Raw genomic sequence first — 57,671 nt, forward strand, 5'->3', positions numbered from 1 at the left:
GGATCCCTTTCAAAATCAATGTATATTTTATCTATTTTATCTTCAAAATAATCCTTGTTATTTACTTTCTCCTGAAGTTTATCCCTTCTTTCCTTTATTTTTTCAAGCTCATCTATAAAATCATCCTTTTCCTTTCCTTCAGGAAGCTCATTTATTTGATCTTCTAATTCATCTATTGATTTATTTAAGTCTTCAATATCCCTTGGCAGATTACTTTCTTTGGTATTTTCTAAATCATCCAATTCTTTATTTATATCATCAATTTTATCTCTTATTCTATCCTTTAAGTTCTTTATAACTACTATTGTTCTATTTGCCCTAGCCACTGTACCAACAGGATTTTCTGCTTCATAGGTTAATACATATGTTCCAAGCTTTGAAGTATCAACTGTTCCTGTAACTTTTACCGAATAATTTGAACTTGCTCCTGGATCTATGAATCTATTTTCTCTTTCTATTTCTACTAAATTATTTCCATTTAATCTTATATAAGGGTTAATAGCAATACTTCCATTCCATTTTTTAGTATCACTTCCACCTTTTCCATCATCTGCGTTAATAGTTATTCCTTCAAATAATCCTGATTTTAATTCTGAACCCTTCCAGGATAATGACCAATTTGAATTTTCTAAGGTATCTATACTTATTGTTTTTTCAATCTCTCCTATAACTGCTGTAATCTCTACTGTATCATTGTCTGAATCAGAAACTGCTCCCTCTAATTCAAATGTACCATTGTAATTAAGGTTTATATCTCCTTCTGCAGTTGTTATACTTAAGCTTGGAGGTATATTTGTTGTAAAACTATTTAGTGCAAGGTATTTATCGTTTTCTACTTTATCACTATTTCTAGTTGTAACCCATAATTCATATTCAGTAAATTTTTCTAATCCAGTCAATTCTCTAGTAGTCTCTATGCTCCAATCTGAAAAAGCAACATTGTCTCCACTCATCCCTGCTCCTTTAAGCTTCAGTTCAAGTCTATGTTCAGGTACTTGTCCTTGAATGGCATTGGTTATTTCAAATGTTAATGATGTTCCTGAACTATCTGTTATCAATATACTTTCTGGATTTAAAGCCTTAGTATAAATCTTAGCTGTAGGTGAATATTCACTTTCATTATCTACTCTATCCTTTGCTTTGTATTTATATGTATATTGTGTATTTGCTGTAAGTCCTGTATCTAAATATGGGTTTTTATCAATCCATGAGCTTATATCTGTATTGTCTCTATTGTATAGATATGGTGTCGTATGTAGATTGCTTGGATCACTTGCATCTGGTGTAATTTGTATCTCTGTATCACTTATAGTACTTACTGTAGGAACATTTACTGTTGGGCTTGCCTTGTCTATTTTAAAATTCTTAGCTATTTCATTTGATTTACCAGTTCTATCATCTTCACACCATATTCTTATGGTATAATCACCTTCTGGTAATCTGCTGTCTATTGTAATAGGATAATTGTTAAAACTTTGAATATTACCATCTGCTGATAAACTAGCAATACTCTTTATAGCATGCTCTTCAACAAGGCTTCCTGCATTATCTTCTATAGAATAATAGACTGTTATGTTATCACCAACATCTGAATCTTGTATTGTACCTTCTACAATGAATTCATTATATCCACTTTTCTCAGAAAGTATTTGATTATCTGGTGATAATATATCTATTATAGGAGCTGTATTTGTTATAAAACTACCTAATGCAAGGTATTTATCGTTTTCTACCTTATCACCGTTTCTAGTTGTAACCCATAATTCATAATCAGTTTCTATTGACAATCCTGTTAATTCCCTAATAGTCTCCATGCTCCAATCTGAAACAGCAGCATTAGCTCCACTGGCCCCTGCTCCTTTAAGCTTCAGTTCAAGTCTATGTTCAGGTACTTGTCCTTGCACGGTATTAGTTATCTCAAATGTTAATGATATTCCTCCATTATCTGTAATTACTATGCTTTCAGGATTTAGGGCCTTGGTATAAACATTAGCTGTAGGCGAGTATTCGCTTTCATTATCCAAAATGTCCTTGGCTTTATATTTGTATGTATATTGTGTATTTGCTGTAAGTTCTGTATCTAAGTATGAAGTATCTGCTACCCATCCACTTATATCTTCATCGTTTTTATTATAAATATATGTTTCTGTTGCATTTAAGCCACTGGTATCAGTGGAATTAGGAGTTATTTCTATTTCTATATCACTTACTGCATTTACTGATGGTGCATTTGTCTGTGGTGGTGTGTTGTCAATAGTTATTGGGATTATCCTTTCACCTTTACCACCCTTATCATCCTGAGCTATTATTCTAAGTTCATATTTACCACTTGGAATAGTCTCATCCACTGTGATACTATAATTAAAGGATTTATCTGTGCCGTCAGACGTCGATACATTAAATATCTCTACATCAGTATGTCCTGCCAAATTTGTGGCTGAATCTATATGATGAAGTGTATATTTTACTGTAATTTCATCTCCAATATCATCATCATTAACTTTTCCTTCTAAAAGAATATTGTTGTGACCTTCTTTCTTACCAAAATATTCATTTTCGAGTGCTGAAATTATCGATATATTAGGTTCTTTATTTAAATAGTCAGATATTTTTATAGTTTTATCATGCGGTATATACATTGACGCCCTAGTTCCTCCTCCATTTTTAGACACAACTCCTAATGCAACGTATCCTTGATAAAAGTGTGAATTATGATAAGGTTGTAAAATTGTGTTTTTAGGAACGATTGTTGTATTAGTATAAATATTATTATTTGGAGGATATTTGTGATTATTAAATATTATTTTCCCATTATTACTCCATAACCAATTGCTATCAGAGTAATCTTGTGTATAGTACCAACCTGTTCCAAATTTTTTTGGGTTTAACGCTATCATTAATTCTATTGAATTTGTATTTTTATATCTTGCATATAAATTTCCTGCTTCATCTGATGAATATATCCATATCCATTCTTGATTGTCATTAGCATTTGCTTGTGGTTCAGCATAGCTATAGGTAACAAAGTAAACTTGGCCAACAATTATAAAACATAATAATAGAATTAAAACCCTACCAAAATTAATATTTTCTCTAACTCTTAAAACTTTCTTAATCATACTTAAGCAGTTTAGATTCATAAAACAATCCCCCTTAATCATATCTGCTATTCTCAACTTCTATGTCAAATAATATTTTGGCATTATATTTTGTCAAAAAAGACACTAGTATAATTGGCTTTTCTGTATATCCTTTAACCTTAATAGAAGGAAATTCTGTATTTTGGCTGCTATTTCTATCCTTTTTATAGCTGCCTTCTTCCACCGTTATTTCTTCAATGAATATCTTTTTAGACAATACTCCTTTTCCTATAGGCTTTAAAGAATTATCTAAGTTAAATTCAGTTTTTAACAAGTCATAAAATGTATTTTTTACATCCCTTTCTTTTACCAATGAAATATGTGCTTTTCTATACTCATCCAAAAGATTTATTTCAAGACTGTCCTGGGCAATTATTTCAATCTTTGTATTAAGGGTCTTATGTACTGCCTGTATTCTTACAAACTCTATACCTAACCCTATAACAGCTATGAGCAAAAAGAACTTTACTAAAGAAACTAGAGAAGACGAACCCTTTTCACTTTTAATTAGTCTTTTAATATTATTCATATATTTAATCACCAGCCTTCTCCATATCCACTTCCGTAATATCCCTGATTAGTTCCTGAAGCCTTAAGGGGTATATTAAGCTTTATATTCCAAAAGTCTCCAAATTTCACTTCATGTCCGTATTCTATTTTTAAAAAAAGCCTATCCCCTAGTTTATCTGCTTTCTTATAAAAGGATGGCTTAGTATCAACAATTCTGATATTGTCATAGCTTATATTTCTTTTATTAAACTGCTTTTTAAGATAGTCCTCACTAATCATACCTTCAGATTCAGCCCTTCTCACTGTCTCATCAACAGCCATTTTTGCATATCCTATATGAACTAAAAATATTGAAAGTTGAAAAACCATGACTGTAACAACTAATATTTTAAAAGTAAAGCCCAAAGCTTCTATTGTCATATTCCCCTTTTGATTTTTTAAGTAATCCAAGGTATCACCTTCAATCATAATTTTTATAACTCATTTGGTTTAAAATATACCTGTGAATATGAAAAGCTCTCTACAGGTATTGAAATATTTATTGAAAATTTAGTTTTATCTAGCTGCATAAAGGTAAGCTTCTTTTTATATGTTATTTCTAGGCCTAATCTATTTTTTTTGTTCACCTTAATATTTTTTCCCGGTAGAAATTCCTCTGTTAATTTACTTCTATCAATCTCATATTCATCTAAAAGCTCTTCATATCTATTTAAAACCATATCATTGAATCCACCACTTTTCTTTGCCATATTTACCGTTGTACTTATGATGGTATTAAGATTTTTCCATGTTGTATAGGTTCCAACCAATGAATAAAGTATCGGTAAAAACATTAAAAAACAAAATATTATGACCAAACCAGAGAGATTTGAAATTCCTCTCTGGTTTTTAATATGATTCCTGCTATGTTCTCCAATTTTTCTAATTTTTATTTTCATCTTTTAAAACACCTTTGGTAAAATAAAAATCAAACCATCATCAATTGAATCACTAAATCTTTCAAATAGATTATTTGCTATTTCAGTGGCCTGATCCTTAAATATGCTTAATAATGCTACCACCACTACAACTGCTATTGCCAATCCAAATAATTTGTTCATAATTACCCTCCTTAAACCTCTCATTTTATTTATTAAAATTGTTTTGTAAAATCATAAAAGAAAGATAAAATTATTGCCAACCCATTCATAGCCATTATGCTATATAGAACTACTGCATTAATTCTTTCTAAAATTTCTGGTCTTTTATTCATTTCATCTTTAATATTACTCAGGTTCATCTGTCTTATTTTTTCTTCCTGAATAGCATAAAGTGTATCTACATTTTCCTTGCTGGTTTCCAGTCCTGTTATAACCGCCATAATATAATTCTGGATAGCATGTATTCCTATTTTATCTGCAAAATCCTGAAGTGCCTCCTTTTCCGATGTTCCTGCCTCTATTTTTGCATGAAGTATTTTTAAATCATAATACAATGGCCCTTTAGATATTTTTAAATAATCTTCTATAGTATGTATTATATTTTCATGGGGAGAATATCTTAAAGTCCTTGCAAAGCGTGGAAATTCTTTTAGAATATTACCATTAAGCTCCTTAACTTTCTTTTCAAGCTCACTATCTGGTTGAAAATACATAAAAATGGCAAAAATTGTGGAAACGGCAAGTATTGTTACTGAAAAAAAACTTAGTCCTAGTCCCAGCAAAACCATGAAGCTTGGATAAATGATTTTTTTTGCCTCGTGCTGTTCAGGTGTTATTTCCTCACCAAGTCTTAATAAATTTCTTTCAAGAATTTCCCTATCATACTTTGTTATTTTTATTTTATTATTTATAAAATCCGCAAATGGCTTTAAAAATTCTTCCATTAAAAGAACCTTTTTTTCATCACTATATTCATAAATCCATCTAGTCTTTTTCCTGGTTTTCCTGCTTATATTTAATATCAACAAATCCTTCAGCCCATATAAAGCAATAAATAGTGAAACACATATTATCAATGAATACAAAGCTTGTATGTTCAATTTTAATATCACCCCCTTAATCAATTTCAACTTTAATCGATTTATTATATTTGTAAAGAAAATAAACGCATCCTACAAGGATTAAAACTAGAAAAGCTAAACCAATTTTTCCTTGAATTGTATATACTAGAAGTTCATAGTATCTTTTATAGCCCACCCTCAAAATTAATAGATTAAGAGGAAAGAATATCAAGGTTGCAATAAAATTTCTAACATATTTTTTCCTTATCAAATCAAATTCTCCCTGGACCTGTTGAATATCTCTAAGATCTTCTGGTATTGTAAGCATTGTATACTTAAGCTTCTCCCCTTGAACCTCTGTTTGTATAGCCAAATCTATAAACTCTTTAAAATAATAATTATCCACTCTTTCTTTTAAGTTTTCCAATGCTTCAACAACACTTATGTTAAGAACCTGTACCTCATTAACAAATGATGTAAAATACTTATCTAATGGATCTGGAAGCTGATCCAATTTTTTTTCAACGGCTATTACAAAATCCTCTTCACTCATAAACTGAGCTATAATATTCCCTAAAGAAGCAGGTAGATTTTCTTCAATGACTTTAAATTTCTTCTTTGCCCTTTCTTGTATATAAAAAAAAGGTATAGCTCCTGATAAAGCACTAAATATTATTATTAAAAAAGGATTTCTTAAAATAATTCCAAAGGCTAATCCTGGTGCACTTGCTATCAATGTATAAAATATAAATTTATCCAAAGTCATGTTTATTTCTGATAATTCAATTGTATTTTTGATTTTCTTCTCTAAACGTTCCTTTAAACTAGGCTTTAACTTAAGAATTTCTTTTCTTCTATTTTCCTTTAAAATTTTTTCGTAATTTTCAATTTTCTGCTTGTGTTTTTTCCCTCTGATGGAAAAGCCTTTAAAATCTCCATATCTACTCCCACCAAAAGTTGAATATAACAAGGTGAATATTCCTATAAATGTAGATAATATTACTATTAAAATATAGACTAAAGTACTTTCCATTTTTTCCTCCTTAATTTTCTGCTTTTACCTTATGATAAATGTCAGCAATTTTTATATCTATACCTGATTCCAAAAGTTTTTCATAAAGCCTGTCGCTAATATTTCTATTAAATATATGTTTGCCTATAATGCTTTTTCTGTAAAATTTATCTCCGGTTAATGGATTTACTTCCTCAACTTGTTTAATTCCAGTGGGTTTAAATTTAAAAATTTCACGATATTTAAGTCTTCCTCCATCGTATTCCTCTATCTCTGATATACTCATTATTTTTCTACTGCCATCCTTTAATTTTTTTTGAAATACACATATTGGAAATGCATTTACTATCATATTAAGTATCATATCCTGAGTAAGGGTAGTAGGTCCCATCATATACATCTGAAGAATTCTTGTAGGTGCATCACTGGGTCCATTAGCATGAAATGAATTATAAAGCTGATGCCCTGTATTTGCGGCAGCGACCACAGTTTGAGCTTCTTTTCCCCTCATTTCCCCCAATACCATTGTCTCAGGTGACTGTCTTAAAGAATGAATAAGAAGATCAAGAAGTGTAATATTATTTCTTGTTTCCCATGCTATAGCACCTTTAATATTAAGTTCTGCCGTATCTTCCATTGTTATTATCCTACGGTCAAGATTTTTTTGTGCCAATCTGGTTAATATAGTTTGTAGAGTCGCTGTTTTACCGCTGTTAGTTGGTCCTATTATCATCATAGAAATTTCTGCTTCTCCTAAAATATCTATGAATTTAAACATATCTTCAGTGGCACTTCCAAAGCTAATAAGCTTTTCTGCAGTGAAGACCTCCTTTTTTTGTTTTCTTATAGTAAGATTTATTCCACTAAGTGCTGTAGGCTTTATAATACAAGCTACCCTTTGCCCATTTTTAAGTCTTGCATCCACAATTGGTGATGATGGTGAAAGAGTTTTCCCAACAGTTCTTACTATTTTTTTTGCTATATTTATTGCTGTTTCCATTGATGAAAACTTTTTATTGGTCTTATATTCTCTTCCCTTTACAACTATTCGTATATCTTCAGAAGAATTAACCCTTATCTCCTCAACTCTTTCATCCTCTAAGTATTCTGTTATTACTCCAAAATCTAAAATTTCAAGATTTATAGTCTGTATAGTTTCATCTAATCCTTCTATTCCTTCTATTTTTATGGCCCTGGTTTGAATATAGTTTGCTACTTTTTCCTTTATTTTTTCTCTGGCATAATCATTGGATAATGTATCCTGAAAAAGCTCTGGATAATTATTTGTTAAATACTTTCTAACCTCGTCAACGAAATATTCCAAAGCCCTTTCTGCACCTTCAGTTACGGAAGTCTTTCTTGCTTGTCTTTTTTGAATACCAACTAAATATTTATCCTCATTAATATTAGGAATGAAATTATTCATTGGATCCACCTACTTCTTTCCAGATATTTCTGTTCCTATCTTCTTCATTTCTTCTTCTAAATAGAAATCTATTTTTCCTATATTTTCTTCCCCGATTAACTTCTTTTTCTATAAGCTCCTCAAAAATATACTTAATTTGATTTTGAATGTATCTATCCTTGAAGTTACCTCCAGCGTCAAATATTGTTTTACCTTCATTTGAATCCATGACAATATGTTTACTAAAAGGTATAATACTCTTTACATCAAGACCAGTTATTAATTTAATATCTTTTTTTGAAATAATTCCTATATCCTTATTCACAACAAGAATCAGCTTATCTTTTTTTATATTCAATTCTTCAAACTGCTTTAAATACTTTCTCAATGCAAATAAGCTATTTATATCATTATCAATCACAACTATGATTTTTTCTGCAAAAAACCAACCTATATAACTTGTATACTCTATGTAAGAAGTAGGTAAATCTAAAAAAACTATATTAAATTTTTCCTTAGCAATTTGATAAAGTCTTTCAATATCCTTTCTTTCTAACTCATGTAAGTCATCTACACTATCACCTGGATTAAGTCCTAAAACAAATAAATATTTTTGATTCTTTTCATTTTCCTGAAAATTTATTATTACATCTCTATCGTTATCTGTAAATAATGCATTTCTAAGACTTTTATTTTTCTGGGGATGAATATTCAAAATATGTGGTAGTGATGAATATTGTCTATTTAAATCTATCACACCAGTTAAATATCCTTCCATAGAAGAATACTTTCCTAGATTGGCAGTTAAGAAACTAGTACCAGTCCCTGGCTTTGGGCTCCATAGGGCAAATACTCTTTTATCAATCATCTAATTTAAATCCCTCTCTTTCAGTATTATTGTTTTTATTGCCAGAAAACTCAGTAGTTGTCTCTATTTCTTTAGTAGATTCATTTTTATTTTGATTAGCTTGTCCAGAGCCAGCTTTTTTTTCAGCTTCAGGGGATAGTGATGAAGGCTTCTTTTTGACCTTTTGAGCTAATATTCTAGGTCTTAAAGCTAGATGTATAACTCCATCATATACGCCTTTAACAAGGAGCTGTTGTTGTTTAATATCAGCCTTTACTGTGACTACACCTGGCACAATAGAATTATTAATGTCACTATTATCATTTTCCGCCTGAGCTATAGAAACTCCATTTTTATTTGCAACCTTTATTACTTCTAAACTAGAAAGCTCATCATATATTATCACTTCGCTTTCAGAATCCTTATCCTTAGCTTTTTTATATATTATTACTCTTACCTTATCTCCTTTCTTAGGTATACCTCCTACACATTTTGCAAGATCTGTTTCAAAACTTATCCCATCAACTAAAGTATCTTCATAAAGAAATGCATCATCGGGCACCTTATTATCTTGAAAATAATTTCTTATTGCAAATTCGCCCTTGTTCATAGGTGTCACTGCATATTTACCTATGATTTCACTTTCCTCATTTACTATATAGTTAGGAAGATTATAGCTTCCTATCTCAATAACATCCAAATGATCCTTTTTTACTCTTTGATTTTTTCCTATACTTTCCTTAAACCTAATTACCATAGTTGTCTGTCTAGTTTTTTCAACATCCTTTGGAACTAGATAAAATCCTGTGATTATTGCAATAAGCAATGATGTCACTATTATTAAAATACTCTTTAATCTACCCCTCAAATTTCTCTCCCCCTTTAATAAATAAAAATCTTACTCTATATCTTTTATATTTCTTTAAACAACTTACCCAATAAGCTCCTTTTATTTGATTTTAAAGCACTTATTTTATAAAGGGTGGCAGCAATTTTTTCAATACTTTCATCAAAATCCTTATCTTTACCATAGGCCACTTCCCTTCTAGCCAATGCTTCAGCAATGAGCTCCAGATTATTAGGAATAAAGAATATTTCATCAAAATTCAAACTATACTTTTCCTTACCAAATAACTCAATATGTTTAAAGTGCTTAATTATATCCATATTACTAAGATTTTTAATATTTACATCCCTATTAATTATTAAGCTAATATTTCTCCTGTTAAATCTTTTTAAGGAAAGTTTATAGGGAAGTCCATTCAAGGTGGATAACATTTTATCGGCCACTATAATCCTTTCATCACAAAGAGACAATATCTCATTAATTACTGTATTATCTAAATCCTTTGATATATCTATGATAATTATATTGGCTACACAATTTCTTACAATTGAATTTACCATTTCATAAGTTATTTTATATATTGAATCTCTATGGTCGCTGAAAAGTGTAAGTCTTTTACCAATACTTATTCCATAGGAGGATATATCTGATGTATCCCTCTCACCTTCTAAATCTTTATATAGATTGAGCATTTTTAGAAAATCAGAATTTTTTAATGGAAAATAATATATGAGATCTTTTTTATAATAATCCGTATCTATTAGACCCACAGTGAGCTTGTTCTTTGTATAACATTTAGCTAAATTAGCAGCAATAACTGTTTTACCTGCAGAATATGGGCTATATATTCCAATAATTTTTTGATAATCCCGTGGCGTCTTATATACTACTTTTTCTTTGATAATTACTTTATCATCTCTATACATTTTCTTTACTTTCTTTTTAGTAAATCCTATAGGTAACTTTGAAAAATACTTATCTTCCTTCTTTGTGTCCGTAAAATTATCATATAATCCATAATATCCTTTAGCCTCATCTTGCAACCTTGGATTTATACTTATATAAACTATATTTTCTATAGATGCATCCTTTGTAAATATGCAATTATATATATTTCTTTCAAATAACTCTCTTATGCAATTTGATCCATAATGTTTATTGTCAATAATACATACCATATTGAGATTTGAAAATTTATTACTGATTTTAAATAAATAATACTCATTAATATAATTATCAAATTGAAAATTTTCTTTAAGAATTAGAATACTGTAATCTCCCTCTTCATCCAATAATTTTTCTATTTCCTGAAGAGAAATTTCTTTAGCCAGTCTAACCAAAAATCCTCTTTTTTCCAATTTATCTTTAAGCTTATTTTTTACCTGGTTTATTTTTCTCAAATCATCAAAAGCTAATAGCACTTTCTTCATAAGATCATCCTTTTTTTACATTTTGAGTCCCCTTACTAGAGATTCTCTCATACATAATATGGTACTGTCAACAATTTTAGTATATTTTTTACATAATATTTCTTAGATTCCATGTTATAGATGTCATTTTTTCCTATTTTTTGCTAATATTAGATGTATTTCTACATAAAAAGACCAAGGAATCTTATCCTTGGCCTTTTTATGTAGAAATATCTTATGTAGAAATACTTATCTTTTTCTTCTTAAAAAAGTGGGTATATCTAATATTTCACTATCATTTTCTTTTGTTTTCTCTTCTTCTTTTACTTCATTATTTTGATTTTGTTTTTCATTGCTTAACTGTTTTAAATCTCTTTCACTACTCTTACTTTCAAATCCAGTAGCAATTACTGTAATCCTAAGTTCATCCTTTAATGATTCATCTATTACAGCACCAAAAATAATATTTGCATCTGCATCAGCAGCTTGGGAAACTATTTCAGCAGCTTCATTGACTTCAAACAAACCAAGATTTGAGCCACCAGTTATATTGAGAAGCACTCCCTGTGCTCCATTTATGGAAGTTTCCAATAAAGGACTCTGAATAGCAAGCTTAGCGGCTTCAGCGGCCCTATTTTCTCCATTGGCCTTTCCAATACCCATATGGGCTAATCCTTGCTCAAACATTATAGTTTTTACATCAGCAAAATCTAGATTAACTAATCCTGGAATAGCTATAAGGTCTGATATACCTTGTACCCCTTGTCTTAAAACATCATCTGCAATTTTAAATGCATCCATTATTGAAGTTTTTCTTTCAACGACTTGGAGTAGTCTATCATTTGGTATTGTAACCAGTGTATCAACCTTTGTTTTTAAATCTTCGATCCCCTTTTCAGCATGAAGCATTCTTCTTTTGCCTTCGAACATAAAGGGTTTTGTTACAACTCCTACAGTTAGTATTCCCATCTCCTTAGCAATTTCAGCAACAATTGGAGCTGCTCCTGTTCCTGTCCCACCACCCATTCCAGCAGTGATAAAAACCATGTCTGCCCCCTGCAGAGACTGATAAATATCATCTCTACTTTCTTCAGCAGCTTTCTTTCCCACATCTGGATTAGCTCCAGCACCTAAACCTCTTGTTAATTTTTCACCAATTTGTATCTTATATTCTGCCCTAGATGTAAACAATGCCTGCTTATCAGTATTAACTACTATAAACTGAATACCTTGCAGATTTGATTCTATCATTCTATTGACAGCATTATTTCCTCCACCGCCAACACCTATTACTTTTATCTGAGCAAATTGTTCTACATCAATATCGAATTCTAACACTAAAAAACCCCCTTCAACACGATCAACTATACTGTATAATAGCAAACTCAATTATTATATGTTTTTCTAAATACTTTATCATCTAATTAATCATTATAAAATAATATAATACTACTATTTCAACAAAACATTTAAATTTCCTTCTCAAAAAACAAAATAATTACCTATTGTTAAATTTTTCAATTAGCATTCTTCTTATTATGGCAAAGTTTTGGAATAACCTAGATCCAAAGGTAAAAATAGCAGCATAATAAAGAGGTACGCCCATTTTATCACCAATATAGGCCAATAGTCCTGCAATTATTGCATTACCTATAAAACCCGTAACAAATATTGTTGAATTGAACTTATTTTCTAAAGTAGCCCTAATTGCTCCAAAAACCGAATCAATTGCCGCAAGTAGAGCTACAGATGTATATGGCGAATATATAGTTGGAAAGGCAATGGGTAAATAAAAACCTATCACCAAGCCTATTATAATACCAAATATCCCTATAATCAACCTTATCACCTACTTTTCTGATTTTGTATATTTGTATAAAATAGAACCTTCATACTTAGGAATTTTAATATATGCACTTGGATTAACTTCTATAAAAATACCATAAACCAGCCTTAAATCATGACCGTAAGCCATAGGCGCATTAATGGCAGCCTCGAGATGGGCAGGCTCTCCAATAGCCTTTATTATAAAGGGATGTCCATAGTCTACACCATTAATTTCTATTGTATAACCTGAACAATCAATTTCTGTACTCGAAATTATTCTTTGATTGTTTATTGAAATCGCCTCAGCTCCAGCAGCTTTAAGATCATTTACTATATTAAGAACATCTATATTATGGACTAAAACATTATTTGGATTTTCACCCTCATATAGCTCTCTGCTGGCATCATCAATTATTACTATCACCCCAGGTCCATAAACATCTGTTGAACCTGCAAGGGTTTTATATTCATTAACTTCTTCTTGTAATAATTTAGTTATATCCCCATCTTTAATTTTAGTCATATTAAAATTATTAATTTTATCTTTAGTAGCTGAAATAACAGATTTTAAATTTTCAATCTCTGCTTTCTCATTTTCTAGGCTTTGTTTATAATCACGTACTTCTTCTAAAGACACATGTACATTCTTTTCTTCTATACTTCTAATTAGAAGAGAAATTAGTAGCCCTAGAATTATTGTTAAAATTATAATATTTAACCTTGAATAACTTTTTTTCATTAAATCACTCCAAAGTTATTAATCATCTATTGGTTTAGCATATTCATATTTGATTATATCATTATATCTTTCAATTTCTAATTCATTCATTTTCTTTATATCAACCTGTAGATTATAATATTCTCTCATTTGAGCTACTATACCAAATCTCCAATCTAATACTGATTTTAATGTATCTGGATCTCCAATGGCTTTTATGACTATAGGTGGTCCAGTAGGAACCGAATTAATCTGAAGGCTATTTCCGGCCAGCTGCATTTCAGTGTTGGCAACAATTCTTTGCTCATTAATAGATATTGCCTCAGCACCAGCTGAGTTCAAAAAGTTTATAATACTTAATAAAATGTCATAGTTATACATAATTACGCTTTCTTCAGTATCAAATTCTAAATCACTGGGAGGATCGTCAATAACAATTTCAATACCAGGTCCTTTTAACCTTGTAAATCCAGCAAATTCTTTATATTTTTCTAATTCTTCATTCAATCTTTTTATAATTGCACTGTCCTCAGAAGCTGCACCTTCAATTTCCTTCAGTTTGTTTTTATATAAATCCAACTCTTCATTTAAAACCTGTTTTTCTTCTTGAGCATTTTTTAATTCAACTTTTAATTCTAAGACCCTCTTACTGGGGATTGTTCCCTTCAAATAATTTGCTTGAACTATTCTAAATTGTAGAGCAAGTACTATTCCTAATACAATGCATATAATTCCAAGCAATATTTTGTCTTTAAAGCTCTTCATATTACTGCCTCCTATTCTCCAAACGGACTATAAGTAGGATAGCCATCATGGCTTATATCAACAGACCCTGAATCAATGTTTTTACTAATTAAATCATAATAAATTGCTTTAAATATTACAAACCTTTTTGATAAGTTTTCACCTCTTCCAAACTTGATTTTAAAATCTTCATCAATATATAAAATTATATTTTCATTTTCATAAGATATCTTAGGTATTATTGCTAAGTCTGAATTTTCTAAAAGACTGCAAAGTTCTATTATCTTTCTTAAATCCTCTTCATTTTTTACTTTTATTTTTTCGCCCTTTAAAAAGCTTTCAAATTCAAATCCTTCAATAACATACATATCCTCAACTGCTTGTGCAGTATAGAGAATAACACCTTCTTCATCTATAACAAAATATATACCCATATAGGATACAGCAGCCAACTTTTTTCTTTCGATAACATTAATAATTAATTTATTAGGCAATTTTCTTTTAATGGTTACATCCTTTATAAGAGGATTTTTAATTAATTTTTCTCTTGCCTCCGACAACTTTATTTTAAAAATATTATCACCTGTCTTTATTCCAGAATATGATACTATTTCATCATCAGAAACAACTGTATTGCTATTGACAAAAATCCCATTTATTTCAAAAAAATTAGTTTTGAAAAGGATAATGAATATTATAGTAGACAATAAAAAAAATATCAAGAAATATATCTTAATCTTACCATACCTTACCTTTTTATCAACCCTATTTTTAGATTTATACATTTTTCCCTCCCAGGTTTCGTGAGCTTTAACCTTAACATTAACTTCAACCTTAACCCTAAAAATTACTGAATAACTTGTCAACCTTGTCCAAAAACTAATTTTCTAAATAGCAGCATTAATTGCCGCTATTTCAGTCTATTCGTTTTATGTCAGCCCCTAGCTTCCTAAGCATTAAATCAAATTTATCGTATCCTCTTTCAATATGTTTAATATTTTCAACTATTGTTGTTCCTTCTGCTGCCAGTCCTGCTATAACCAAGGCGGCTCCACCTCTTAAATCCTTTGCTTCCACCTTTGCCCCAGTTAATTCATTAACCCCCTTAATAACAGCCACTCTTCCATCAACCTTAATTTTTGCTCCCATTCTCATTAATTCCTCAGTATGCTTAAACCTATTCTCAAATACTGTTTCCGTAACTATACTGGTTCCCTGGGCAAGGCTCAACAAAGACATAAACTGAGGCTGCATATCTGTTGGAAAGCCAGGATACGGCAAAGTTCTAATAATATCTACAGGCTTAAGTATAGTTGGTGGAATTATTTTTATCTCATCTTTATTTTCCTTTTCCAATATCATACATCCAACTTCCTTGAGCTTTGAAATCACTGATACTATATGGTCTTGTATGACATTAGTAATGGTTATTTCACTTTTAGTTATTGCTGCAGCTGCTAAAATAGTTCCAGCTACTATTCTATCGGGAATTATCCTGTGATTCACATCAGATAAACTGTCAACACCTATTATTTCTATTACACTAGTACCCGCTCCATTTACTTTTGCTCCCATGGCATTTAGATATTCCTGAAGATCTACTATTTCCGGTTCCTTAGCTGCATTTCTTATATAAGTTTTCCCATTTGCTAAAACTGCCGATAGCATAATATTTTCTGTGGCTCCAACACTTGGATAATCTAAATGAATTTCTGCTCCCTTTAAATGATCTACACTACACTCAAGAAATCCATGGGATTCTGATATCTTAACTCCCATTTCCCTGAGTCCCTTTAAATGTAAATCAATTGGTCTATGTCCAATTTCGCAGCCACCGGGATAGCTGATTTTTATTTTTCCAAATCGCGCTAACATAGGTCCCATCAGAAAGATGGATGATCTCATTTCTCTAACTAGGCTTTCATCTATTTCTTGTGTAAATATATTCTTAGAATCTACAATTATTGATTTGCTACTTTTTTTTACCCTACATCCTATGGATTTAAGTATTTCTATCATAATATCCACATCTCTAAGATCAGGAAATCCATTGATAACACTTTTACCACCATTTATTACTGATGCAGCTAAGATTGGTAATACTGCATTTTTAGCTCCACTAATTTCTAATTCTCCCTTTAATTTTTTACCTCCATTAATCAAGTACTTCGACACATGGTTCACCTCCGAGAGCATAGAAAAATAAGAAGAATATATAACTATTGTATGCATATCTCTCACAGGTGTTACAAATACTCTTATGATTTTTTATTAAGATAAATCCTCTTCAGTGTATTTTGAAATATTTAATAATATACCTACTGCAGCCATAAAAATTGCTAGAGAATTCCCTCCAAAACTAATAAATGGCAGGGGTATCCCAGTTACAGGCATAGATGAAGTTGCCACTGCAATATTAATCATTACTTGTATTGCAATCATTGCAGTTATTCCTGTAGCCAATAGAGAACTAAATAAATCAGGTGCATGTATAGCTATCCTAATACCTCTCCAGATAAGGAATAAAAATAAAAGCATTACAGTTACACATCCAATAAAGCCCAGCTCTTCACCAATAGTTGCAAATATGAAATCATTTTGAGGTTCTGGTATATACAGTTTATTTTGAACACTTCTGCCAAGACCAACACCAAAGAGACCACCAGAGCCTAAAGCAAATAAAGACTGAATTACTTGGTAACCATCACCTTTAGGATCTTTAAAGGGATCTAAAAAAGCAACTAGTCTTCTCATCCTATAGGGTTTTGCTATTATCATTAAAATTATCATTCCAACACCAGTAGTTCCTAAAAACATTATATGAAGCCATCTCATTCCAGCAACAAAAAGCATAGAAGTAATTATAAGGGCAATAGTAATAGCTGTACTTAAATTTGGCTGTTTAAGAATTAAAGCAACATATAAACCTATTATCATTAAATAGGGAATTATTCCTTTAAAAAAATTACTAATATCCTTTACTTTTCTCGTTAAGGTATCTGCAACAAAAATAATTCCGCATATTTTGGCAATCTCAGAGGGCATTATGGTTATTCCTCCCACACTTATCCATCTCTGTGCACCATTTAAATTTGTACCCAAAGGTGTGATTACTAAAACAAGTAAAATTATACTGAAAATATATGCTGGAAGAGCAATCCTTTTATATCCCTTATAATTAAAATTCATTGTGAAAAGCATAGCAACTATTCCAATACCTGCCCACATTAAATTCTTTTTTAGAAAATGATAGCTGTCCTGGTTATAGTTATAGAATGAATAATATTGGCTGGAACTAAAAACCATAATTATCCCAATGACAACCAGAATAAGCACAGTTATCATTAACGTAAAATCAAAGGATTTTTTTTGGGCCATCCTACGTCCTCCTTATTTTTCCTACACAGTCTTTGAAATGTCTTCCTCTTACCTCATAGCTTTCATACATATCCCAGCTTGCACATGCTGGAGATAAAAGAATTGTATCATTTTTCTTTGCATTTTTATAGGCAACATTCACAGCTTCTTCCATATTTTTTACAATGTAAATATTCTTAAAACCATACTTTTCAGCTGTTTCCTTAATTTTGTATGCAGTTTCACCTAATAAAATCAATGCTCTAACCTTATTATTAAAGGAGGCAACAAATTCATCAAACAAACCGCCCTTATCCATCCCTCCTGCTATCAGTACTAAAGGCCCCTTAAGCCCTTCTACAGCCTTTATAGATGCATCTGGATTTGTTCCCTTTGAATCATTATAAAATTTTATTCCATCTATTTCACATACAAACTCAGTTCTATGCTCAATACCTTTAAAGCTATTTAAAGTATATTTAATTATATCAATATTTATTCCTGAATAATATGCAAAAGCCACAGCCGCTAAAGCATTTTCAAGATTATGATTACCTGCTATGTAAATATCATTGGTTTTACATATTATATCTATATCATCATTGTCCTTTACTATTATGTTTCCACCTTGAACATAGACTCCCTCTTTTAGAATTTCTTTTCTACTAAAAAATATGACCCTACAATTTGCCTTAGAAGCTAAATTCCTTGTTATATCATTATCATAATTTAAAATTACTAAATCATTCTCTTCTTGATTCATAAAAATATTGGCCTTAGCTTCTATATAGTTTTCCATAGTTTTATGACGATTAAGATGATCAGGTGTAATATTTAATATAGCAGAAATCCTTGGTTTAAATTTTTCTATAGTCTCCAATTGAAAACTACTTACCTCAGTAATTAGGAAGGTATCATCAGTAGTTTCTAACGCCTTGGAAATTGCAGCTAATCCAATATTTCCGACGATAAATGTCTTTAAACTGGCATTTTTAAAAATTTCACCTACAAGGGCAGTAGTTGTAGTCTTACCATTAGTTCCTGTGATTGCTAAGTATTTTCCTTTACTTAGCCTATATGCCAACTCAAGCTCTCCTATTATTTCAATATTTTCTTTCTTTGCTTTCTTTAAAAAAACTAAATCTGTAGGCACTCCCGGACTTAAAACAATCAAATCATATTTTTCTATTCTTTCAGGATGTACTCCAAGAACTATATCGTCGCAAAGATGGGCTATTTCATCTAATATATTCTTTAGATTTTCTTCTGTTTTAATATCATTTACAGTGATATTAGCACCAAGACTTGACAATACCTTCACTGTAGGAATACCTGATTTTGCCATTCCAACTACTAGAACATTTTTATCTTTAAGATTCATTTTTGTAATTCCCTCCTTAGAGAAATAAAACAACAAAATATAGGATGGTAAAACTATTTTCTATTTAAGTCCATAAAGCCCTACAATACATAGCAATAATGTAACACCCCAAAAAACCACTACGATTTTTGTTTCCTTCCATCCAGATAATTCAAAGTGATGGTGGAGAGGACTCATTTTAAATACGCGTTTCCCAGTAAGTTTAAATGAAACTACCTGTATTATAACTGACAAGGCCTCTGCAAAATATATTCCTCCAACAATAGGTATAAACAATGTTAAATTTGTCAGTATTGCTATAGCTGCAATGGCTCCTCCCAGAGCCATTGATCCGGTATCCCCCATAAAAACCCTTGCTGGATAAGCATTAAAACGCAAAAAACCTAGACAAGCACCTGTTAGAGCTGCAGAAAACACAGCTATACTAGGATATCCCCAATGATGAGCATACAAACTAAAAAAGGAAGCCACTATAAGGGTAACTCCAGAAGCCAGTCCATCTAATCCATCAGTCAAATTCACACTATTCGTTGTGGCCACTACAACAAATGCAATAAAAGGAATATAAAGAAAACCCAAATCCAGCTTTTCGCCTAAAAAGGGAATATAGTCAGAAAATGGTACCAATACATTAGTTTCATAAGCAGATGTTTTGGATTGATAAATTGCAATTATAACTGCTATTGTAATTTGTCCAATAAGTTTTTGATAGGCTCTAAGTCCTAAATTACGCTTCAAAACAACTTTTATAAAATCATCAATAAAACCAATTAAACCAAATCCAAGTGTAGAAAATAAAACTATATACATATGTCTATTTAATTTCCCAGATGTTAAGGTTGTAATCAATATTGCAGCTATCATTATTATTCCGCCCATTGTTGGTGTTCCTGATTTAGTGTAATGGGACTGAGGTCCTTCTGCTCTAATACTTTGACCCACCTTAAGCCTTCTTAAAAATGGGATAATGAAATATCCTAAAACCAACGTAAGGATAAATGAAATAGCTATCCTAATCATCAGTAGTATAAAATCAGTCATTTATTTATCTCCTCTCTTGTAGATACTGTACAATTTCCTCCATTTTCATACTCCTTGAGGCCTTGATTAATATCACATCTCCAGATTCTTTTATGTAAGATAATAAATTAATAGCCGTCATATTATCTCCTAAAACAAAGGTATTTTCCTTAGGAAATCCACTTTCTATTGCACCTTTAACAATATTTTTAGCCTCTGGTCCCACAGTAATTAGCAAATCAATATTTTTTTTAGAAACTAATTCTCCCACTTTTTCGTGGGCTCTCCGGGAATAATTTCCAAGCTCCAGCATATCTCCCAATACTGCTATTTTTCTTTTAGATTCCATATCTTCTAGAACATAAAGAGCTGCCTTCATTGAATCAGGGTTGGCATTGTAGCAATCATTAATTATTTTTATTTTTTCATGGGTATTGATAATATTTAGTCTCATCTTATTTCCCTTAAAATCCCCCAGCCCTTCCTTTATTTTTTCAAAGGGTATACCATAGTAAATACCAGTAGCTATTGCTAAAAGGGCATTATTTACATTATGAACACCAGGTACATTAAGCCTAATATTGTATGTCTTATTATCATACTCAATCGTAAATTCCACACCTTCATTTCCTAATTTTTTTATATTTGATGCAAATATATCATTACCATTCTCTAATCCAGTAAATACTTTTTTATACTTAGTATTTTTATATTTTACTTTCTCTAAATATTCATCGTCTCCATTTAATATTAATAGCTGGGTTTTATCCATATAATTTGAAATTTCCATTTTTGCATTGAATATCTCTTCCTTTGAACCTAAATTTTCTATATGGCAAAGACCTATATTTGTTATCACTCCAACTTGAGGATCTGCTATTTTACACAAAAGATCAATTTCCCCTCTATTACTCATACCCATTTCCAATACAAGTATTTCGTGTTCTTTTCCTATTTTCATCAGTGTAAGGGGAAGTCCAATATGATTATTAAAATTTCCTTCGTTTTTTAAAACATTATATTTTTGTGATAACACATTATAAATCATTTCCTTTGAAGTAGTTTTTCCCGTGCTTCCTGTAACTGCAACAACTGGAATATTGGCCTGCTTTAAGAAGTATTTGCCCATATCTTGCAGAGCCTTGAGTGTATCATCTACCATTATTAAACATATATCTGAATTCCCATTGATTTCAATTTCTCTGCTTGTCAAGGCTGCTATTGCTCCAGCTTTAAAAGCACCTTCAATAAATGAGTGGCCATCAAACCGCTCTCCTATTATTGGAATAAAAAGATAATCCTTTTTAATGCTTCTAGAATCTATTGAAACACCCTTTACTTTTATATTTTCATTTCCCCTTATAAGCTTTCCCTTTGTGGCTTTTAAAATATCTTTAATATCAATCATCAGTTAAAACCTCCATTGCTACTTTTCTATCATCAAAATCATAAATCTTATCATCGATAATCTGATAGGTCTCATGTCCCTTTCCAGCTATAAGAACAATATCATTGGTTTTTGCCTTTTTTATGGCTTCTTTTATAGCTTCTCTTCTATCTATAATAATATTATATTTCTTCTGATCGGGTCCAATCCCCTGTAATATATCCTTAACTATTATTTCCGGATCTTCGCTACGAGGATTATCATTAGTGATAATGCAATGATCAGACAAATCATAGGCCACCTTACCCATAAGGGGTCGTTTGGTGGCATCCCTGTCTCCTCCACAGCCAAATACTGTAATGACTTTACCCTTTGCAAATTGATTAACAGTATTTAATACATTTTCTAAAGCATCGGGGGTATGGGCATAATCAACAATTACATTTATACCTTTATCATTCTCTACAGGTTCAAATCTTCCTCGTATAGGTTTTATATTTTTAATATTCTTAGCAATATCTTCATAACCATATCCCATAGAGTAGCATACAGCTATAGTGGCCAAAATATTATAAATTGAAAACAATCCGGGAATATTTATCTCTATATCTCCAGAGTACTTAGGTGTAACAACTCTAAATTTAGAATATGTAGCATGCATATCTATGTCTTCAGCATATATATCACAATTACTATTTATTCCATAGCTTAAAACAGAAGTTTTCAATTTTTTTATTTTATCATATATCTTCTTTCCATATTTATCGTCAACATTAATTATGTTAACATCAGAGGTTTTATAAAATAATTTTTCCTTAGCTTTTTTATAACTTTCCATATCCTCATGAAAATCCAGATGATCAGCAGTTAAATTAGTAAATACACCTATGTTAAATTTTACATCTTCAACCCTTTTAAGGTCAAGGGAATGAGATGACACCTCCATTGAACATATGTCAATATCTTTTTTTACCATTTCACTAAACAAATATTGTAATTCAAGGGATTCTGGTGTAGTATTACTGGTTTTATACTCTTCATCTAATATTATATTCTTCATAGTTCCTATTAAACTAGTTCTTTTGTTATTGGCCTTAAATATACTTCTAATTAAATAAGTTATAGATGTTTTACCATTGGTACCAGTAATACCTATTACCTTGATTTCTCTACTGGGATCATTATAAAAGTTTACAGATAGTTTAGATAGCGCATCTCGACTATCACAAACCTTTATAATTGCGATATTATTTTCACAGATATCACCAGCAATATCATCTATATCTTTTTCAATAACAATTGCCCTTGCACCCTTTTCAATTGCATTCTTTATATATTTATGCCCATCTGTTTTAAAGCCACTAATACATACAAATAAATTATCCTTCTCCACTATCCTTGAATCATAGGCAATTCCTGAAATATCAATATCATTATCACCATAAACTTTTGAAGCTTTAATGTTTTTTAACAAATACCGTAATTTCATACAAATCTCTCCTAATTCATTTATAAACTTATCTATTTATTTGCTAAAAATGTATAAATTTCCTTTAATAAGTTTTATTGGCCTACATCTATACCTATAAAAGGCAATTCAAATTAAAGTCAAAGCCTTAATTTAAATTGCCCTTATCCAAAATAACCTTCTTAATTATATCATAAAGTTTACTGAGATTCTTCCTTTACAAATAATATTACCATTGACTTTTCCTTTACTTTGCTTCCAGGCTTAGGAAATTGATCCATTACTACCATATTTCCACTTTCTACATTCATGGGCTCTGTATTATAATCTAAATTATTATCTGAAAGTCTTTTTGAGGCTTCATATAATTTTAGGCTCCTAACTTCGGGAACAACTACTTCTTCCTTTTGATATTTTTCCTTTTCTTCTTCATTATATTGAGGCTCTACTTCCAAATATCTTAAAGTATCCTTTAATATTTCATGGGCTATTGGAGCTGCCAACTGACTTCCAAAACGTGGAAACACCTGAGGCTCATCAATAACAATAAGTACTGCCACTTCTGGATCATTTACAGGAGCTATACTAACAAAGGATGAATAAACTTTTCCATCAACATATCTTCCGTCTATAACTTTATCGGCAGTCCCGGTTTTTCCTCCAATTCTATATCCTGGAATATATGCTTTAAAGCCTGAACCATCTGAAACCACCGATTCCATTATTAATCTTAATTCCATTGAAGTTTTTTCAGAAATTACCTGTCTTATAAATTTAGGTTCATATCTATGAATCACATTTCCTGAATCATCAGTTAACTCCTTTACAACTCTAGGCTGCATAAGCCTTCCATCGTTAGCAATAGAGGATACGGCGCTTATTAATTGTATAGGAGTAACAGATATCCCCTGACCAAAGGAAATTGTGGCTAACTCCACAGGCCCTACATTAGAAAGACTATAGAGAATAGGGCTTCCTTCCCCAGGTAAATCTATTCCAGTTTTATCTTTAAATCCAAATGCATCAATATATTTATAAAATTTTTCAGCTCCCAATTCTTGGCCCACTTCTATAAATATTGGGTTACATGAATTTTGAACTGCCTCCGTAAAGGTTTGATGTCCATGGGGTCTATAATACCTCCAACATTTAATTTTTTGGCCAGCAACTGTTGCATATCCAGGAGAATATACTGGTGAATTTGGTTCAACAACTCCTTCTTCCAGTCCAGAGGAGGAAGTTATTAATTTAAAGGTTGATCCAGGCTCATATGTATCACTTATTATTGGATTTCTCCACATTTGATTCCAAAGCTTTTGCTTTTCATTTGTATCTAAGGACTCATACCTTTCTCTTTCAGCGCTATCCAGTGGAATTCTAGGCTCATTTGGATCATAATCGGGTTTTACTCCCATAGCTAAGATATCTCCAGTCTTAGGCTCCATAACAATTGCCATTATGCGTTTTGCCTTTGTTTTGGGCAAAGCATTTTCTATAGCTTTTTCTGTGAAATGTTGAATAACCTCATCAATAGTTAATACTACATTAAGTCCATTTACTGGCTCATAATATTTTTCTACTCCATATGGAAGTTGTCTTCCAGCTCCATCGGTATTCTTTATCCATCTACCTGGAAGCCCACTTAAGACCTTATCATATTTCAGTTCTACACCAGCTATACCTTGATTGTCTACTCTAGTATGTCCTATAACATATGCAGCAAAATTATCATATGGATAAAATCTTTTGAAATCTTGAGCAACTTGAATTCCTCTAAATTTTTCTTTTATAATTTCATTGGCTTTTTCTTTATCTATCCATCTTATAACCCTTACTAGGCTCTTATTTTGTGAAATTGTACTTAATACTTCCTCTTCTTCCATTTCCAAAATATTGGCTAAGCTCTTTGCTACTACTTCTTTAGATTTGATTTCAGAGGGAGTGGCCCATACAGTAAATTTAGTTACACTCGTTGCTAATTCCTTACCATTCCTATCATAAATAGTTCCTCTTCTTGCGGTTATAGGAACATCTCTTGTTTGCTGCCTAATTGCAAGCATTCTAAGCTCTTCACCATTTACTATTTGAATCCAGCCCAATCGAATTATTAGTGCGAAGAAAACTAAACAAATAAAAAACAATGCAAATACTAAACGTTTTTTATTAACAATACTAGGATTTATCACCCTAAATCCTCCTTAACTCATCTAATCTTAAGATATTACATTAAATATTATAAACAATCTCATAACCATTAATTTTTCCTAATCTAACAGATAATATAGTTTTCTAATTGACGATTTTATAAAGCCAAATAATTTTTTATCTTGCTTATCTTCTTTTACTTGCTCGTTGGTCAGTTCACTATCATCAGAAACTGTAAAGTCCACACCTTCTGTCTCTTCAGTATCTAAAAACACCATCTGCTCATATTTAGGATACTGCATGCCTACTTTCTCTAATGCTGCTTTCTCAATTATATCTGATCTTGTTAAGCTGTCGTACTTGGCATTAACATCCTGTAGATGGGTTTCAAGCTCTTTTATCTCTTTCTTTAATCTTAAAACATCATATCTTGCTTCTGTTATTTCTGTATATCTAAGCAAAACAAATATAAAAGTTGAAGAAATAACAACAACCCAAAACAATATGCTGACTTTTATAAATAGATTTTTACTTTTTTTCTTCCTTCGATTATTAATACTTTTCCTATTGTTTTCTTTGTTTTCCGTTGAATATCTATTGTCATCGTAAGAATACTTTTTCTTAGCTACTAACAATGTATTCTCCCCCTTTAATGTTTAGAACATCAAATCTTTTCTGCTACTCTAAGCTTTGCACTTCTAGCCCTTGGGTTTTTATTAATTTCAATATCAGAAGGATAAATTGGTTTTCTTGTTATTATTTTTACGCTAGGCTTTTTATCACACTTACATATTGGAAACTCAGGTGGACATATACATCCTTTGCCCAATTCTCTGTAAGCATTTTTAATTATCCTGTCCTCTAGGGAATGAAAGGTTATTATACTCATCCTTCCTTTAATCTCTAAAACATCAGCTATGTCATTAACTGTATTTTCAAGAATTCCCAGTTCATTATTCACTTCAATTCTTATGGCCTGAAAAGTTCTTTTAGCCGGATGGGGACCAGTTCTTCTTGAACTTGCGGGTATTGCTTTTTTTATAATATCAACTAATTCACCTGTAGTTTCAATTTCCTTTTCCTTTCTTTGATTTACTATTAATTTAGCTATTCTTAAGGCCCATCTTTCCTCGCCATATATCTTTATGATTTTGAACAACTCATCTTGAGAATAATTATTAACCACATGTTTTGCAGTAAGTTCATTTCTTCTATCCATTCTCATATCAAGCTCTGCATCTTTCATATATGAAAAACCTCTTTCACCTTCATCCAGCTGATATGAAGAAACACCTAAGTCCAATACAACACCATTTATTTTATCTATATTTAATCTTCCTAATATGTTTTTAATATTTGCAAAATTATCATTAACAAATTCAATTTTATTTGAAAACTTACTAAGTCTTTTTTTTGAAAATTCCAATGCCTCTTTATCTTGATCTATTCCAATCAATAGGCCATCTTCATCTAACTTAGAACATATTAATTCCGAGTGGCCTCCTCCTCCCAAAGTACCGTCAACATAGATTCCCTTAGGATTAATATTTAAATTATTTACTGCTTCATTAAGTAAAACTGTTTCATGTTTAAAATCCATAATATACCTTCCTTTATATTCCTAATTCTGCCATTTGCTCAGCTATATCATCATAACTAATATTTGCAGTATCATTATATTTATCCCAGTTATTTTTACTCCATATCTCAATTCTTGTAGAAACACCAATAATGGCTACTTCCTTTTCAAGCTCTGCAAACTCCCTTACATTTTGGGGAATCGTAACCCTTCCCTGTTTATCCAAACTACATTCAGTGGCTCCAGAGAAAAATAGTCTTACAAATGCTCTAGCACTTTTATTAGTTAAAGGTAATCCCTTTAATTTGTTTTCAAAATTTCTCCATTCACTTTCGGGAAAAACAAAAAGACAATTATCAAGTCCCTTCGTTATAAAGAACCTTTCTCCAAGGTCTTCCCTGAATTTTGATGGAATATTTATTCTTCCCTTTTTATCTAATGTATATAAGTATTCCCCAATAAACATAATTTTCACTCCACTTTAAGGGAATTTAGTCCACCCTTACCCACTTCTAACCACTAATAGTTTATTTCTATACCAAAGAGCTTTTTCCTTCTTATTTTTTTATTTTTTTTCTAGTATTTTTGAACTAATTGTAAATGTTCCATAGTTCTACAGGCCTCGTTTTTGTTTGATAAATTTCTCGAAAAACAGATAAAAAAAAAGTGTACCTAATTAAAGTACACTTTCCCTAAAAAACTATATTATAAAACAAATAGCATAGAAAATTTAAGTAAAAATCTTAATCTTTGTATTAATCATCTGCTTTTAATAAGTCATCTATTTCCTCACTGATAGCAAAAACATCTGAAACATTACTACAACTTATGACTTCATTATCCAATTTTTTCTGCAAACAATGAATATCCTCTATTGATACACCGTTATATGACATAATTTCACCTCATATATATTTTTTTGTTTTGAAGCGACACATTTGTGTAAATAATATGATACATTATATTCCATATTATGTCAATTAACTTTTCCTTAAATAAATATTTCATTTATGTTTCATTTATATTAAATTTTAATAACTTTTTTTACGTTTTCTAAATAGTAAGTAAGAAAAAATTATTATTAAAGAAAGACTTAACAGCTGAGCAACTCTAAATTGGCCAAGCATTAAGCTGTCAGTTCTTAAGCCTTCTACAAAAAATCTACCAATAGAGTATAAAATCAAATACAAGTAAAATACTTCTCCATTATTTTTCTTTTTCTTTCTAAATTTTATTAAGAATATGAAAACTAATACATTCCACAGTGACTCATATAAGAATGTTGGATGAACCTTTACTCCATTCACCATGATTCCCCATGGTAAATTTGTCGGTCCTCCATGGGCCTCCTGATTAACGAAGTTTCCCCATCTGCCAATGGCCTGGCCTAGAATTAAACTTGGAGCAATAATATCAGCTAAGCTAAAAAAGTCTATTTTCTTTGCTTTTGTATATATTATTCCAGCTATAACCCCACCTATTACTCCACCATGTATAGCAAGGCCTCCTTCTCTTATATTTATTATTTTGAAAATATCTCCACTATAATAGCTCCAGTTAAAAATTACATAATAAAGTCTTGCACCGACAATAGCTGCAGGAATCATAACTATTATAAAATCAATTATAAGATTTTCATCCCATCCCAGTCTCTTTGACTCTCTTATTGCTAAAATGGTACCTATTATCATACCTAATGAAATTAATATACCATACCAACGTACTGCAATCCCAAAAACTTCAAATGCTATAGGATCCAATTTATTCACCTCCGCTGTATACAAATATGTATAGCAACACATTTGCCGTTACAAGTTCCATATTCCAAGTTTTAAGATTTACCTAATAGGCATTAAAAATAATATTCTTAATCTAACTTTTCACTTGATTTTACATGAAAAAGCATTTAGTTGTCACTTGGTGACAACTAAATTTATTATACACATATATTATTAGCATTTTCAAGTTGTTTCTTCTTATTTATTTGGTTTTACTAAGGAAAGAACGCTTTTATTTAAATCAAAATGTTCATTAAATCTTCTTGAAACCCCTTCTAAGTTTAGATCCTCAAGCACTTCAATATAATCAAATAAATTTATACCCTTAAAATAATAGGAGGTAAATGTATTTGCAATAAACTCCACTGAGTTATAAGAACTAATATGTTGCCCAATTGCTTTTTTCTTAACCCTTTCAAAGCTTTCTACATCTAAACCATCATTTTTAAGCCTTTCTATTTCTTCACATATAGCTTCATAAACCTTATTAGGGTCCTTTGATTCACCGCCAATAATTGAATGTCCATAGGATGTATCAAATGTATATTCCGTTTCAAAGTTTTCATTTATCAAGCCATCATTATATAATCTTCTATAAATTTCAGAGCTTTTACCAAAAACAGTATCTAATATTACTTTAGTTTCTATATCCTGCTTCAATAAATTCTTACCGCTCAAATCATTATTGGTATTTTTAAAAGCAATATTAAACAAAGGCATAGATACTGATAGGTCTTCCTCAATTCTGCTTTCTTTAACATTATCAGGCTCATCGGGCAAAATTCGCTTTACTTCACCATTAAGAGGTTTAAAACCAGCCTTTAAATTCTTTTCTATAGTATTGCAAGCTTCATCTGCATCAACATCTCCAACTATAAATATCACCATATTATTGGGAACATAAAATGTATTGTAGCATTTCAGAAGCTCTTCCTTATTAATCCTATATATACTATCTACAGTACCTGCAATATCAATTTTAACCGGATGATTTATATATAGACCCTTCAACCCATTAAAAAACACCTTCCAGTTTGGATTGTCCTCATACATTCTTATTTCCTGTTCTATTATCCCCTTTTCCTTCTCAACATTTTCATGTGTAAGATATGGCGATTGAACAAAATCAATAAGTATACTGAGGTTTTCCAAGAATTTGTCAGTACAAGAAAATAAATAACAGGTAGAATTAAAGTTTGTATACGCATTTACATCTGATCCCAATTTAGAAAATCTGTTGAAAACTCCACCCTCTTCACTTTCAAAAAGCTTATGCTCCAAAAAGTGGGCTATTCCTTCGGGAACTTCTATAGCCTTATTTTCCCCTGGAATAATAAACTTATTATCTATTGATCCATAGTGGGTTCCAAATATTGCAAACTTTTTTGTATAATCCTTTTTGGGTAATACAAAAATCTCTAATCCATTTTCTAATTTCCTATAAACAATTTTTTCCCTTAGTATATCACTATATATTTCTCTTTTTACCATTATTTCGCCTCCCCTTCTTTATTAAGGAAGTATATTGTATCAAGCTCAAATTTCTTTCCTGCTTCTATTATGGATTCCCTATTTACAGCCCTGATTTTATTAATTATATTTTCTATAGTATCAAGGGAATTACTTAAAATTTGAGAATACAAAAAATCCATAAGCATATTTGGAGCATCTGTTAGCGATCTTATTGAAGTAATAACCGATTTCTTTGCAATTTCAATATCTTCTTCTGTAAAATTACCTTCTGTCAATGACTTCACTTCTTTTTTAATTAATTCCTTTGTTTTTTCAAAGTTTTCAAATTCTACTCCACTGCTTACAAGCATTATAGATTTAAACTTGTCTATCCTGGAAAAAATATAGTAACAAAGACTTTCCTTTTCTCTAACATTTTTAAACAGCTTGGAATTAGGTCCTCCACCTAAAATATTGGAAAACAATATTGAGCTCTCATATAAATTGCTTTCATATGGAATGTTTGTCCTATATCCCAATGTCAATTTCCCCTGATTAATATTAAACCTATCTTCTACTTCCTTTACTGCAGTTATTTCCTTAGTTATATCTTCCCTTGGAATATCTATTATATCTTCTCTTTTAATCTTTACAGTTTCACTGAACATCTCCTTTACTTTATCCTCTTCAACATCCCCTACTATAAAAATATCTATTGGAGAAGTTGAAATGATATTTTGAAAATATTCATATAAGGTCTTCTCATCTATTCTCTCCAAATCATCAATATTACCATATTCATAAATACTATAATTTTCTTCATTACACATTTCTTCAACACATCGGTCAACTGCAAACCTCATTTTATCATTTATTCTTCCCTTAATTTTCTCCCTAAGATTTTCTTTTTCTTGATTAAAGCTCTCTTTTTTAAAAGCATTGTTTTCCACTAGTGAATTGTTAATTATATCATTAAGTATTTTTAATCCTTCTTTTAAAATATTTTTGTCATTTATGTACTTGCCATTTGGCATCTGCATTTTAAGGTTTATAATATGTTTTTCTCCTTTTTTAGTTACACTGCTAACTAAAATTGAACCATATAAATCTTCAAGCTTCCTATTTAGCTGAATAAAGGATGGATACTCCTTTGTTCCCTTGTTTAAAAGCATTGACAGCAATGAATTCTTTGTTGCTTCCTCCTTTATCAGTGGTCGTCTAATATAGATTCCTATTAAATTTGTTTTAAATTTATTTGCTTTTATTACATGTAATTTAACTGAATCATTCATTTCTATTTGATCTAGTATTTGTAGCAATTCGTTACCTCCCTCTTTTATTCAATTTATTATCTGTTTGCTTTATAGAACAAAATCTTTATTTACAATCCCTATAAATCTATTATGCTATAAAAGATAATATAAAATACATAAAATTACCAAAGTTTAGCATTGTTTTTATTTTACTATATTTTGCTTTTCTATTCCAGTATTCATAGAAATATTAAAACTCTCGATATATAAATATCGAAATATAATAAAAAGAACCTTCAATCCAACAAGAATTTAATTCTTTAAATTAGTTATTCTTATTTTATACTCCAATTCGTTTAATAGATTTTCTCCGATTCCCCATCCATTAATATACTTAATATCTATAAACTCTTTTTTCGCTGCACTTTTTACCCACTCACCTATATTATACTGATCCTTTACATTTTCCAGTAAGGTAGAAATACTTATTATTAGAATATTACTTGCCCCTTTTGTTTTTAAATTGTGTATTGATTTTAAAAGGAGATTTTCATCATCATTATGCTTTAAACATATTATTTTTTCTTTTTCAAAATTAGCCTGCTCCATTATGGCAATCAACCTATTACTAAATATAGTTTGATCATAAATACTTTCCCGATCTGAAATTATTAGTATTATACCTGAAGCTTCTCTAAGATCATTTCCAATAGCTTTAATTGATTTCTCCAAAATTTGCTTAGGTAATTTTTTGCTTTCCCAAAGAAATGGAGAAAATCTTATATCGGTATTAATATTAATAAAATCTTCTTCTATCTGCTTTTTCAATATTTGATATTCCTCAGATTCTCCAAGTATTAAAGGGACAAGTATAATTTTCTCATATCTTTTGCTTAATTTTACAATTTCATCATATAGAAATGGGTATACATTAAAATAGGCTGAATACAAATCATAATCAACACCTAAACGAATAGCCAAATTATCTTTTATTCTATTACATAAATCACTATATTTACTACTTCCCATATTTTCATATGCCATTTTATATTTAAAAGCCTCAATAGGGGCCTTAGCCTTTTTTATAAATGATTTTCCATTGTATATATTTTTTAAAACAATTGAAGAATCATATAAATAGGGTTCACCATTTGAAAATATTATTACAGCAGGTTTTGACAATTTATTATCTTTACCCTCTTCTATATTATCTCGCCTTGAATATTTATACCCATTATCTGAACTTAATATAGAATAAAAAAGCAAAAAATTCCCCAAAATATAACCTATGATAATGCCCGATAAAACTACTAAAATACAGTTGGCTTTAAACTTGGCACTTTTAAATATATTTATTATAATTAATATTAATGCCACTATTATTAATCTTTCAATATTACCTTTAAAAATAAGAAAACCTATTAACAATAACCCTAATAATATTGATTTTATGAGAATCATTATATTATTACTAATTGGTATCATCCCCTTGAATTTCAAATATAAAGCATATTTAAATTTATTGTAAAATGGTATTAACTTAATATAAATCTATTTAGATATTGAGAAAATATGTCATTTATGTAAATAAAGGAAAGTTCATAGCTTTAATTTGGATGGATTGCATATGCGAATATTATCCTTAATTTAATTATTTAGAATTAAATATATTTCGATGGTATAGCTTTGGAGATTTTAAAACTATATGTAGTAGGGGGCTTTTCAAGAAGGTAAATATGCAATTTGCTTAATAATCTAAATTTCTACTTATAACTAAAAATAAAGAACCTTAAGGTTTAATAAATATTTACATTAACCTTATCAATATATTGCTTTCATAATATATATGCTTTATAATTTATTTTGTATGCTTAGATTTTAATAAAGTGAATATAAATAGAATTTAAAATTTGGTATATTTATACAAAATTATCGTTGAAAGGAAGAATTATTATGAAATTAGGAATAGTAGGATTGCCTAATGTCGGTAAAAGCACTTTATTTAATGCAATAACCAAGGCAGGGGCAGAATCTGCAAATTATCCATTCTGTACAATTGAACCAAATGTGGGAGTTGTTTCTGTTCCCGATGAAAGATTAAATGTATTGCATGAAATGTATAATTCAAAAAAAACAGTGCAAACGGCTATTGAGTTTTATGATATTGCAGGACTTGTAAAGGGTGCTTCTAAGGGAGAAGGATTGGGAAACCAGTTTCTCAGCCATATAAGAGAGGTAGCCTCAATAATTCACGTTGTCAGATGCTTCGAAGATGAAAATGTAGTCCATGTTGATGGCGAAATTGGACCGCTGAAGGATATAGAAACCATAAACCTTGAGTTGATCTTTTCTGACGAAGAGATTATTGAAAGAAGAATCACCAAGACTAGAAAGGCTTTAAAGGGCAATAAAAAGCTTCAGGGAGAGCTTGAAATACTTGAAAAAATCAAAACCACTTTAGAAGAAGGAATAAGCGTAAGGGCCATGGATTTAACTGAGGATGAATGGAATTTTGTAAAAACCCTTCAGCTATTATCCGCAAAACCTATAATCTATTGTGCCAATGTATCAGAAGATGATTTGGTGGAAAACAATATGGAGAATAAATATGTTAAAGAGGTAAGGGCATTTGCAAAAACTGAAAATGCTGAGGTTGTTGTAATTAGCGCAAAAATAGAACAGGAAATTGCCGAGCTTGAGGATGAAGAAAGGGATGCTTTCTTAGAAGAATTAGGACTTAAAGAGTCGGGACTGGACAAGCTTATAAAATCAAGCTATCACCTTCTTGACTTAATCAGCTTCTTAACTGCTGGCCCTGAAGAAGTAAGGGCATGGACCATAAAAAGAGGAACAAAGGCACCCCAGGCAGCAGGTAAAATCCACTCTGATATTGAAAGGGGCTTTATCCGTGCTGAAACCATTGCCTTTGAAGATTTAAAAGATCATGGAAGCATGGCAGCAGCCAAGGAAAAGGGTCTGGTTCGTCTTGAGGGTAAGGATTATGTGGTTCAAGATGGAGATGTTATTTTGTTTAGGTTTAACGTGTAAATATTATAAAGCTGCTTAAGCTTTTTATCCTTCTATTAAGTCAACAATACAACAAAACCGCTATCATCTTATAATTTATTAATATGTAGCGGTTTTGTTATTTTTTATGACAGTTGGAACCGTAACCAATGTCATATATATTGTTAAAAATTATTCTTTCTAATATATTTATTACTACACTAATAGAAAAATTAAAAGTAAACTAAAAATGGCTCCCGTAGAATATAGGAACCAACTTTCAGTTGCATAATATGAAATTCTAGTCCGAATTTTAGGGTTTAGCCCCCCTAAGCTCTTACTAAATCGATATTAAAATCTTATCATCATCCCCTTTCATTTAACTTATTATTTATTCTTTTTGGTCCTTGACATGATCCTCTTCCTATTGTAAATTTGCCTTTATAATATGTTTCTCTTATCTGTTTAGCTTCCTCAGCCCATTTATCTACTCCAATTCTTGAAATCTTACATAAATTATATACCTTTAAATTATGTGGATATTTTTCTGCCTTATCGACACAAGGATTTAATTTTTCGCATGGAAACTCACAACATTCAAAGCAAAACTCTACTACTTTAGTTTTAGCACATTCTAAAATTTCACAAGGAAAAGGGTATAAAACACATCTGCCTTGTATCCTGCACCCTTTACACATCACATCTTCTTTACTTTTTTTAAGAACTTTGGCCAAGTAAGCTTGCATTTCTTCAGTAATATTCTTTTCATATGCTTCACAATTAAAGCAATCAATACCACAAGGTGAAGTTAACTTTTTATAATCCATTTTTCGACCCCCTTTTTTATTTAACGTTCGTTATAATTTTATTAAAAAAATTAATGTTTTTTTACACAATCTATAATAAATTTAACTTCTTCTATTATTTTTTCATTAGAAATATCTTCATCGAGTAAAATTATTCTTTCAGTAATATTTTCGAAAATACCAATCATTACACTTGTTAAAATTTCTAATTTATTAATATCACTACATACCTTAGAGAGTATACGTTTATTTCTTTCATACCTTCCTTCTCTCCAAATAATAAATTTATCTCGTATTTCAGTACTTCCTTCAAATCTAAGCCAAACCTTCATAGCTAACTTATATACTGCTTTGTCATAGTCATTAAGTCCCTTTCTTTGTTTTATAGCTAAAAAATAAATTTCTTCTATAGGTAAACCCCTTTGTATTTGGCTATTCAGCCTGTCAATAAGAAGTACAAACTCATTGTATACAACTTCTTCAAAAAGTTCATTTTTGTTATTATAATAATAATAAATCATTGGTATAGAACATCCTGCAGCTTTTGATATATCCCTAATTGATGTACCATAAAATCCTTTTTCGCTAAATAATTCTATAGCTTTGATTTTAATAATATCTTTCATTATTACCTTATCCATAAACTCACACCTTTATCTAACGATCGTTAAATAAATTATAAATCACTACTCTTTTCTTGTCAATAATAATTTATAAATACTTTTATACAAGGACAAAGGACAAGGGGACAGCTTTATTGTCCTGCTCTGTTACTTTCTCTTCGTCTATGTATTCATAGTAACTACTCCATTTATCGTACATAGACCTTCCCTCCAATAATAAAAGGGACTAACACAGCTTATAAACTATGCTAATCCCTTTTTGAACTAATTTGATATTTTGTTTTACAATTCAAACATGATTAAACCCCTGTTGAACCAAATCCACCTTCGCCACGCTCTGAATCAGTTAATTCATCTACTTGTTTAATTTCTACTCTAAGAACTGGCTTTATTACCATCTGTGCAATTTTCATACCTTTTGTAACTTTGAACTCTTCTGTTCCATGATTAATAACAATAATTCCTATCTCACCCCTATATCCTTCATCTATTGTTCCAGGAGTATTTAGTACAGTAATTCCATTTTTTAATGCTAGTCCACTTCTTGGACGTATTTGAGCCTCAGTATTTGGAGGTAATTGAATTTTAATCCCTGTGTGTATTAAAGTTCTGTCCCCTGGTAAAATAACTGTTTCATCAACAGAATACAAGTCCATTCCTGCATCACCTTCGTGTGCATAGAACGGTAACTTAGCATCGTTATCAATAATTTCAACATACAATTTCATTTCTATTCTCCTCTCAATTAAATTAAATACCATTTTTAAAATTGGTAAAGCTAGAGCTGCTGCCAATGTTAACCAGCCAATATATTCAGAAGCTTTTGTCGAAGGTATTTTTGTAAATGCAAAGTATATAATTATACTTACAATTATAATATATAGACTATTGCTTATAATGTCTACTCTACCTATGCGCATTCTTTCATCTCTCTGCCTAACATACTTTTTTACTTCATCTATTAAATCTTCTTTATTTCCTCTCCAGCTTTTAGATCTAAACGGTTGATTATCATGCCTAGACTTTGACGACCTAGGTATCTTATATAACATTAGACTAGCAAACGTACTTCCTACTTTAGTATAATAGCCATAAAAAAGACCACTATACCTTATTGTTAATAAGTGTAGTGGTCTTTTCAACACATCTAACTAATAACTGTAAAACAACTTCTTAAGCTACTAGTTTTCTATAATTTTTCTTATAAATTAATTTTGTATACTATTCTATCTTACTTTTTTTTCTTCTTTTGTTCGCTTACTATATAATCGTCAAGTTCCTGACTTATTTTTACTACTTCCTCATCATTTCCACGTTCAACATATATTTTGTTCAGGGCCAATCTTAGCTCTTCCATCTTCCTCTTTATAACTTTTTCATTATTTTTTGATTTCTTCACATAGATTACCCTTTCTGCTAATATATTTCTAACATTTTCTATACTCTATAAGAAGCATCGGGTGGTCCCCGGCACCTATTTTTCCTATTTTTTTACAATATATTTATTAATATAATCTACAATATATTTAAGTCTAGCTAATCTTAAAGAAGGTATGCCGTTTCTAGATAATCCATGATTAGATTCTGGAAATCTTACCATTTCAACCTCTTTATCTAAAGATTTTAGTGAAATATATAATTGTTCACTTTGCTCTATAGGACATCTCATATCTTTTTCAGAATGTAATATTAATAAAGGGGTATTTATATCTTTTACATATGCTAAAGGAGATATTTTCCATAATTCAATTAAATCTTCTAATTCTTTTCCTAATAACATTTCTTTAACCATGAAGTATCCTGTATCTGACATTGCATACATAGTCATCCAATTTGAAATGCATCTTTGTGTAACTGCCACTTTAAATCGGTTAGTGTGAGATATTATCCAATTTGTCATATAGCCACCATAACTACCTCCAGTTACCGCTAATCTTTCAGGGTCTATATATCCACATTCTAATGCTCTATCTGTAAATTTCATTATATCGTCATAATCTAATCCACCATAATTATTAATCTCTGCATAGGATAGTTTTTGTCCATATCCTCTACTCCCTCTTGGATTACAGTAAATTACAACGTATCCTTGAGCTGCTAAAAGCTGAAATTCAAAGAAAAAAGTCCATCCATATTGAGTATATGGTCCACCATGAATTTCTAAAACACAAGGATATTTTTTCCCTTCTTGAAATCCTATAGGTTTCATAATCCATCCATATTGTCTCATATCATCCTTTGACACATAAGATATTTCTTCAGGTATAGATATGTTTACACTGTTTAAAAAATCTTTGTTAACATCAGTTAATCTTATTTCTTTTTCTGTATTTAAGTCAAATATTGCTATGTCTCCAGGGTTATCTACTGTTGAAAAGCTAAAAGCTATTTTATTTTTTTCCTTATTTAATGTAAATCCAAAAATTCGTCTTTTCCCACCAATTACTCTTTTTACTTCTTTTGTTTTTAAAGATAGACTAAATAAATTTACTTTTCCAAAATCACTTGCTAAAAAATATACTTTATTGCCATCCATTGATAATTTTGGATAAGAATCGGAATATCCCATTCCACTATCATGAACTGTAAAATCTTCTAGGGTCCTATCAAATTCATCGCTTAAAATCTCAGCTTTTCCATCTTCTAATGCCACTTTACATAATTTAAGTGAAGTAACTCTAAAATACTTATTTAAATGTCCAATATATATTATTGATTTATCATCTATTGTCCATATAGGTTTTAAAGCAGGACCTATATCTTTTTTTATTGCTTTAGGAATTCCACCTTCACTACTTACCACAAAAATATCTGCTTTCCATGGATTTTTATCTCTATCATATTCATCCTGTATTTGTGATGTGAATGATAAATATTTTCCATCATTAGACCAACTTGGATTAAATATTTGATGCCATTCAGGCTCAAATAAATAAAAATCATCGGGTGTTATTTTAGTTACGACTTTACTAATAATATCAATAACGTAAATATGATTTTTATAATTTGTATCAATAAAGCCTTTCACTGAATCTGATTTTAATTTCAATTTTTTTATTTCTACTGGTTCTAATTTTTCCTTATTATTTATCTTTATTTTTGAAATAAATGCTATCTTACTACCATCTGGTGACCAAACAGGAAAAGAAATATCTTCTTTCATAAAAGTTATCTGTTCAGCTTCTCCTCCATTTGTATGAATTAAATAAAGCTGCTTATTACCATTCCTGTCAGAAATGAATGATATAAATTCTCCATTTGGAGACCATCTAGGCATATTATTTGTACTGATTCCGTTAGTTAATTTGTAATGCTCTTTGTCTTCCCCTTTAATCCAAATATTAGATTTATAATTATTATTTTCTTCATCTATTACTGTTTTTACGAATGCTACTTTTAATCCATCCGGTGAGATTTGAGGATCTGAAATATATGCTAATTTATATATATCTTCTGGTATTATTTTTCTTTTCATATCTACCACTCTGCCCCTCATTATTTATATTTTATCCCCATTTATTATTTTAAAATAGTATACATGATACAAAATGATCTTTATCTACTTCTTTTAACTGTAAATCTACTCCAGTGCATTCCTTTTTAGCTAATGGACATCTAGATGCAAATCTGCATCCTGGTTTTGGATTTATTGGCGATGTTACTTCTCCTTTTATTACTTCTCTTTTCTTTCCTTTGTATCTTATATCAGGTACTGGTATTGCGCTTAATAATGCCTTTGTATATGGATGTAGTGGGTTTTTGAATAATTCATTACTTGGTGCTTTTTCTACACATTGTCCTAAGTACATTACGGCTATTTCATCACTTATATGTTTTACAACTGATAAGTCATGGGTTATGAACATATATGTTAATCCCATCTCATCTTGAAGATCCATCATTAGGTTTAATATTTGTGCTTGTATACTTACATCTAATGCACTTACTGGCTCATCACATACTATAAATTTTGGTTCTAGTGCTAAAGCTCTTGCTATTCCTATCCGTTGTCTTCTTCCTCCATCTAGTTCATGGGGGTATGCGTTTACAAGTCTTTGTGCTAGTCCTACTGTTTCCATTAGTTGATGTACTTTCTTTTCTATTTCCATTTTATTTGTTAATGTTTTATTTACTTTTATAGGTGCTGCTATTAATTCACTAACTGTCATTCTTGGATTTAAAGATGCATAAGGATCTTGGAAGATAATTTGCATCTCTTTCCTCATTTTTTTCATTTCTTTCTTGTTATAATCTAATATTTTTTTGCCTTCAAATAATATTTCTCCATCTGTAGCTTCTATTAATCTTAGTACTGTTCGTCCTAATGTGGATTTCCCACATCCTGATTCTCCTACTACTCCCAAGGTTTGCCCTCTTTTTATACTTATATTTACTCCATCTACTGCATGCAAATTCCCATAAGGTGTTTTAAAATATTTTTTTAAATCCTTTGTTTGTATCAAAGCTTGTGCCATTATTTCACCTCATTTTAGTTTATTCCTTTTTCTTAATTTTTCTCCCTTAGCCTTTACCCACAACAGTTTTGGCTATTGTATAGATGGCATTTAATAATATGTGTTCCATTTACTATATCTTTTGGTTTTTCTGTTTTACATTTTTCCATGCATTTTGGACATCTGGGATGAAATTTGCACCCTGTTGGTAAATCAGTTGGATCTGGCATTAGTCCTTCTATTGGACTTAACCTAGCGGTTTCTTTTGTTAGGCTTGGTATTGAGTCAAATAACCCGATTGTATATGGATGATGATTTTCACCTTCATATATGTCTTCTGCTGTTCCTGATTCTATTATTTCACCTGCATACATTATTGCTACTTTATCGCATGTTTGTGATACTACTCCTAAATCATGTGTTATTAGTATCATTGATGTATTTAGCTTTTGTTTTAATTCATCCATCATGTCTAGTACTTGTGCTTGTATGGTTACATCTAGTGCTGTTGTTGGTTCATCTGCTATTAGTAGTTCTGGATCACATGCTAGAGCCATGGCTATGACAACTCTTTGTTTCATTCCTCCTGAGAATTGATGTGGATATTCGTTTTTTCTTTGTGCTGGTATTCCTACCAGCTCTAGCATTTCTTCTACTTTTTTTTGCATATTTTCTTTGTTTAAGTTTTTATGCAATTCTATTACTTCCCCTATTTGTTCTCCTATTGTTAATACTGGATTTAGACTTGTCATAGGATCTTGGAATATCATAGATATTCTTTCCCCTCTTATTTGCCTCATATCTGCTTCTGTAACTGTGGTTATATCCACTTCATCAAACTTTATTCGACCATCTATTATTTTCCCTATATCTTTTGGTAATAGTCTCATTATACTTAGAGCTGTTGTTGTTTTTCCTGCTCCTGTTTCTCCTACAATTCCCAGTGTTTCCCCTTTGTTTATTTCTAGGCTTATTCCATTGACTGCTTTTACTGTTTCTTCATCTGTTTCATATATTACGTATAAATCTTTTATACTTAAAAGCTTGTCGCTCATGGTCGCTTCGCCCCTTTATGCAGCTAGTCTGCAAGTATTATAGTATTAAAATTTTTGATATAAAATAATTAGATATACATATCTTCTAAACTCTTAATATCTAATTAATTTTTAAGACTTGGATCAAGTGCATCTCTTAATCCATCTCCCAATAAATTTAATGAAAGTACTGTTATTGCAATTGCTATTCCTGGAAATAAAACTAGATATGGTGTATATCGAATATATTCTTTTCCTTCTGATAATATTGCACCCCATTCAGGTGCTGGAGGTCTTATACCAATACCTAGGAAACTTAGGGATGCTGCAGCTAAAATTGAAGTTGCTACTCCAAAGGTGGCTTGTACGATTATTGGTCCAATAGAATTTGGTAAAATATGCTTAATTATTATTTCTGATGTATTTGTACCTACCGCATGGGCAGCTTCAATAAATTCCGATTCTTTTACTGTAAGTATTGACGATCTAATAAGTCTTGCAAATTGAGGTACATTTGATATACTAAGTGCAATTATTAAATTTCTTACACCTGTACCAAGGGATGCAACTATTGCAATTGCAAGTATTATTGAAGGTATTGCTAAAAACATATCCATTACTCTCATTATAATATTATCTATTCTACCACCATAATATCCAGCTATTGATCCGAAAAATCCTCCAACAAATAATGAAATAACTATTGTTGAAATACCAATAGTTAAAGAATATCTACTTCCATGAACTATTCTAGCAAAAATATCTCTTCCGTAAGAATCGGTCCCTAACCAATTTTCCTTACTAGGAGCTTGTAATCTATTTTTCATGTTTTGCTTTATTACTTCAGTTTCATAGTCTGCTATAAAATCTGCAAATATAGCAAATAATAAAATGATTATTAAAATACCTAAACCAATTATTGCTAATTTATTCTTTTTTAATCTCATCCAAATTTGTTTTGATTGAGATCTGTTTTTTTTGCTTTTCATTATAACCTCCTATATTAATTATATTGAGATTTTATTCTTGGATCTATAAAACCGTATATGATATCAACTGTTAAATTTATTAAACTAAAGCATGAAGCTAATAAAATTATATCAGCTAAAACTATTGGAGTATCTTTGGTCCTTATAGCAGTAATTAAAAGTGATCCTACTCCAGGCATTGCAAAAACCGATTCTATTAATATAGTTGAACCTAATAAAATTCCAAAATTTATTCCTACTAGTGTAACTACAGGTATCATTGCATTCCTTAATGAATGTTTCCAAATTATCCTTTTCTCTGATGCTCCTTTTGATCTTGCTGTTCTAATATAATCTTTTCTTATTACTTCTAACATTGAAGATCTAGTCATCCTTGCAATTACTGCTGTTGTTCTTCCAGAAAGAGCTATCGAAGGTAGTATGTAAGATACCCAGGAAGTAACCCCTGTTGCAGGTAATAAATCTAATTTAAGTGAAAAGAAAAGAATTAACAACAGACCTAACCAAAATGCAGGCATTGAATTTAATAATAATGTAAAAATCATACTAGATACATCTAAAATTGAATATCTTTTTACTGCAGCTATTATTCCTATAGGTATCCCAACTATTGCAGCTATACATATTGAGAAAAAAGATATTCTCAATGTTACTGGAAATCTATTAAATATTTCTTCGTATACAGGGATATTAGTTCTATATGATTTTCCAAAGTCTCCTTTTAGAGCATTTTTTACATAATTAAAATATCTTACAAAAAATGGATCATCCAATCCTAATTCATCACGTAATTGTTGTACCGCTTCCTCAGTTGCTCCATCTCCTAATATTATTTTTGCAGGATCCCCTGGTGAAAAAGACATTATAGAAAAGACAATAAAAGTTATACCAAGTATTACAGGTATTATCATTAATAATCTCTTAAATATATATTTGTACATGTTTACCATCCTTTCAAAAAGGAGGCTAGCTTAAGCTAGCCTATTCATGTATTATTTTACCAGCTGAAATTTTTACATAAGTATTGTTGTTCAGGATTACTTTTTAAGCCTTTTAAATTTTTATTATACGCCACATTTATAACTCTCCAGTAGAGCGGAATGTTTGGAACGTCTTCATGAAGCTTTTGGTAAATTTGCTCAAAAATTTGTTTTCTAGTATCTTCATTTGTTTCAGTTTTAGAATTTTCTAGCAATCCATCTAATTCTTCATTTTTATACCTATAAAAGTTTCCTGCTCCACCAATTTGACTACTATGAAAACTATTAAATGTAACCAAGCCAGGATCATTAATATGTAGACTCTTTGCAACTAATGATATTTGATAACCACCATTAGATAATGAATCTAATAAAGCTCCCCACTCATATACATCTATAGTTACATTTATTCCCACTTCAGCTAAACCCGCTTGAATAACTTGTGCTTCTTTTTCCCTATATCCTGAATTTACTGATATATTACAATCAAATCCATCTGGATATCCTGCCTGTGCTAAAAGCTCCTTTGCTTTTTCAGGATCATATGGATAAGATTTTACTTTATCAGTATATCCAAACATATAATCAGGGGCTTGAATATCTGCTATATATCCTAAACCATCACGACCTGCAATTAGAATAGATTCTTTATCTAAAGCATAAGCTACTGCTTGTCTTACTAAAGGATTACTAAAAATTTCATCTTCACAGTTTATAACTACATGTTCATATGAAATAGCTTGACATTCATCATATGTAATATCTGGATTATCTATTGCATTTTGTTTGTCTACTGATGAAATTCCATAATATACATCTACTTCGCCTTTCTCTAATGCAACCATTCCTGTTCCTCTGTCCGTAATAATTCTAAATGTACATTCTTTAATGCTTGGTGCTCCATTAAAATAATCATCATTAGCAATCAAACTAATTTTATCACCAGGAACCCATTCTTCAAATTTATATGCCCCTGTTCCTACAGGATTTCTTGTATAATCATCTCCATACTCATTGTATGCCGCTTCGCTTAAAATACCTGCTTGAGGAAGAGATAATACTTGTAAAAATGTTGGTGACGAGTATTTTAAAGTCACTTTTACTTTATAATCATCTATTACATCTACTTTATCGAAAGCTCCATATAAAAATGAAACATATGAAGAAGTCATTCCTCTATCTAAAGAAAACTTAACATCTGAAGCTTTTAACTCTTCACCATTATGAAATTTAATACCTTTTCTTAAATAGAAAGTATATTCTTTTTCATCTTCTGACACATCCCATTTTTCTGCAAGACTTGGATGATACTTGCCAGATTCATCTCTTGTTACTAAATTATCATAAATATTAAAGAATATATATCTTCCAGATAATTCATTACTAAATTGTGCATCTAATGATGATGGTTCTTGGTCAATTCCAATAATAATAGAATCTTTTACTTCTGTAACACTATCATTGTTACCATCAGATTTGTCATTAACGTTTGGAGCTGAATTAGTTGAGCCTCCACATCCACTTAAAACAGTTGTACTTACTAATGTTAAAACTAATAAAACATAAAGTAATAAAAATTTTCTTTTCATTTTTTCCCCTCCTAAAATTTTTATTTTTTATTCACGAATATTGGTGAAGACCACGCCATATGTCCATCTGATTGAACTACCTTAACCCAGTATGGATTTAATCCATCTTTAATTTTGGAATCTCTGTAGCTAAAATTAACCTTATAAGCTTCATATTCTTTAGATTCAACCACTGGTCTTTCTGTAGTAAGTCCTATAGTAGCATTTAGATTAACTCCACCACCTTCAAATTTCAATGGTTCTTCTGTTAATTCTGATATTTTAACATTAAATGAAACCGGTTTAGAGTTGAATGAAATAACCGCATCATCGGGAGCTTCTACTTCTAAGTATAATCCATCTATATCACCAGAAGTTGTAGAATGCCAATCAATCCATTGATTAGTAACGTTTATAAGTCCCTGTTCAATTCTATCAAAGGCAATCTCTTTAACACTGCAAATCTTTCCTTTACTAATGCTTAACATACCATCCCAATTTGTCGATTTACGTCTTCCAGTGGTCATAACACCTTCCCACATAACCTTTATTTTTCTGATATTTGTAGGAATATCTTCTTCATTTTTATAGTTCGCTTTATATATTGTTTCAATACCATTAATAATCTCAACAGATTCTATTGGTGCTGTACCTACAACATTTACATTAATTACAGGTTCTTTTTCCATAGATATCTCTTCACCCATATAATGTCCATCGATTTTAACGTCAAGGGCTATTCTTGCAAATGTAGTTGCATAAACTCTTCTACTTTTTATAGCTTCCCAAATTCCTTCCCTTGTTAATTCCTTTGCATATACTGCAGTAAATCCATTTGCCACATCAAATGCAGATACCGTCTGTTTAACATTTTGTAATGGATATGACAATCCTGGTCTACATGTATGGTCATCACTTGTGGCAATGAAACCAACCTTTAAGCCTCGCTTCATAGCGTCCCTTGCAAACCACTCGAAGGTTCCATGGTGAGAATGAATTTCTATAACCGGTGTAAATTCTGGATCATGATAATCTAAATTACCAGGTCTCCCACCTATGTGGGGTATAACCATTACATCCTTACGCCCTCTAAACTCTTTCCATAGCTCAGAAATAGGATATCTATTATTGTCATTTTGTTCACCATCTATATAGCTAATCCAATTACAGTGTGGATAAAACTCCTCATCATCACCCATGAAGTAAACGTTATGATCTCCACCACCTGGGAAATTTCCAGACCATTCATAGCCTAAGAAAGTAACAAAACGACCTGGCTCATAATATTCTTTCGTTTTTTGTTTTACTTTTTCCCATTTCCACTTAGAAATCTCAAAATCATTGCCTTGCCAACCGGTAAAATCAATTGCCGCAGGTCCACGTCCAAAACTAAAATACTCGTCTAATGAGCCAGTACCTATAGTTAAGGATGTTTGACCATGGGCATCTCCCCAGTATAATTTATAATCATCATGCTCTCCACAAATGATACCATTACTAATACCTTGTAACTTATGTAGTTCATATTCAGCCTCTATATGGAATGTACCTTCTACATCAATTTTATTTCCTTGTATTCTTACAAAGCCACCATGGCCTTTGTTGATTTTTACTACACTTGGAATGAAAAGGTTTTCTTTAGTCTGATATGGTCTTAGAGCAATTTCACCTTCAAAATCAGTACAAGGATTACCCCATTCATCTAAAACACGTACCACAATGTCAAACTCTTCATTTTTCTTTACCCTAGATGGTAGCACCACCTGAACTTCACTAATTGGCCCTGCTACAACCTTCATTTTAGGTGAATCTTCAATCTCTTCGTAACGCCCAACATTTAATGGATCCACAAAAACCTTGTACTCATGTTCTGACTCTACAAAGGTTTGTACACGTATTCCTGGACTACCTTTAGAACGGTCTCCAAATACTACCTTAATTACATCTCCTTCATGTAAATTTCCATCAAGTACTTTAATTTCTAAACAATTATGGAATGGTCTTTGATGAGCGCTTTTCTTATAGTGTAAGATAGCATTACCGTTTGTTGTAACCGTAGTATAACCAAAGCCCTTCGGCTCATCAAACTGTGGTCCTTCCCAATCACTAACACTTCTCCATGCGATACGAAGATTTCCACTATCATCCATTCCATATTTACCAACCACATATTCCAATGTTGTTGATATAACTGATCCAGCCACAACTTCAGTATCAGTTATTATTTTGGCTGAGCCTAAATACTCATTTGTTAAACGCATCTACTTCTCCTCCCTTGTCTTCAATAATGTCACCTTTGCTAATGCTAAATCGCAGCTTTCACAATCATGAGGTGTTGTCCTAAAATTTGAAAAGCTTTTTTATTTTTAAAATATTTTATTTTTTAAGAATCTTTACAATTATTCTACCATTTCTAAACATAGACTGTATATTGTCTTTTATTTGTCTTTAATTGTTGGAATTTTTATTGTATAATATTAAGAAAATCCATTCCAATGGAGGTCCTTGATGAAATTAAATTTAGGAATCATAGGTCGTAAGAAAAGAATAAAAAAAATCAATGAAACTGCAAAGATATATTTCAAAGATATAGAAATAGTAAATGTTTTGATAGATAAAATACCTGATGTTACTGAATTTAGTAAAATGATTAGATCCTACGAAGAATATTTAGACGGAATAATTTTTACTGGTCCTGTTCTCTATAATCTCTTAATCAATGCAATGATTCCTAAAATACCATGGGATTATATTCATAGAGATTATAGTCAGCTTCTAAGTACCTTTTTGAAAGCCATACTAACACATCAAAAAAACATATTCAATATCAGCATTGATTCCTTTGATATAGACACGATTTTAAGGGTATATGATGAAATTGGTATCGAAAAAGAACAATTAAATATTTTCGTAGCTAAGCAAAGCTTATATGACGATGACTTTTTTAGTTATTTAAAATCATTTCATGAAAAAAATTTTTACGAGAATAAAGTCTCTTGTTGCATTACTGGTTTGTCAATGGTTTATGATTATCTTCAGAGCAAGGGCATTCCCTGTTTTACCTTAGATCCAACAGTTGATGTTATAAAACAGACTTTAAACCGTTTTAAATTGAGAAACGAAGCCAACATTAATAAGAACAGCCAAATTGTCGTATTGTCAATTGAAATAGATTTAGCAAATGAATACTCATTAATTAGCGAAAATGAATATAAAATCATGTTTGAGAAAATGAAGGTTTCAGAATATATTTATCTATTTGCTCAAAAGATCCAAGGAGCTGTAGTTGAAGTTGGAATTAGAGGTTTTCTCATTTTTTGTACTAAAAAGATCTTGGAAAGAGAAACTAATGACCTGCAAAAACTTGATCTTTTGAAAACAATATCTGAGAATACTTTAAATACTATTAGTGTAGGCATCGGATATGGCATTACTGCAAGGGAAGCTAAATATGGCGCAAATCTAGGCATGCAAAGAGCTAAAAAAGAGGGAGGACATAAGGCTTTTGTTGTCTATAATGGAAAAAATTATGTTGGTCCTATTACTTCAGAAAAGAATAAAAATGACCAACAAGAAATTCTAATTGATGAGACTTTTCATAATATAGCTAATGAAACAAAATTAAGTATAAATACTATTTTTAAATTACATTGTATAAGAGAACAAAATAAGAAAAACTGCTTTACCCCCAAAGAATTAGCTGAACATTTTGGAGTCACATTACGAAGTATGAATAGAATACTTAAAAAGCTAGAAAATAAGGGATATGCAAAGGTTGTGGGTAAACGGGTGATGTCCAGTGCAGGGCGACCAAGTAGAATTGTAAAAATATCATTTTAAAACTCTACATTTTACTAGAAAGTAAAGGTGTTTATATTTTCAGGTACACTTTTCATATAAGATCAACAAACCGGTACCTTTATCCTCTCTTCTTTTCTTAATTTTTTCTTAAAACAAGCAAATTTCTGCAAAATTTGACTATGATCTGATACAATATACTTTATGCTGCATATAATAAAATTAATATGAATGAGAGGATTATTATATGAAAAAATATTCTTATATATATTTAGGTTTTTTCTTGGTTTTACTTTTAATGTTATTTTCAGGATTCACAAGGAAAAATATTTTTCACACTAACAAAGAAATAATAGATTCATCTAAAGTAGAAATAGCTAAAAACATTTCTATTTTAAGTTATCACCATATTTTAAAGAATGAGGAAAACCCATTTCCTAACAACGAATCTATCTTGTCTGTGGAGAAATTCAAAGAACAAATGAAGTTCCTACACGATAACAAATATAATACTATTACTCTTAATGAGTTAGAAAAATTCTTAAAAGGCGAAATAGAACTTCCAAAAAATAGTGTCGTAATAACTTTTGATGATGGATATAAAAGTAATTATGTATATGCTTATCCAATTTTAAAAGAATACGGCTTTAAAGCTTCGATTTTTATGATTACTGAATTAATTACAAATGAACCCACTGAGTTTGATCCAAAAACCCTACAATATTTATCTTGGAGTGAAATGATAAAGGCACAAGACGTGTTTGAATATGCTAGTCACACAAATAACTTACATAAGCTGGATGCTAATAATAAAAGCTTTTTAGTTAGAAAACCTGAAGATGTGGTCTATGATGATCTTAAAAAAACACAGGAAATATTGAAAACCACTTATTTTGCCTATCCTTACGGACAGTACAATAAAAACACATTAGATATACTAAATAGCTTAAACTTTAAAATGGCTTTTACTACAAAATCTGGAACTGTAAAACCAGGAAATAATATACTGAAGTTAAAAAGATATGTTATAACACCTAATATATCTTTAAATAAATTCAAAAAAATAGTAGATAGAAAGTTCTTTTTCTTTTAACCCAGGGAGACAATTTATAATATAAAGCAGCAAGCCTCTTATTAAGGACTTGCTGCTTTAATTATGTTTGAAATATTATTTTACTTTCCATTTCTTTTTCAGCTCTAAACGTGCCAATTTTGTAACTTTACGAATAAAGTCAGTTTTTGCATATGTATAGCCATCTCTGTCATGCTCGTATTTTTTCTTCAATTCTACTTTTAGCTTGCCATATTCCTTTGCAACATCAGGATGTGCTATAAGATAGTCTCTAAAGTACAATTCATCCCAGTCACCGCTGTAGCGAACATGGACATGGTAAATTGGCTCCTTGAAGCCTTGGGGGGTATACCCTTTCATAAACATCATATGGGGCGGCGGATTCTCAGGCTGCTCGCTGTATATATATCCAATAGACTGTATATCCAATTTCAGCTTCTCAATATTCGTATCATTAGCTATTTCAAGAAGAATATCAACGGTAGGCTTTGCAATTAAACCTGGTACTGATGTACTGCCGAAATGATTTATTCTAACTATATTTTGTGGCCTAAGGGTCTGCTTAATAAGTGTTTTTTCTGTTAAATAGTTTTCTTTCCAGATCGACATATGTTCACTTAATACAATAGGGAATAATTTCCAAAGCTCTTCATTTGTCATTTCACTTAAAGACTTATTCATTTAATCACCTCACAATCAGCCTTAGTTAATTATTATATGTTGAGAAATTACTCTCCAACAGTTAGCAATTGAGGAAATTGCATAATTCTAACTAGGCAGAATTGCATAATATATATGGTATGTCTTTGGAGAGTTTTAAACTATATGTAGTAGATAGTTTTTACAGAACGTAATTATGCAATTTGCTAAATTAACTAAAATCATATTCCTTGCTGTCATAAACCTTTGTATTGATGCCTTCAAGAACAAAATTAGAAGCATCTTCCCTATGAAAACCTGGAACAGAAAAACAACAGTGTAGAGGTAATCCATGGCTGCCGTGGTTGACTGCTTCCTCTTTATTCTTTCCTGCAGTAAAAACAGCTGTAGGACCTGATGCTCCGCCAATGATACCAATGGCTGAAGCGGCGGTAGGGCTAAATTGATTCTTTGAAGGCTCTATGTATTGCATGCTGCTACTAAACTGTAAAGAATCTCCTTGAGGTAATTTAGGCTCTATTTCATACATAGCCTGCATAATATAAAAATTTCGGTTTTCATCTGTTCCCATAGGCATTTCCACAGACCTTGTATTCTGGAAGTACAGGGTATGCGTAATTCCCGTTTTGGGGTGTATAAAACGAACCTTTTTTTGACTCTCTTGATCTCGTATTTCAAAATGAATATCCAATGGGAAAAACCATTTCACAGGATGGGTAGATAATTTTAAGCTTTTTATTCGAATAAAAGAAAAAAAACGTAGTAGCTTTTGCACTTTGGAGTTTGTTTCAGGATATGGCACACAAAAGCGTTGACAACCAAAGGAAGTTCTATTCTTTATAATTGACGCATATGCTTTTCCAACCAGTGTTAGTGTATCATCCTTCCCTGCCCAGGGTATGCTGACAGCACTGCTGGAGGAATAGTTTCCTTCTATCTTCTTTCCGTTTATACATATTTCTTTAATTGCCATAGACTGATAAGGATGTTCTTGCTCTATACAACGCTGCTGTAAAGGAGTCAGCCTTTTCTCCTCAGCTTCATATTTTTCAAAAAATTCACGGAGCTTTGCTTCCTCTAAAAAAGTAATAATATCAAAAACGATACCTTTTTGGAATCTATATACCACAGGAATACAGCACTTAGCTGACCTGTGCTCAAAATACCAATTCACCCTTTGAGGCAATCCCCAAAGCCCTCTGCCTTTGTACCACAGGCTGGAGCTATAATATGTTTTCATTAGTATATCTACCTCCAATTTAACTTATATAAAATATCTATTTTCATTTCTCCTAATATTTTTTATTTATTTGAGCAAATTGCATAATTACCTTCCCCAAAAATTATCTACTACATATAGTTTAAAATCTTCAAAGCTATACCATCAAAATATATTTAATTCTAAATAATTAAATTAAGGATAATATTCGCATATGCAACCCAGCCAAATTAAATTTATGAAATTTCCTCATTTCATAAATTTTTCTCTATAGCTAATATCCCCTTCATATTATATCACTTTTTAGCAAAGGTATTGCTAAATTTATATACTTCATAATCTTTTCTTACTAAATAAACAATTTCATTTCTAATTCATTAAAAGAAACACCTGTGTTCCTTTGATTTATATTTAAAATATTATTTTATCTCTAATTTCCTTTTTTGCTCTATGGTAATATAATCATCAAGCTCTTGACTTATTTTTATAACTTCCTTAGTATTTCCATATGTAAAATATATTTCATTTAGGGCCAATCTTAAAGTTTCCATTTTCTTTTTTAAATCCTTTTGATTTTTTTCTGATTTTTTCACCTAGATTACCCCTTTCTATAGATATATTTTAATAAAATCAAATAAGCTATTAGCTTTATTCCATTATATGCTATAAGAGTAATTTTTTCAACTCTAAACTTATGTATAAATCTTAGAGCAGTTGTTAAGATTATGCTGTAGGGAGTGATAATATGCATAATGAATCAATCTCAAAGATGGGTGGACGTATAAGAAAACAACGTGAACGCCTTGGTATGACCCGTGAAGAATTTTCCTGTCAAATAGATATATCACCACAGTTCCTTGCAGAAATTGAAAATGGAAAGAAGGGCATGTCCTATGTAACTTTATACAAAATTTGTGACAGATTTAATATATCAGCAGATTATATTCTTATGGGCAGAGAGAGGACTAATAATGTTCCTACTTTGGCAAGCGATATTTTAAGTAACATCCCCGATGAATATCTTCCCATGGTTGAAGATGTTTTAAAATCCTTTGTACAAGTTATAGCAACTGCAAAATCCAAAAGAGATAATAAGATTTAAATCAAAAAAAATTTTGCTGAAATAATGAATATTTCTACATTCTTTCAGCAAAATTTATTTATCTTTATAGTATCACTTATATGATTTCTCTATTCCCCACCCTTTATAAACAAAGCTCCCAAGGGTGGAACACTAACCTTAATAGAATATGGCTGATTATGCCAGTTTTCATCCTCAGCCTTAATAATCCCCTCATTTTTAACCCCTGAGCCTCCGTATTCTTCTAAATCACTATTTAAAACTTCTGCGTATTTCCCTTTATAGGGAACTCCTATTTTATAGTTTAATCGCGGCAAGGGAGTAAAATTACAGACAATTATTATAAAATCCTCTTCTTTTCTACCCTTCCTCATAAAGGCTATTACACTTTCCTCACTATTCTGATGATCTATCCAGGAAAAACCTTCACTCTTACAATCAAGTTCATATAATGCTCTTTCTTCAATATAAAACCTATTAAGGATTCTTACAAAATCATGAAGCTTTTGATGCATGGGATAATCAAATAAAAACCAATCCAATTCCTTTTCATAATCCCACTCAATAAACTGTCCAAATTCTCCCCCCATAAATAGCAGCTTTTTCCCCGGATGACCTATCATATATGAATATAATAATCTAAGATTAGCAAATTTCTTCGAATAATCTCCAGGCATTTTATCAAGAAGGGATTTTTTCCCATGGACAACCTCATCGTGAGACATTGGAAGTATATAATTTTCCGAAAAGGCATATACAAAGGAAAAGGTTATTAAATCATGATGATGCTTTCTATAAATAGGGTCCATTTCCATATACCTCAGCATATCATTCATCCAGCCCATGTTCCATTTATAATTAAATCCTAATCCCCCTAAATATATAGGAGCCGTTACCAGGGGCCAAGCTGTGGATTCTTCTGCAATCATTAAGGCATCTGGGAAATACCGAAAAACTGTTTTGTTGAGTTTTTTTAGAAACTCTATTGCCTCAATATTTTCCTTACCCCCATATTTATTTAGCTTGAACTGCCCTTCCTTTTTCCCATGATCTAAATAAAGCATATATGATACCGCATCAACTCTAATGCCGTCTATATGGTATATATCAAATAGGAATACTGCATTTGATATTAAAAAACTAATTACTTCGGGTTTTCCATAGTCAAAGGAGGCAGTGCCCCACTCAATATTTTCCGCCATCAAGGGATCATCATACTCATATAATGGTTTTCCATCGAATTTATATAATCCATGTTCATCCTTACAGAAATGACTTGGCACCCAATCCAATATTACTCCTATACCCTCCTGATGACATCTATCTACTAAATACTTAAAATCTCCGGGGTTTCCATATCTACTTGTTATACTATAATATCCCGTTACCTGATATCCCCATGATCCATCAAAGGGATGTTCATTTACCGGCAGTAATTCTATATGGGTATACCCCATTTCCTTTACATAATCTATTAATTCCTCTACTATCTCATTATATTTATAAGTCGCTCTTCCCCATTTCTTCTTCCATGAACTTAAATGTAGCTCATATATATTAATGGATTTATCATAATCAGCTTTTCTTTCCTCCATCCATTTTAAATCATTCCACCGGTAATTATTTAAATCTATTATTCTAGAAGCTGTACCCGGTCTTAATTCCGAATAAAATCCGTAAGGATCGGATTTTAATATAACTTCATCATCCATTGTATGTATTTCATATTTGTATAATTCCCCCTCATTAATCCCCGATATAAATATGTTCCATATGCCGGAAGCTTCGATTTTTTTCATATCAAATCCCTGTCCATTCCATCGGTTAAAATCTCCAACTATTTTTATCATTCTTGCATTTGGTGCCCAAAGGGTAAAGCTCACTCCCTTAATACCTTCATATTCTGTTAAATGGGCACCTAAAAATTTATAGCTTTCAAAATTATTTCCTTGATGAAATAGATAAATATCATAAGGACTGGGATGTAAATAACCTATAAATAAATTTTCCATTTATCAAACCCCCTGTAATAACCATAATAAATTAAAGTCTTTACTTAACTCTCTATATAAATGTAAGGGGGAAGAAAACCTCAGAGGCTCCTTCCTTTCTTAAGTTTTCTTAACATACATCTATAATCATCAAAAAACAAGTCATATCAGGTAAAAACCTGATATTTCTTGCCTAAATTTATTGTATCTCATTAATTTTCTTTAAAATGAATGTCTCTAACATATTCAATTTTTCAATAGATTTTTTCTCATCCCTTGAAACAACTGAAAAATATATTTTTATCTTTGGCTCTGTTCCTGAGGGCCTCACTGCAAACCATGAATCATCCTCAAGGGTAAAATGAAGTACATTTGACTTTTCCAAATCTAGAAAGCTTTCAGTATTGGAGAGTATATTCCTTGCTTTACCTTCTTTATAATCCCTGATAATTTTCACCCTTAAATCTTCAATAACCAATGGGGGATTATTCCTGAGAGAATCCATTATTCTTACTATTTTTTCAAGACCTTCTTTTCCCTTAAGGGTTATGGATTTCAAATCTTCTTTATAATATCCATATTCCCTATAAAGTTTCCTCAATACATCCAGCAAATTCATATTCCTAGATTTATAATAGGCAGCCATTTCAGCAATAAGCATTGATGAAATCACCCCATCTTTATCCCTTACAAAGGTTCCTGCCAAATATCCATAGCTTTCTTCATATCCAAATATAAAATTTTTATCCTGTCTTTCTTCAAATTCTTTAATTTTTTCACCTATAAATTTAAAACCTGTAAGGGTGTTTAAGGTCTCTAATCCATATTTTTCAGCTATTGCTGCTCCAAGCTCAGATGTTACTATGGTCTTTATAATAACACTATTTTCCGGTACATTTTTCATGGAAGCTAAAATATAATCTATGAGGAGGGCACCGGTTTGATTTCCAGTTAACACCTGGTACTTTCCACCATTGTCTTTGACTACAACTCCAACCCTATCGCAATCGGGATCAGTTCCTATAATAATATCGGCCTTTTCTTTGTCGGCAAGTTTTATTGCAAGCTCAAAGGCATTATATTCTTCAGGGTTTGGATATTTTACCGTGGAAAATTTGCTATCGGCCACTTCCTGCTCTGGTACCACAATAAGATTTTTAAATCCTATCTCATTTAAAACTCTTTTTATAGGCATAGCCCCTGTTCCATGAAGGGGTGTATAAACTATTTTAAAATCCTTTATTTTCTTTATTACATCTTTTCTTATTGATAATGACTTTACTTTTTCTATATACTTATCATCAATTTCTTTTCCTATTATCTTTAATAATCCCTTATCTAGAGCTTTCCTTTCATCTAAATACTTTACTTCACTAAAATCATTTATTTTTCTGATTTCATCTATAATTACATTGGCAAACCTGGGAACCAATTGAGCTCCATCCTCACCATAGACCTTATATCCATTGTATTCTTTAGGATTATGACTTGCTGTTATAACTATACCTGCTGCGCTTTTAAGCTCTCTAACTGCAAAGGAAAGCTCGGGAGTTGTTCTAAGGGACTCAAAGACATAGGATTTTATTCCATTTCCATTTAAAACTAAGGCTGCTTCCCTGGCAAACTCTGGAGATTTATATCTTGAATCATAGGCTATCACTACACCCTTTTCCTTTGCATCATCTACATTTTTTAATATATAATTTGCAAGTCCCTGGGTAGTCTTTCTTACATTATATTTATTCATTCTATTTGTTCCCGCTCCAATTATCCCTCTAAGCCCACCTGTTCCGAATTCAAGCTCCCTGAAAAATCTATCTTCTATTTCCTCTTTATCATTTTTTATACTTAACAGCTCTTTCTTTGTAGCTTCATCGAAATATGAGCTGTTAATCCATTCATCATACTTTTCCATATAGTTCATATAAATCCCCCTAATTAGCAATTTAATATTTGAGGAAATTGCATAATATATGTAAAGAACTTTAATTATGCAATTTTCCCATTTATTTATAAAGTATATAGGTCGATAAGGGACTTACCTTTACTTCATCTATAAAGCTTTCAACCCCCACCGAAACTCCACATTCATTAACTTCATATTCATTGGCTATCACCCTCCACCGGCCTTGAAGAGGAAGCTTTATAACTATTTCATATAAATTGGCATTATGTACAATAAGGATATAATCATAATCCTCTTTGTAAGGAGAGTTCAAAAGATAAGCCACAGAATGCCTTGGAGAATCAAGAAACTTCAAATATTTTCTTATATCTTCAGAGCTTTCAAGGGTCATTACTCTTTGTTTTTTCCTAAGTTTAATTAAACCTTTAATGTAATTGAAGTTTTTTAGATACTCGGTTTTCTTGTTCCAGTCTATTCCGTTCACTTCATCCCCTGCATTATAGCTGTTATGATTCCCCTGTTTTGTTCTTAAGATCTCTGTTCCCCCCTGTATAAAGGGTATCCCAAAAGATGTCAGAATTATAGATAATGCCAGTCTGTTAATTTTAACTTTTTCTTCGGGGCTAACTTCACCCTTAACTTTTTCTATTTTATCATAAAGTATGAGATTGTCATGGGAACTTACATAATTTATAGTTTCAATAGGCTCCCCAGCAAATCCCTTTATTATAGAATCGTAATCTATACTTCCTGCAATTCCTTTTTTAATCTCATTTTCCAAATTCCATTCTCCCATTACAAATCCCAGACCCCATCCATCATTATCTCCTTTTATAGCATTTCTAAAATCATCATTAAATAGAGCTATTTTTATACCTTTTTGACTTCCCTTTGTAAACCTGAGCCCTTTATCCAAAGCTGAAGCTCCACCAACCCAGGGCTCACCATAAATTAGAATATAGGGATCTATTTTTCTAAGCTCCCTTTCAATTTCCAAAATAGTTTCTTTATCATAGAGGGCCATGAGATCAAATCTAAATCCATCTATTTTATATTCTGTTGCCCAGAATTTTAAAGAATCAATTATAAATTTTCTAACCATTGGTCTTTCTGAAGCTATTTCGTTTCCACATCCTGAACCATTTGTAAAGCTGCTCTTTTCATCCCTTCTAAAATAGTACCCTGGAACAAGTAGGTTAAAGGAAGAATTTTCAGCTTCATAAA

General features: G+C 31.0%; 53 protein-coding genes (1 of these 53 running past the window's edge). 5 read left to right on the plus strand and 48 right to left on the minus strand.

Going from position 1 to position 57,671, the window contains the following annotated elements; all coding sequences use genetic code 11:
* The 31 genes from B5X81_RS15420 to B5X81_RS15560 all read right to left on the minus strand — a co-directional run.
* On the minus strand, positions 1–3,140 hold a 3,140-nt coding region (locus B5X81_RS15420), incomplete at its 3' end, for an immunoglobulin-like domain-containing protein (RefSeq protein ID WP_170917454.1).
* A gap of 13 nt (positions 3,141–3,153) precedes the next feature.
* The gene (locus tag B5X81_RS15425; protein ID WP_139380365.1) at positions 3,154–3,669 is read right to left on the minus strand and encodes a hypothetical protein; all 516 of its coding nucleotides are present in this window, start codon (positions 3,667–3,669) and stop codon (positions 3,154–3,156) included.
* Between the two features lie 8 nt (positions 3,670–3,677).
* Positions 3,678–4,118 carry a DUF4320 family protein gene (locus B5X81_RS15430; protein WP_079492962.1) on the minus strand — a complete coding sequence of 147 codons (441 nt, stop codon included), beginning with the start codon at positions 4,116–4,118 and terminating at the stop codon, positions 3,678–3,680.
* 5 nt (positions 4,119–4,123) lie between these two features.
* Positions 4,124–4,588: a DUF4320 family protein gene (locus tag B5X81_RS15435; RefSeq protein ID WP_079492963.1), complete on the minus strand. Its 465-nt coding sequence runs from the start codon at positions 4,586–4,588 to the stop codon at positions 4,124–4,126.
* Between the two features lie 3 nt (positions 4,589–4,591).
* On the minus strand, positions 4,592–4,750 hold the full coding sequence (locus B5X81_RS27535) for a hypothetical protein (protein ID WP_170917455.1): 159 nt from the start codon (positions 4,748–4,750) through the stop codon (positions 4,592–4,594).
* Positions 4,751–4,782: 32 nt separating this feature from the next.
* Entirely contained in the window at positions 4,783–5,670 is an 888-nt protein-coding gene (locus B5X81_RS15440) for a hypothetical protein (RefSeq protein WP_079492964.1), read from the minus strand.
* 16 nt (positions 5,671–5,686) lie between these two features.
* Complete coding sequence (locus tag B5X81_RS15445; RefSeq protein WP_079492965.1) at positions 5,687–6,664, minus strand: type II secretion system F family protein; 978 nt, start codon at positions 6,662–6,664, stop codon at positions 5,687–5,689.
* Between the two features lie 10 nt (positions 6,665–6,674).
* Positions 6,675–8,069: a CpaF family protein gene (locus tag B5X81_RS15450; protein ID WP_079492966.1), complete on the minus strand. Its 1,395-nt coding sequence runs from the start codon at positions 8,067–8,069 to the stop codon at positions 6,675–6,677.
* Positions 8,062–8,916, minus strand: a complete 855-nt coding sequence (locus B5X81_RS15455) for an AAA family ATPase (protein ID WP_079492968.1) — start codon at positions 8,914–8,916, stop codon at positions 8,062–8,064. The genes B5X81_RS15450 and B5X81_RS15455 overlap by 8 nt, the downstream gene beginning before the upstream one ends.
* On the minus strand, positions 8,909–9,763 hold the full coding sequence (gene cpaB, locus B5X81_RS15460) for a Flp pilus assembly protein CpaB (RefSeq protein WP_079492969.1): 855 nt from the start codon (positions 9,761–9,763) through the stop codon (positions 8,909–8,911). Before cpaB ends, B5X81_RS15455 begins: the two co-directional genes overlap by 8 nt.
* A gap of 44 nt (positions 9,764–9,807) precedes the next feature.
* Positions 9,808–11,172, minus strand: coding sequence for a hypothetical protein (locus B5X81_RS15465; protein WP_079492971.1), 1,365 nt, complete (start codon positions 11,170–11,172; stop codon positions 9,808–9,810).
* Positions 11,173–11,400: 228 nt separating this feature from the next.
* Positions 11,401–12,489: a cell division protein FtsZ gene (ftsZ, locus tag B5X81_RS15470; protein ID WP_079492972.1), complete on the minus strand. Its 1,089-nt coding sequence runs from the start codon at positions 12,487–12,489 to the stop codon at positions 11,401–11,403.
* A 160-nt stretch (positions 12,490–12,649) separates the two neighbouring features.
* Positions 12,650–12,991 carry a small basic family protein gene (locus B5X81_RS15475; RefSeq protein WP_208985073.1) on the minus strand — a complete coding sequence of 114 codons (342 nt, stop codon included), beginning with the start codon at positions 12,989–12,991 and terminating at the stop codon, positions 12,650–12,652.
* A gap of 9 nt (positions 12,992–13,000) precedes the next feature.
* Complete coding sequence (locus tag B5X81_RS15480) at positions 13,001–13,717, minus strand: DUF881 domain-containing protein (RefSeq protein WP_079492974.1); 717 nt, start codon at positions 13,715–13,717, stop codon at positions 13,001–13,003.
* Positions 13,718–13,735: 18 nt separating this feature from the next.
* Positions 13,736–14,461 (minus strand): DUF881 domain-containing protein, encoded by a 726-nt coding sequence (locus tag B5X81_RS15485; protein ID WP_079492975.1) that lies wholly within the window; start codon positions 14,459–14,461, stop codon positions 13,736–13,738.
* A gap of 11 nt (positions 14,462–14,472) precedes the next feature.
* Positions 14,473–15,225, minus strand: a complete 753-nt coding sequence (locus tag B5X81_RS15490) for a cell division protein FtsQ/DivIB (protein WP_079492977.1) — start codon at positions 15,223–15,225, stop codon at positions 14,473–14,475.
* 130 nt (positions 15,226–15,355) lie between these two features.
* A complete protein-coding gene (gene murA, locus B5X81_RS15495; RefSeq protein ID WP_079492978.1) occupies positions 15,356–16,615 on the minus strand; it encodes a UDP-N-acetylglucosamine 1-carboxyvinyltransferase in 1,260 nt (419 codons plus the stop codon).
* Between the two features lie 96 nt (positions 16,616–16,711).
* The gene (gene spoVE / locus B5X81_RS15500) at positions 16,712–17,818 is read right to left on the minus strand and encodes a stage V sporulation protein E (protein ID WP_079492980.1); all 1,107 of its coding nucleotides are present in this window, start codon (positions 17,816–17,818) and stop codon (positions 16,712–16,714) included.
* Between the two features lies 1 nt (position 17,819).
* A complete protein-coding gene (gene murD / locus B5X81_RS15505; protein ID WP_079492981.1) occupies positions 17,820–19,178 on the minus strand; it encodes a UDP-N-acetylmuramoyl-L-alanine--D-glutamate ligase in 1,359 nt (452 codons plus the stop codon).
* Between the two features lie 60 nt (positions 19,179–19,238).
* A complete protein-coding gene (mraY, locus tag B5X81_RS15510; RefSeq protein WP_079492983.1) occupies positions 19,239–20,219 on the minus strand; it encodes a phospho-N-acetylmuramoyl-pentapeptide-transferase in 981 nt (326 codons plus the stop codon).
* A 4-nt stretch (positions 20,220–20,223) separates the two neighbouring features.
* A complete protein-coding gene (locus B5X81_RS15515; RefSeq protein ID WP_079492984.1) occupies positions 20,224–21,606 on the minus strand; it encodes a UDP-N-acetylmuramoyl-tripeptide--D-alanyl-D-alanine ligase in 1,383 nt (460 codons plus the stop codon).
* Positions 21,599–23,074 carry a UDP-N-acetylmuramoyl-L-alanyl-D-glutamate--2,6-diaminopimelate ligase gene (locus tag B5X81_RS15520; RefSeq protein WP_079492986.1) on the minus strand — a complete coding sequence of 492 codons (1,476 nt, stop codon included), beginning with the start codon at positions 23,072–23,074 and terminating at the stop codon, positions 21,599–21,601. The genes B5X81_RS15515 and B5X81_RS15520 overlap by 8 nt, the downstream gene beginning before the upstream one ends.
* Positions 23,075–23,253: 179 nt before the next feature.
* The gene (locus B5X81_RS15525; RefSeq protein ID WP_079492987.1) at positions 23,254–25,239 is read right to left on the minus strand and encodes a stage V sporulation protein D; all 1,986 of its coding nucleotides are present in this window, start codon (positions 25,237–25,239) and stop codon (positions 23,254–23,256) included.
* Between the two features lie 78 nt (positions 25,240–25,317).
* Positions 25,318–25,833, minus strand: coding sequence for a hypothetical protein (locus B5X81_RS15530; protein ID WP_079492989.1), 516 nt, complete (start codon positions 25,831–25,833; stop codon positions 25,318–25,320).
* 29 nt (positions 25,834–25,862) lie between these two features.
* Positions 25,863–26,798, minus strand: coding sequence for a 16S rRNA (cytosine(1402)-N(4))-methyltransferase RsmH (rsmH, locus tag B5X81_RS15535; RefSeq protein ID WP_079492990.1), 936 nt, complete (start codon positions 26,796–26,798; stop codon positions 25,863–25,865).
* 13 nt (positions 26,799–26,811) lie between these two features.
* Entirely contained in the window at positions 26,812–27,243 is a 432-nt protein-coding gene (gene mraZ / locus B5X81_RS15540; RefSeq protein WP_079492992.1) for a division/cell wall cluster transcriptional repressor MraZ, read from the minus strand.
* Between the two features lie 289 nt (positions 27,244–27,532).
* Entirely contained in the window at positions 27,533–27,673 is a 141-nt protein-coding gene (locus B5X81_RS27540; RefSeq protein WP_170917456.1) for a hypothetical protein, read from the minus strand.
* A gap of 135 nt (positions 27,674–27,808) precedes the next feature.
* Entirely contained in the window at positions 27,809–28,537 is a 729-nt protein-coding gene (gene lgt, locus B5X81_RS15545) for a prolipoprotein diacylglyceryl transferase (RefSeq protein WP_079492993.1), read from the minus strand.
* 216 nt (positions 28,538–28,753) lie between these two features.
* On the minus strand, positions 28,754–30,046 hold the full coding sequence (gene yfmH, locus B5X81_RS15550; protein ID WP_079492995.1) for an EF-P 5-aminopentanol modification-associated protein YfmH: 1,293 nt from the start codon (positions 30,044–30,046) through the stop codon (positions 28,754–28,756).
* The gene (gene yfmF / locus B5X81_RS15555; RefSeq protein ID WP_079492996.1) at positions 30,046–31,326 is read right to left on the minus strand and encodes an EF-P 5-aminopentanol modification-associated protein YfmF; all 1,281 of its coding nucleotides are present in this window, start codon (positions 31,324–31,326) and stop codon (positions 30,046–30,048) included. Before yfmF ends, yfmH begins: the two co-directional genes overlap by 1 nt.
* Before the next feature lie 246 nt (positions 31,327–31,572).
* A complete protein-coding gene (locus tag B5X81_RS15560; RefSeq protein ID WP_079492998.1) occupies positions 31,573–32,721 on the minus strand; it encodes a hypothetical protein in 1,149 nt (382 codons plus the stop codon).
* A gap of 492 nt (positions 32,722–33,213) precedes the next feature.
* Between B5X81_RS15560 and ychF the strand changes: the two genes are divergently transcribed.
* Positions 33,214–34,308, plus strand: coding sequence for a redox-regulated ATPase YchF (gene ychF, locus B5X81_RS15565; protein WP_079492999.1), 1,095 nt, complete (start codon positions 33,214–33,216; stop codon positions 34,306–34,308).
* Between the two features lie 166 nt (positions 34,309–34,474).
* Complete coding sequence (locus B5X81_RS28830; RefSeq protein WP_408606817.1) at positions 34,475–34,558, plus strand: hypothetical protein; 84 nt, start codon at positions 34,475–34,477, stop codon at positions 34,556–34,558.
* 73 nt (positions 34,559–34,631) lie between these two features.
* Here B5X81_RS28830 and B5X81_RS15570 read toward each other — a convergent pair whose 3' ends face one another.
* The 11 genes from B5X81_RS15570 to B5X81_RS15620 all read right to left on the minus strand — a co-directional run bounded on the left by B5X81_RS15570 (position 34,632) and on the right by B5X81_RS15620 (position 46,981).
* On the minus strand, positions 34,632–35,093 hold the full coding sequence (locus B5X81_RS15570) for a DUF3795 domain-containing protein (RefSeq protein ID WP_079493001.1): 462 nt from the start codon (positions 35,091–35,093) through the stop codon (positions 34,632–34,634).
* A gap of 50 nt (positions 35,094–35,143) precedes the next feature.
* A complete protein-coding gene (locus B5X81_RS15575; RefSeq protein ID WP_079493002.1) occupies positions 35,144–35,713 on the minus strand; it encodes a TetR/AcrR family transcriptional regulator in 570 nt (189 codons plus the stop codon).
* Between the two features lie 281 nt (positions 35,714–35,994).
* Positions 35,995–36,423 (minus strand): dUTP diphosphatase, encoded by a 429-nt coding sequence (gene dut, locus B5X81_RS15580; RefSeq protein WP_079493265.1) that lies wholly within the window; start codon positions 36,421–36,423, stop codon positions 35,995–35,997.
* 503 nt (positions 36,424–36,926) lie between these two features.
* Complete coding sequence (locus B5X81_RS15585) at positions 36,927–37,094, minus strand: aspartyl-phosphate phosphatase Spo0E family protein (RefSeq protein ID WP_079493004.1); 168 nt, start codon at positions 37,092–37,094, stop codon at positions 36,927–36,929.
* Between the two features lie 84 nt (positions 37,095–37,178).
* Positions 37,179–39,170, minus strand: a complete 1,992-nt coding sequence (locus tag B5X81_RS15590) for a S9 family peptidase (protein ID WP_208985074.1) — start codon at positions 39,168–39,170, stop codon at positions 37,179–37,181.
* Positions 39,171–39,219: 49 nt separating this feature from the next.
* Entirely contained in the window at positions 39,220–40,170 is a 951-nt protein-coding gene (locus B5X81_RS15595) for an ABC transporter ATP-binding protein (RefSeq protein ID WP_079493007.1), read from the minus strand.
* Between the two features lie 53 nt (positions 40,171–40,223).
* Positions 40,224–41,204: an ABC transporter ATP-binding protein gene (locus tag B5X81_RS15600; RefSeq protein WP_079493008.1), complete on the minus strand. Its 981-nt coding sequence runs from the start codon at positions 41,202–41,204 to the stop codon at positions 40,224–40,226.
* 104 nt (positions 41,205–41,308) lie between these two features.
* Complete coding sequence (locus tag B5X81_RS15605; protein ID WP_079493010.1) at positions 41,309–42,172, minus strand: ABC transporter permease; 864 nt, start codon at positions 42,170–42,172, stop codon at positions 41,309–41,311.
* 14 nt (positions 42,173–42,186) lie between these two features.
* Positions 42,187–43,113: an ABC transporter permease gene (locus B5X81_RS15610; protein WP_079493011.1), complete on the minus strand. Its 927-nt coding sequence runs from the start codon at positions 43,111–43,113 to the stop codon at positions 42,187–42,189.
* Between the two features lie 56 nt (positions 43,114–43,169).
* Positions 43,170–44,741 carry an ABC transporter substrate-binding protein gene (locus tag B5X81_RS15615; RefSeq protein WP_079493013.1) on the minus strand — a complete coding sequence of 524 codons (1,572 nt, stop codon included), beginning with the start codon at positions 44,739–44,741 and terminating at the stop codon, positions 43,170–43,172.
* 20 nt (positions 44,742–44,761) lie between these two features.
* Entirely contained in the window at positions 44,762–46,981 is a 2,220-nt protein-coding gene (locus tag B5X81_RS15620) for a DUF3604 domain-containing protein (protein ID WP_079493014.1), read from the minus strand.
* A gap of 247 nt (positions 46,982–47,228) precedes the next feature.
* Between B5X81_RS15620 and B5X81_RS15625 the strand changes: the two genes are divergently transcribed.
* Positions 47,229–48,560, plus strand: coding sequence for a helix-turn-helix domain-containing protein (locus B5X81_RS15625; RefSeq protein ID WP_079493016.1), 1,332 nt, complete (start codon positions 47,229–47,231; stop codon positions 48,558–48,560).
* 205 nt (positions 48,561–48,765) lie between these two features.
* Positions 48,766–49,611, plus strand: a complete 846-nt coding sequence (locus tag B5X81_RS15630; RefSeq protein ID WP_079493017.1) for a polysaccharide deacetylase family protein — start codon at positions 48,766–48,768, stop codon at positions 49,609–49,611.
* A gap of 75 nt (positions 49,612–49,686) precedes the next feature.
* Here B5X81_RS15630 and B5X81_RS15635 read toward each other — a convergent pair whose 3' ends face one another.
* From B5X81_RS15635 to B5X81_RS15645, 3 genes are all read right to left on the minus strand, one after another.
* Positions 49,687–50,271: a GrpB family protein gene (locus B5X81_RS15635; protein WP_079493019.1), complete on the minus strand. Its 585-nt coding sequence runs from the start codon at positions 50,269–50,271 to the stop codon at positions 49,687–49,689.
* Between the two features lie 190 nt (positions 50,272–50,461).
* Complete coding sequence (locus B5X81_RS15640; protein ID WP_079493020.1) at positions 50,462–51,490, minus strand: Na+-transporting methylmalonyl-CoA/oxaloacetate decarboxylase subunit beta; 1,029 nt, start codon at positions 51,488–51,490, stop codon at positions 50,462–50,464.
* A gap of 398 nt (positions 51,491–51,888) precedes the next feature.
* Positions 51,889–52,062, minus strand: a complete 174-nt coding sequence (locus tag B5X81_RS15645; RefSeq protein ID WP_079493021.1) for an aspartyl-phosphate phosphatase Spo0E family protein — start codon at positions 52,060–52,062, stop codon at positions 51,889–51,891.
* A gap of 152 nt (positions 52,063–52,214) precedes the next feature.
* On the opposite strand from B5X81_RS15645, the gene B5X81_RS15650 reads away from it, so the two are divergent.
* Entirely contained in the window at positions 52,215–52,571 is a 357-nt protein-coding gene (locus B5X81_RS15650) for a helix-turn-helix domain-containing protein (protein WP_079493022.1), read from the plus strand.
* An 89-nt stretch (positions 52,572–52,660) separates the two neighbouring features.
* On the opposite strand, the gene glgB is transcribed toward B5X81_RS15650, so the two are convergent.
* From glgB to pulA, 3 genes are all read right to left on the minus strand, one after another.
* Positions 52,661–54,562, minus strand: a complete 1,902-nt coding sequence (glgB, locus tag B5X81_RS15655; RefSeq protein WP_079493023.1) for a 1,4-alpha-glucan branching protein GlgB — start codon at positions 54,560–54,562, stop codon at positions 52,661–52,663.
* 178 nt (positions 54,563–54,740) lie between these two features.
* On the minus strand, positions 54,741–56,465 hold the full coding sequence (locus B5X81_RS15660) for a phospho-sugar mutase (RefSeq protein WP_079493024.1): 1,725 nt from the start codon (positions 56,463–56,465) through the stop codon (positions 54,741–54,743).
* A gap of 82 nt (positions 56,466–56,547) precedes the next feature.
* Positions 56,548–57,671: the 3' portion of a type I pullulanase gene (gene pulA / locus B5X81_RS15665; RefSeq protein ID WP_079493025.1), read on the minus strand. It continues 766 nt past the right edge of the window; the window shows 1,124 of its 1,890 coding nt (coding positions 767–1,890); the start codon falls outside the window, past its right edge; its stop codon occupies positions 56,548–56,550.

The sequence above is a fragment of the Maledivibacter halophilus genome, assembly GCF_900167445.1.
Classification (GTDB): domain Bacteria; phylum Bacillota; class Clostridia; order Peptostreptococcales; family Caminicellaceae; genus Maledivibacter; species Maledivibacter halophilus.

Coding starts and splice junctions, on each gene's coding strand:
- yfmH (WP_079492995.1), bottom strand. CDS start 30,046: ATGGTAAAAAGAGAAATATATAGTGATATACTAAGGGAAAAAATTGTT.
- B5X81_RS27540 (WP_170917456.1), bottom strand. CDS start 27,673: ATGTCATATAACGGTGTATCAATAGAGGATATTCATTGTTTGCAGAAA.
- B5X81_RS15615 (WP_079493013.1), bottom strand. CDS start 44,741: ATGAAAAGAAAATTTTTATTACTTTATGTTTTATTAGTTTTAACATTA.
- B5X81_RS15620 (WP_079493014.1), bottom strand. CDS start 46,981: ATGCGTTTAACAAATGAGTATTTAGGCTCAGCCAAAATAATAACTGAT.
- B5X81_RS15575 (WP_079493002.1), bottom strand. CDS start 35,713: ATGGATAAGGTAATAATGAAAGATATTATTAAAATCAAAGCTATAGAA.
- B5X81_RS15445 (WP_079492965.1), bottom strand. CDS start 6,664: ATGGAAAGTACTTTAGTCTATATTTTAATAGTAATATTATCTACATTT.
- B5X81_RS15435 (WP_079492963.1), bottom strand. CDS start 4,588: ATGAAAATAAAAATTAGAAAAATTGGAGAACATAGCAGGAATCATATT.
- B5X81_RS15485 (WP_079492975.1), bottom strand. CDS start 14,461: ATGAAGAGCTTTAAAGACAAAATATTGCTTGGAATTATATGCATTGTA.
- B5X81_RS15430 (WP_079492962.1), bottom strand. CDS start 4,118: ATGATTGAAGGTGATACCTTGGATTACTTAAAAAATCAAAAGGGGAAT.
- spoVE (WP_079492980.1), bottom strand. CDS start 17,818: ATGGCCCAAAAAAAATCCTTTGATTTTACGTTAATGATAACTGTGCTT.
- B5X81_RS15595 (WP_079493007.1), bottom strand. CDS start 40,170: ATGGCACAAGCTTTGATACAAACAAAGGATTTAAAAAAATATTTTAAA.
- mraZ (WP_079492992.1), bottom strand. CDS start 27,243: ATGTTTATTGGGGAATACTTATATACATTAGATAAAAAGGGAAGAATA.
- B5X81_RS15660 (WP_079493024.1), bottom strand. CDS start 56,465: ATGAACTATATGGAAAAGTATGATGAATGGATTAACAGCTCATATTTC.
- B5X81_RS15625 (WP_079493016.1), top strand. CDS start 47,229: ATGAAATTAAATTTAGGAATCATAGGTCGTAAGAAAAGAATAAAAAAA.
- dut (WP_079493265.1), bottom strand. CDS start 36,423: ATGAAATTGTATGTTGAAATTATTGATAACGATGCTAAGTTACCGTTC.
- B5X81_RS15515 (WP_079492984.1), bottom strand. CDS start 21,606: ATGATTGATATTAAAGATATTTTAAAAGCCACAAAGGGAAAGCTTATA.
- murD (WP_079492981.1), bottom strand. CDS start 19,178: ATGAATCTTAAAGATAAAAATGTTCTAGTAGTTGGAATGGCAAAATCA.
- B5X81_RS15560 (WP_079492998.1), bottom strand. CDS start 32,721: ATGATTCTCATAAAATCAATATTATTAGGGTTATTGTTAATAGGTTTT.
- ychF (WP_079492999.1), top strand. CDS start 33,214: ATGAAATTAGGAATAGTAGGATTGCCTAATGTCGGTAAAAGCACTTTA.
- B5X81_RS15490 (WP_079492977.1), bottom strand. CDS start 15,225: ATGTATAAATCTAAAAATAGGGTTGATAAAAAGGTAAGGTATGGTAAG.
- B5X81_RS15590 (WP_208985074.1), bottom strand. CDS start 39,170: ATGAAAAGAAAAATAATACCAGAAGATATATATAAATTAGCATATATT.
- B5X81_RS15455 (WP_079492968.1), bottom strand. CDS start 8,916: ATGATTGATAAAAGAGTATTTGCCCTATGGAGCCCAAAGCCAGGGACT.
- rsmH (WP_079492990.1), bottom strand. CDS start 26,798: ATGGATTTTAAACATGAAACAGTTTTACTTAATGAAGCAGTAAATAAT.
- B5X81_RS15635 (WP_079493019.1), bottom strand. CDS start 50,271: ATGAATAAGTCTTTAAGTGAAATGACAAATGAAGAGCTTTGGAAATTA.
- B5X81_RS15465 (WP_079492971.1), bottom strand. CDS start 11,172: ATGAAGAAAGTGCTATTAGCTTTTGATGATTTGAGAAAAATAAACCAG.
- B5X81_RS15630 (WP_079493017.1), top strand. CDS start 48,766: ATGAAAAAATATTCTTATATATATTTAGGTTTTTTCTTGGTTTTACTT.
- B5X81_RS27535 (WP_170917455.1), bottom strand. CDS start 4,750: ATGAACAAATTATTTGGATTGGCAATAGCAGTTGTAGTGGTGGTAGCA.
- B5X81_RS15570 (WP_079493001.1), bottom strand. CDS start 35,093: ATGGATTATAAAAAGTTAACTTCACCTTGTGGTATTGATTGCTTTAAT.
- B5X81_RS15480 (WP_079492974.1), bottom strand. CDS start 13,717: ATGAAAAAAAGTTATTCAAGGTTAAATATTATAATTTTAACAATAATT.
- B5X81_RS15640 (WP_079493020.1), bottom strand. CDS start 51,490: ATGAAAACATATTATAGCTCCAGCCTGTGGTACAAAGGCAGAGGGCTT.
- B5X81_RS15450 (WP_079492966.1), bottom strand. CDS start 8,069: ATGAATAATTTCATTCCTAATATTAATGAGGATAAATATTTAGTTGGT.
- glgB (WP_079493023.1), bottom strand. CDS start 54,562: ATGGAAAATTTATTTATAGGTTATTTACATCCCAGTCCTTATGATATT.
- B5X81_RS15605 (WP_079493010.1), bottom strand. CDS start 42,172: ATGAAAAGCAAAAAAAACAGATCTCAATCAAAACAAATTTGGATGAGA.
- mraY (WP_079492983.1), bottom strand. CDS start 20,219: ATGACTGATTTTATACTACTGATGATTAGGATAGCTATTTCATTTATC.
- B5X81_RS15610 (WP_079493011.1), bottom strand. CDS start 43,113: ATGTACAAATATATATTTAAGAGATTATTAATGATAATACCTGTAATA.
- B5X81_RS15650 (WP_079493022.1), top strand. CDS start 52,215: ATGCATAATGAATCAATCTCAAAGATGGGTGGACGTATAAGAAAACAA.
- B5X81_RS15425 (WP_139380365.1), bottom strand. CDS start 3,669: ATGAATAATATTAAAAGACTAATTAAAAGTGAAAAGGGTTCGTCTTCT.
- B5X81_RS15520 (WP_079492986.1), bottom strand. CDS start 23,074: ATGAAATTACGGTATTTGTTAAAAAACATTAAAGCTTCAAAAGTTTAT.
- B5X81_RS15600 (WP_079493008.1), bottom strand. CDS start 41,204: ATGAGCGACAAGCTTTTAAGTATAAAAGATTTATACGTAATATATGAA.